General features: G+C 65.7%; 40 protein-coding genes (1 of these 40 running past the window's edge). 17 read left to right on the top strand and 23 right to left on the bottom strand.

Annotation, left to right across the window (positions count from 1 at the left end):
* The 13 genes from M2299_RS08945 to prmB all read right to left on the bottom strand — a co-directional run.
* On the bottom strand, positions 1–65 hold the beginning of the coding sequence (locus tag M2299_RS08945; RefSeq protein WP_032975007.1) for a toxic anion resistance protein. Its footprint begins 1,045 nt before the window's first position; the window shows 65 of its 1,110 coding nt (coding positions 1–65); its start codon is at positions 63–65; its stop codon lies off the left edge, out of view.
* 43 nt (positions 66–108) lie between these two features.
* Positions 109–807 (bottom strand): hypothetical protein, encoded by a 699-nt coding sequence (locus M2299_RS08940; RefSeq protein ID WP_280884226.1) that lies wholly within the window; start codon positions 805–807, stop codon positions 109–111.
* A gap of 5 nt (positions 808–812) precedes the next feature.
* Complete coding sequence (locus M2299_RS08935) at positions 813–6,191, bottom strand: DNA repair ATPase (RefSeq protein WP_280884225.1); 5,379 nt, start codon at positions 6,189–6,191, stop codon at positions 813–815.
* 82 nt (positions 6,192–6,273) lie between these two features.
* The gene (locus M2299_RS08930; protein ID WP_025876158.1) at positions 6,274–8,292 is read right to left on the bottom strand and encodes a hypothetical protein; all 2,019 of its coding nucleotides are present in this window, start codon (positions 8,290–8,292) and stop codon (positions 6,274–6,276) included.
* Complete coding sequence (locus M2299_RS08925) at positions 8,289–8,963, bottom strand: DUF1449 family protein (protein WP_032975011.1); 675 nt, start codon at positions 8,961–8,963, stop codon at positions 8,289–8,291. Before M2299_RS08925 ends, M2299_RS08930 begins: the two co-directional genes overlap by 4 nt.
* 168 nt (positions 8,964–9,131) lie before the next feature.
* Positions 9,132–9,788, bottom strand: coding sequence for a phosphoribosylanthranilate isomerase (locus tag M2299_RS08920; protein ID WP_025876155.1), 657 nt, complete (start codon positions 9,786–9,788; stop codon positions 9,132–9,134).
* Positions 9,785–10,555: a tRNA pseudouridine(38-40) synthase TruA gene (gene truA, locus M2299_RS08915; RefSeq protein WP_025876154.1), complete on the bottom strand. Its 771-nt coding sequence runs from the start codon at positions 10,553–10,555 to the stop codon at positions 9,785–9,787. The genes M2299_RS08920 and truA overlap by 4 nt, the downstream gene beginning before the upstream one ends.
* A gap of 32 nt (positions 10,556–10,587) precedes the next feature.
* The gene (locus M2299_RS08910) at positions 10,588–10,947 is read right to left on the bottom strand and encodes a VOC family protein (RefSeq protein WP_025876153.1); all 360 of its coding nucleotides are present in this window, start codon (positions 10,945–10,947) and stop codon (positions 10,588–10,590) included.
* A gap of 23 nt (positions 10,948–10,970) precedes the next feature.
* The gene (locus tag M2299_RS08905) at positions 10,971–12,968 is read right to left on the bottom strand and encodes a FimV/HubP family polar landmark protein (RefSeq protein ID WP_280884224.1); all 1,998 of its coding nucleotides are present in this window, start codon (positions 12,966–12,968) and stop codon (positions 10,971–10,973) included.
* A 150-nt stretch (positions 12,969–13,118) separates the two neighbouring features.
* Positions 13,119–14,147, bottom strand: a complete 1,029-nt coding sequence (locus M2299_RS08900; RefSeq protein WP_280884223.1) for an aspartate-semialdehyde dehydrogenase — start codon at positions 14,145–14,147, stop codon at positions 13,119–13,121.
* Between the two features lie 90 nt (positions 14,148–14,237).
* Positions 14,238–15,275, bottom strand: a complete 1,038-nt coding sequence (locus M2299_RS08895) for a D-glycerate dehydrogenase (RefSeq protein WP_280884222.1) — start codon at positions 15,273–15,275, stop codon at positions 14,238–14,240.
* Entirely contained in the window at positions 15,268–16,371 is a 1,104-nt protein-coding gene (aroC, locus tag M2299_RS08890; protein WP_059064719.1) for a chorismate synthase, read from the bottom strand. The genes M2299_RS08895 and aroC overlap by 8 nt, the downstream gene beginning before the upstream one ends.
* Positions 16,368–17,297 carry a 50S ribosomal protein L3 N(5)-glutamine methyltransferase gene (gene prmB / locus M2299_RS08885; protein WP_280884221.1) on the bottom strand — a complete coding sequence of 310 codons (930 nt, stop codon included), beginning with the start codon at positions 17,295–17,297 and terminating at the stop codon, positions 16,368–16,370. Before prmB ends, aroC begins: the two co-directional genes overlap by 4 nt.
* 123 nt (positions 17,298–17,420) lie before the next feature.
* Here prmB and M2299_RS08880 point away from each other — a divergent pair, with 123 nt between their 5' ends.
* A complete protein-coding gene (locus tag M2299_RS08880; RefSeq protein WP_025876141.1) occupies positions 17,421–18,071 on the top strand; it encodes an SCO family protein in 651 nt (216 codons plus the stop codon).
* On the top strand, positions 18,068–18,910 hold the full coding sequence (asd, locus tag M2299_RS08875; RefSeq protein WP_025876139.1) for an archaetidylserine decarboxylase: 843 nt from the start codon (positions 18,068–18,070) through the stop codon (positions 18,908–18,910). The genes M2299_RS08880 and asd overlap by 4 nt, the downstream gene beginning before the upstream one ends.
* A gap of 92 nt (positions 18,911–19,002) precedes the next feature.
* Here asd and M2299_RS08870 read toward each other — a convergent pair whose 3' ends face one another.
* Both M2299_RS08870 and M2299_RS08865 read right to left on the bottom strand, forming a co-directional pair.
* A complete protein-coding gene (locus tag M2299_RS08870; protein ID WP_025876137.1) occupies positions 19,003–19,350 on the bottom strand; it encodes a ribonuclease E inhibitor RraB in 348 nt (115 codons plus the stop codon).
* A gap of 23 nt (positions 19,351–19,373) precedes the next feature.
* Entirely contained in the window at positions 19,374–20,984 is a 1,611-nt protein-coding gene (locus tag M2299_RS08865) for a transglycosylase SLT domain-containing protein (RefSeq protein ID WP_280884220.1), read from the bottom strand.
* A 122-nt stretch (positions 20,985–21,106) separates the two neighbouring features.
* Here M2299_RS08865 and M2299_RS08860 point away from each other — a divergent pair, with 122 nt between their 5' ends.
* Together M2299_RS08860 and greB are read left to right on the top strand one after the other, a co-directional pair.
* Positions 21,107–22,612, top strand: a complete 1,506-nt coding sequence (locus M2299_RS08860; protein ID WP_025876133.1) for a helicase HerA-like domain-containing protein — start codon at positions 21,107–21,109, stop codon at positions 22,610–22,612.
* A 79-nt stretch (positions 22,613–22,691) separates the two neighbouring features.
* On the top strand, positions 22,692–23,207 hold the full coding sequence (gene greB / locus M2299_RS08855) for a transcription elongation factor GreB (RefSeq protein WP_032975018.1): 516 nt from the start codon (positions 22,692–22,694) through the stop codon (positions 23,205–23,207).
* Between the two features lie 43 nt (positions 23,208–23,250).
* Here greB and M2299_RS08850 read toward each other — a convergent pair whose 3' ends face one another.
* Entirely contained in the window at positions 23,251–24,069 is an 819-nt protein-coding gene (locus M2299_RS08850) for a DUF3025 domain-containing protein (RefSeq protein WP_099843201.1), read from the bottom strand.
* A complete protein-coding gene (gene rimO, locus M2299_RS08845; protein WP_049469291.1) occupies positions 24,066–25,427 on the bottom strand; it encodes a 30S ribosomal protein S12 methylthiotransferase RimO in 1,362 nt (453 codons plus the stop codon). Before rimO ends, M2299_RS08850 begins: the two co-directional genes overlap by 4 nt.
* A gap of 204 nt (positions 25,428–25,631) precedes the next feature.
* Between rimO and M2299_RS08840 the strand changes: the two genes are divergently transcribed.
* The 3 genes from M2299_RS08840 to M2299_RS08830 are packed head-to-tail and all read left to right on the top strand — an operon-like array spanning position 25,632 to position 26,905.
* On the top strand, positions 25,632–26,303 hold the full coding sequence (locus M2299_RS08840; RefSeq protein ID WP_280884219.1) for a dienelactone hydrolase family protein: 672 nt from the start codon (positions 25,632–25,634) through the stop codon (positions 26,301–26,303).
* Positions 26,300–26,722 (top strand): HIT family protein, encoded by a 423-nt coding sequence (locus M2299_RS08835; RefSeq protein ID WP_032975033.1) that lies wholly within the window; start codon positions 26,300–26,302, stop codon positions 26,720–26,722. Before M2299_RS08840 ends, M2299_RS08835 begins: the two co-directional genes overlap by 4 nt.
* 15 nt (positions 26,723–26,737) lie before the next feature.
* Positions 26,738–26,905, top strand: a complete 168-nt coding sequence (locus M2299_RS08830) for a DUF5668 domain-containing protein (RefSeq protein ID WP_025876120.1) — start codon at positions 26,738–26,740, stop codon at positions 26,903–26,905.
* Positions 26,906–27,004: 99 nt separating this feature from the next.
* Here the strand turns inward: M2299_RS08830 and dcd are convergent, their stop codons facing one another.
* On the bottom strand, positions 27,005–27,571 hold the full coding sequence (gene dcd, locus M2299_RS08825; protein ID WP_025876117.1) for a dCTP deaminase: 567 nt from the start codon (positions 27,569–27,571) through the stop codon (positions 27,005–27,007).
* A gap of 77 nt (positions 27,572–27,648) precedes the next feature.
* Positions 27,649–28,503, bottom strand: coding sequence for an iron-sulfur cluster carrier protein ApbC (apbC, locus tag M2299_RS08820; RefSeq protein ID WP_100436727.1), 855 nt, complete (start codon positions 28,501–28,503; stop codon positions 27,649–27,651).
* 215 nt (positions 28,504–28,718) lie between these two features.
* Here apbC and M2299_RS08815 point away from each other — a divergent pair, with 215 nt between their 5' ends.
* From M2299_RS08815 to M2299_RS08780, 8 genes are all read left to right on the top strand, one after another.
* Positions 28,719–31,514 (top strand): TonB-dependent receptor, encoded by a 2,796-nt coding sequence (locus M2299_RS08815; protein WP_099784946.1) that lies wholly within the window; start codon positions 28,719–28,721, stop codon positions 31,512–31,514.
* A gap of 360 nt (positions 31,515–31,874) precedes the next feature.
* Positions 31,875–34,682, top strand: coding sequence for a TonB-dependent receptor (locus M2299_RS08810; protein WP_059064743.1), 2,808 nt, complete (start codon positions 31,875–31,877; stop codon positions 34,680–34,682).
* Positions 34,683–35,071: 389 nt separating this feature from the next.
* A complete protein-coding gene (locus tag M2299_RS08805; protein ID WP_280884218.1) occupies positions 35,072–37,876 on the top strand; it encodes a TonB-dependent receptor in 2,805 nt (934 codons plus the stop codon).
* Between the two features lie 190 nt (positions 37,877–38,066).
* Complete coding sequence (locus M2299_RS08800; protein ID WP_100436729.1) at positions 38,067–40,088, top strand: prolyl oligopeptidase family serine peptidase; 2,022 nt, start codon at positions 38,067–38,069, stop codon at positions 40,086–40,088.
* 181 nt (positions 40,089–40,269) lie between these two features.
* Complete coding sequence (locus tag M2299_RS08795) at positions 40,270–43,155, top strand: TonB-dependent receptor (protein ID WP_025876105.1); 2,886 nt, start codon at positions 40,270–40,272, stop codon at positions 43,153–43,155.
* 463 nt (positions 43,156–43,618) lie between these two features.
* On the top strand, positions 43,619–46,609 hold the full coding sequence (locus tag M2299_RS08790) for a TonB-dependent receptor (protein ID WP_099784952.1): 2,991 nt from the start codon (positions 43,619–43,621) through the stop codon (positions 46,607–46,609).
* Between the two features lie 189 nt (positions 46,610–46,798).
* On the top strand, positions 46,799–48,904 hold the full coding sequence (locus tag M2299_RS08785) for a M13-type metalloendopeptidase (RefSeq protein WP_025876101.1): 2,106 nt from the start codon (positions 46,799–46,801) through the stop codon (positions 48,902–48,904).
* Between the two features lie 311 nt (positions 48,905–49,215).
* On the top strand, positions 49,216–51,222 hold the full coding sequence (locus M2299_RS08780) for a M13 family metallopeptidase (RefSeq protein ID WP_025876099.1): 2,007 nt from the start codon (positions 49,216–49,218) through the stop codon (positions 51,220–51,222).
* Positions 51,223–51,284: 62 nt separating this feature from the next.
* Here the strand turns inward: M2299_RS08780 and M2299_RS08775 are convergent, their stop codons facing one another.
* Complete coding sequence (locus M2299_RS08775) at positions 51,285–52,940, bottom strand: SDR family oxidoreductase (RefSeq protein WP_280884217.1); 1,656 nt, start codon at positions 52,938–52,940, stop codon at positions 51,285–51,287.
* A gap of 125 nt (positions 52,941–53,065) precedes the next feature.
* Here M2299_RS08775 and M2299_RS08770 point away from each other — a divergent pair, with 125 nt between their 5' ends.
* Positions 53,066–53,548, top strand: a complete 483-nt coding sequence (locus tag M2299_RS08770) for a VOC family protein (protein ID WP_025876095.1) — start codon at positions 53,066–53,068, stop codon at positions 53,546–53,548.
* A complete protein-coding gene (locus tag M2299_RS08765) occupies positions 53,545–55,131 on the top strand; it encodes an NAD(P)/FAD-dependent oxidoreductase (protein ID WP_280884216.1) in 1,587 nt (528 codons plus the stop codon). Before M2299_RS08770 ends, M2299_RS08765 begins: the two co-directional genes overlap by 4 nt.
* 72 nt (positions 55,132–55,203) lie before the next feature.
* Here M2299_RS08765 and M2299_RS08760 read toward each other — a convergent pair whose 3' ends face one another.
* From M2299_RS08760 to M2299_RS08750, 3 genes are all read right to left on the bottom strand, one after another.
* Complete coding sequence (locus M2299_RS08760) at positions 55,204–55,878, bottom strand: rhomboid family intramembrane serine protease (protein WP_025876091.1); 675 nt, start codon at positions 55,876–55,878, stop codon at positions 55,204–55,206.
* Positions 55,879–55,971: 93 nt separating this feature from the next.
* The gene (locus tag M2299_RS08755; RefSeq protein WP_223486363.1) at positions 55,972–56,310 is read right to left on the bottom strand and encodes an MGMT family protein; all 339 of its coding nucleotides are present in this window, start codon (positions 56,308–56,310) and stop codon (positions 55,972–55,974) included.
* A complete protein-coding gene (locus tag M2299_RS08750) occupies positions 56,307–57,227 on the bottom strand; it encodes a DMT family transporter (protein WP_280884215.1) in 921 nt (306 codons plus the stop codon). The genes M2299_RS08755 and M2299_RS08750 overlap by 4 nt, the downstream gene beginning before the upstream one ends.
* Positions 57,228–57,671: the final 444 nt, after the last annotated feature.

The following is a 57,671-nucleotide window of genomic DNA, read 5'->3' as shown; positions in this document are numbered from 1 at the left end:
TCAAGTTCAGGGGCGGGCGTGGTGGCGGGCACGAGCGTGCCGGAGTTCTGGCTGTCCTGGGTCATCGGGCAGTGTCCTTGCGGTGGATAAGCGGCAGCGGCGGCCGGCTCAGGGCAGTCTAGCCTGAGCAGCGGCTACTTCGTCGTCGATCTGGGCCTGCAGCGTGGCTGCCTGCTCGGCCTGTGCAGCCTGCGCCAGTGCCTGGCGCGCCAATGCGGCCTGGCGCCAGGCCGGCAGCAGGACATCGTGGATGCGGACGAAGCGCTGCAGCAGGGCTTCGTCCTGCTCCTGCAGCAGCCGCCACTGCCCGCTTTCGATGCGTCGCAGCGTGGCAAGCCGCTGCAGATGGTCCACGCGTGGGGCCAGCGCGACCTGCGCAGCTCCCTGTAGTGTCGCCAGCTGCGCGGCGCCGAACGTGGCCCAGGCCTCCAACGCGGCGGCAGCGGCATCGTTGTCGATGATGGCCCGGGCACGCTGCTGCACACGCTGCGCGAGACCCTGCGCCTGCTCGCGCGCCTGCAGCGCCAGCACGCCCAGCTGCGCCTGCAGCCCCTGCGCCTGTGCCTGGCGTTCAACGTCACGGCCGAGCAGGCGCCCCCACCAGCTCTCCTGCCGGCGCAGGCGCGCCGGATCGCTGGCCTGCAACGCCAATGCGATCCGCGCCAGCGCAGCCACCAGTCCCTCGCCTTCCGCGCCGGCCTGCAACGGTGCAGGCTCGGCCAATACCTGCAGCAAGTGGCTGCCATACGCTGCCAGCGTGGCCACATCGGCGCGCGCCGGAAGCGTGGGTTGGGGTAGGGAGCGCACGCAGGTCACGGCAGTGGCGGCGGCCGTGGGCCGTCATCAGCCACCGTTTCCGGCGGCAATGATTCACCGTAGAAGTGGCGCATCAGCGCTTCGTCCAGCGCACGTTCTTCCGGAGTCGCTGCACGACGCACCCGCGGGCGACGACGCGTGTCGGTCGTGGCCACATCGGCCGTTACCTGCTGCCGGGCCCACCCGGCAAACGCCGCCAACGTCTGCGACAACTGCACCTGCTGTTCCTGCGAGGCGACCAGCAGCTGCAGCAGCGGTGCCAGACCAGCCTGCAGGTCTTCGGCCAATGGCGTGGCTGCGGCCTGCGGTACGGCGGCAGCCGGCGCGCTGGCCGGACGTGCATCGGCCAGGCGCTGCAGCGCTGCCAGCAGGGCGGGCCATGGCGCAGGCTCCGGTACGACGGCCACCTCTGCCGGCGGCGGCGGCGGTGGCAGCTGCAACGCACTGGCGATGTCGGCCAACTGCGCGACCACGCGGCCACCGACATCACTGTCACCGGCACCCATTGCCTTGTTGCGCAGGAAATCACGCTTGATCTGCGCCCAGCGTTGCGCGCGTTCTTCATCGAGCACGCCACGCAGCTCGGCCAGCTTCAGCAGATTCTCTTCGGCACCGGTGGTCAGCAGCTGCGCTTCGCCCAGGTAGTGGTCGGAGATCAGCTGCTGCAGCTCGTCGTCATTCATCACCGGCGAAATCTTCTCCGCCAGCTTGTTCATGTTGCGGTAGCTGCCCTGCAGGCGGAAGGGCGGCTCGGTGCGATAGCGGTCATCCTGGGCAGCGCTGGCGATGTACTGCTGGTTGACCTTGTAGACCACATCGCGGACCTGCAGCATGCGCTGCAGGGTGGCGGTGATCTCGTTGATCTCGGCGCCGCTGTAGGCGTGGCTCAAGCCGTTGGTGGACACATCCTTGCCCATCGCGCGGTCGACCAGCAGGTACAGGTCGGCCATCTCGCGCGTGGCCAGCGGCGCCAATACCGGGTTGGAGGTCAGGCTGTTCTCGATGTAGCTGAGCGTGAAGGCTGCTTCCATGCCACCGAGCACATCGCCCAGGTTGTAGATGTCGGCACGGTTGGCCAGCATGTCCGGAATCTTGAACACTTCGCCGGATTCGGTGTACGGGTTGCCGGCCATGACCACGCAGAACTTCTTGCCACGCATGTCGTAGGTGCGCGTACGGCCGCGCCATACGCCTTCGATGCGGCGCGTGCCATCGCACAGCGAGATGAACTTCTGCAGGAACTCGGGGTGCGTGTGCTGGATGTCATCGACATACAGCATGGTGTTGTTGCCCATCTCCAGCGCCAGGTTGAGCTTTTCCAGCTCCTGCCGCGAGGTGGCGTCCGGTGCCTGCTGCGGATCCAGCGACCGCACTTCGTGGCCCAGCGCCGGGCCGTTGATCTTCATGAAGACCAGGCCGAGGCGATGTGCCACGTACTCCATCAACGTGGTTTTGCCGTAGCCGGGCGGCGAGATCATCATCAGCAGGCCCATCAGGTCGCTGCGCTTGTTCTCGCCAACGGTACCCATCTGCTTGGCCAGGTTGTCGCCGATCACGCCGAGATATACGTCGTTGATCAGCTTGTTGCGCACGAAGGACGACAACGGCCGGGCCTTGAACTCCGACAGCCGCAGGGTTTCGCGTTCGCGACCGATGATGCCCTGGCGCACCGCCTGATAGGCATGGAAGGCCGGTACGAACGCCTGCAGGTGATGCTGCAGGCGTGCCAGGAAATCGTCCAGCGACACGGTCAGGCTGCCGTTGTGGATGCGGGCGTGTTCACCCAGCAGGCCGCTGACCTCCGCCTGCAGCGGTGCATCGCTGGCACGGGTGCGCAGCTGTCGCTGCACCAGCAGCAATGCCGCTGCTTCTTCGACATAGCCGGCATGCGCCGACTGTGCCGGCAGCCCGGCGAGCGCCCGCAGCCATTGCCCGGCCAATGCCCAGCGCATGGCCAGCGGATCCTGCGAGCGCTGCAGCGCACGTTCAAGCGCATCACGCTGGCCCGCCTGCTCCAGTTGCTGCGACAGCGCGTCCAGCAATGCCTGCGCGTGCCGGCTGGTGCTGAACACCGGCTCGCCGGCCACCAGTTCTTCGCCCAGGTATGCCGCTGCTGCATCGGCGGCGGCGGCATCGAACGGCAGTGCATGCGCGAGTGCATGGTCATGCAGCGCCTTGGCCATTTCCGCACGCAGGGCCTGGCGCCCCTCATCGGAACCGAACAGGCGCGCGATGGCCTCCGCACCGGCCTGCCGGCCGGGCCACTGCGCCACGGCTTCATCGCGTTGCCGCGCGGCCCAGAACAGCAGTGCCAACGCACGCACATGGGGCGAATGCCGCAGCGGTCCGGCGGCCTGCTGCAGCGGCAACAGCGCGCGCAGGATCAGGGCGGCGTCATGGTCATGGATACCGCGCTCGTAGCCCTCGCGGTAACGGGGCGCGGCAAAGGCGCGGACCCGCTGGCCCAGCGCTTCCGGTTCGGCTGCATCGTGCTGCAGCTGGGCCAGGTCCAGGCCATCGCGGCCCTCCTCCGCAGCCAGCAACAGGCACCCGGCCAGGTATTCGCCACGGTAGATCGCTGCCGATTCCGAATCCAGGGTCACCAGCCAGAACGGCTTGAGCGCATCAAGCTCGGGATCGTGCAGGGTCTCCAGGAAATCGGTGCCTGTGAGGTGGATGGCGAGGGTTTCACCCCGTGGCAGCAGGGTCAGGTCCAGCGCCTGGGTGTTCACGCTGAATCGATGGCGCGGACCAAGGCGGACCACGTTGCCGCCGGCCTCGTACAGGTCGCTGCGGTCGCGCAGCTGGCGCACGGCCTGGTCGCGCACGCCCTTCAGGCGCGCCTCGACATCGTCTGCCTTGACGTTGTCGCGCAGCGCACGCAGGCGCTCGGCCAGTTCACGCAGCTTGAGGATCAGCGGATCGCCGGCGAAGAAAGCGTTGAGCTCGTCGGCCGTGCCGAACCGCTCGGTACGCTTTCCGAGGCCATCAAGGATGCGGTTGGCGGCATCGAGCACCGAGCGCGCCTTGCGCTGGCGATCGTCCAGCAGGGCCTGCTTGTGCGTATCGAAGGCTTCGACCAGCTCTTCGCGCTTGCTCAGGATGTCGCCGAGGAACTGCTCGTGCTCGCCGAACTGGCTTTCCAGTTCTTCCAGCTGCACCAGCAGGCGCGACAACTGTTCGTCGGCCCGCTCAGGGTCGCTGGCCATCGCCAGCGCGCTGGTGATCGACTGCGAGAACAGGGCGAACTGGGCGGCGAACTGGGCCACGGCTTCGGCCGAACCCAGCGACTTGCGGCGCTGTTCGGCGCGTGCGCGTGCCTGGTTCAGGCGCCCGTACAGCAGCGAGATGGATTCGACGACGCGGGTGCGCGCGGTCGCATCGTCGACCTTCAGCCCGGCCATCAGCTCGGACAGCATGTCCAGATCGCCGGCCATGCCGCGCAGGCCGTCCAGCTGCTCATCCAGCTGGCGTGCACTGGCGGCCTGCTGTGCGGCTTCGTCCAGCGCCTGCATGCGGGCGGTCAAGGGGGCCAGTGCTGCATCGCCGGCAAGGAAGGCACCGGTGGCGGCGCCGACACGGTCGTGCGCCTGCACCAGCTCGGCGGCCATCGCCTCGATGCGCGCGGTATCGATGTAGCGCAGTTCGCGGATGGTCAGCAGTCGACCGCGCAGTGCGGTGATCGCGTTGAGCGCTTCGACGAAGGCCTGCACCTCGTTCCAGTTTTCCGGCTGCAGCCGGCCCAGCAGCGCCTTGTGCGTGGCCTCGGCCTCGGCCATTGCCTGGGCCGACTGCTGGCGGATCGACTGCACCTTTTCGTATTCGTCCAGCACCGATTCGCCGGTGGCACTGATCTGCCGCAGCAGGGCCTCGGCGCCATCGCAGGCCTCGTCACCCAGCCAATGATGCGCATCGAAAAGCCGCCGGGTGTCGGCTACCAGGCGCTGGTAGCGCTGCACCGATACATCCTGGCCGTCGATCTCGCGCGCCAGGTTGAACAGGTTGGAGATGCCGCGAACCAGCTCGGCGTTGCCGATGCGCCCCATGAAGGTATTGCCGGGCGGACGGCTGGCGGCGAACTCATCGCTGCTGAAAGGCGTCTGCCAGACCTGCATCGGATGGATGCGGGTCGGCTCGGTGCCTTCGGCATGGAACAGCACCATGCGCCCGTCCTGCATGAAGGCATAGCCGTGGCCGAACACGGGGTTCTGCAGCACGCGCTGGATGGTGTTGTAGACGAACAGCGCCGAACGCCCGCCTTCGCGCTCGTAGAAGATGTACAGCACGTCCTCGCCGTTGGGCGAACGGATGCTGCGCTTGAACTGCATGCCATCCATCGAGGCGTCGAACGCCTTGTGCTCGCCACCCTGCAGGTAATAGCCGCCGGGGAAGATGATGCCGTGGTCTTCGGGCAGCTGCACGCAGGCCTGGACGATGGCATCGTTGCGCACGATGTCGCCGGTAAGCGTGTTGTAGATCAGTCCGCGCCATTCGGTTTCGCGGTAGGGCAGCACTTTCAGCAGCACCAGCGAGCCGACCCGGGCGAACTCGAACTGGGCGTCGTCCAGCGACTGCGTGCTGTCCTCCACCGGTTCGCTGTAGATGCCCTGCCCGGTTTCGGTGTTGTTCTCCACCTTGATGGTGAGATCGCCACCGGTGGTTTCCACGAACAGGGTATCGAGGATGTTCAGATGCGAATGGCGGCCGTTGACGGCAAGGTCGCGCGTGGCGCGGGTCCATTCGAAATCGAAGGGTGGCGGCAAGGCGATGTCACGCTCGCCGCGCGCATCGAGATAGGTCAGTTCACCTTCGCGTGACAACGCCCAGCGGAACACGCGCACGTCGCTGCTGCGCTCGCCGATCTGGAACGAGGCAAGCAGCTTGTCGCCCACCACGATCAGCTGCAGCAGGCGCGCATGCTTGTAGTACGCGTACAGCTCGTTGAAGTCATGCACGAAGCCGGGCTGGTCCAGGAAACTGCCCTTCAGTTCAAGGGCAGCGACGTCGTAGCCATCAGCGCCCTGTACCAGCCGGTACAGACCGAACACATCTTCGATGCGGGTCTGGGTCTTGAGCCCGATGAACACGTTGTAGCCGAACAGCAGGCGATCCGGGCCGACCTGGACGATGTCGCGGCCGACACAGTTGTTCTCGCTGCGGATACGGAAACGGCCGACCACCTCCAGGCGGCTGTCGCCGAACTCGGCCAGGCGCTGGCGGTTCAGCTGCTCGGCAACGGCCTGCAGGCGCTGGCCCTGTTCGCCGAGACGGCGCCGCAGGACTTCATAGGCGCCGCCCTGGGCTACGGCCTGGTCGACGGTATCGCCGGCAGCCTCTGGTGCGACGGACTCGGTGGACGGTTTGGTTTCGGACATCAGCAGGTTTCCGGCTCACGGACGGCCGGCCGTCGATGCGGCCGGCACGGGTGGGCGATGGCGATGGCCATCGCCGGGTGGATCAGCGCGCGCTGTCGACCACAACGGTCGCCGCGACGGGCACGGTCTCTGCGTCCTCGGCGATCTGCCGCGGTGCATTGTCGGCCACGTTGACGCCCAGGTAGCGCTGCATCAGGTCCTGCACGATCGGACTCTTGCCGGCGAAGCCTTCGATCGACTTGCCCAGCGAAACCGCCTTGATCAGGTTCTCGAACATGCCGCCGTCGCCGCCAACCAGGTCGATGTCGGCGTTGCGCAGCGCGCTGGCGATGACGCCGGCGTTCTCGCGCGAGACTTCCTTGCCGGCTTCGATCGAGGCCAGCGCCTGCTTCAGGCTGTTGTCCAGCATCATGCGGAATTCTTCATGGCCGCGCGCCTGGTCGCTCAGCGAGGCGATGGCCTCGAACTTGCGGACCAGGCCCTCGGCCTCGGCCAACAGCTTCTTCTGCACCACGCCGGCTTCGGCGTTGCCCAGCGATTCGGTGGCGGTGGCGCGGGCCAGGCCCATCTTCTCCTCGCCCTGCGCCTGTGCCTGCAGCGTCTCGGCCAGCACGCGCGCCTCGTTGCTGCCCTGCTTCAGGTTCGCTTCGGCCTTGGCTTCGATCACGCGCGCCTCGGCGATGCCGACCTTCTCGATGGCCAGCGCCGACGCTTCGCGTACCTGCGCTTCGGCCAGGCCGGGTGCGGCCTGCTCGGCGCGGAAGGCGTCGGCCAGCAGGCGCTTGGCCTCGGCCTGCTTGCCGGCGGCTTCGTGCTCGGCCTGCGCCAGCGTGGTCAGCTCCACCGCGCGATGCTTGGAGGCGGTCTCGCGGGCCTGGGCTTCCTTCACTTCGCGCACCAGCGATTCCTGCGCCTTCGCCTCGGCTTCCAGGATCAACACCTGCTTCTGGCGGTCGGCCTCGGAGACTTCGCGCACTTCCTTGATGCGCTCTTCTTCCTGCGCCACGGTCTTGTCGATGGAGATGCGTTCGCGGGTGATGTTGGCCACGTCCATCTTGCCCTGCTCGACCACCTTGTCGCGCTCCACGCCCTGCAGCTGCACTTCGCGGTCGGTGGTGACCTGCTCCAGCTGGCGTGCGCGCTCGACGCGCTCGGCTTCGATGGCCACGGCGCGCTGGCGGTTCTGCTCGGCCACTTCAACTTCGCGCATGCGGTTCTGCTCGCGGATGTCGATCACCTGCTGCGCTTCGATGCGGGCATTCTCGGACAGCTGGCGCTGCTCTTCCTGCACCTTGGCGGTCTCGGCTTCCTCGCGCGCACGGATGGTCTCGATCTCGCGCTTCTGCCGTGCCTCGGCTTCGGCCTGCTGCCGTTCAAGGGCCAGCAGTGCTTCGCGGGCTTCGACGTTCTTCTTGGTGATGGCCAGCTTCTCGTTCTGCTCCAGCTCGTTGGTCACCACGTTCTGCGCAGCGGTCAGCTCGGTGATCTTGCGGATGCCCTGCGCATCGAGGATGTTGAACTGGTCCAGCAGCGACTTCGGGGTCTGCTCCAGGTAGTCGATGGCCACGTCTTCCAGCACATACCCATTGAGGTCGTTGCCGATCACCGCGATGATCTCGTCGCGGAATTCCTGGCGCTTCTCGAACAGCTCGGTGAAATCGAACTTCTTGCCGACCGTCTTCAGTGCTTCGGAGAACTTGGCGTTGAACAGCTCATCGACGGCATGCTTGTCCGACGCGCGGTCGGCGCCGATCGCCTTGGCCACGCGCAGTACGTCGGCCTGGGTCTCGTTGACGCGCAGGTAGAACGCCACGGCGATGTCGGCGCGCATGTTGTCGCGGCAGATCAGGCCTTCCTTGCCGCGACGGTCGATCTGCAGGGTGATCAGGCTGATCCGCATCAGCTCGGCGCGGTACAGCACGGGAATGATCAGCGCACCGGTGAAATGCACTTTCGGGGTGGAACTCATGTCGTTGACGATCAGGGCCACGCCCTGGTCGACCTTGCGGTAGAACGCCTTGAACAGACCCGCCACGCCGAGCAGGAGGGCGAGGACGCCGCCCACGATGATCAGGAAGGGGAGCACGGATGCCAACGTCATTGATGTTTCTCCTTGTTGCCCGGAAGCAGGTTGTCCTGGAAGTCGAGGGCGACCGCGTCGGCGCGGACCACCCGGTAATGGTGTTGTGCAGCCACGTGCTCGACCAGCACGATGCGCTCGCCGCGCTGCAGTTCGATGTCGCTGCGGATCTGCAGGACCAGGCCGGCACCGCCGTCATCGACGGTGGCATGGCCACTGCGTGCGTCGACCTTCGGCGAAGCGACCACGCCGACCCGGCCCAGCAGCGAGGCCTGCGGCACAGGGCGCAGGCGCAGCAGGAAGCGGCGGATGGGACGCAGCAGCAGCGCGGTGACCGGCACGGCCGGCAGGGGTGCAAGCACCGCCACGACGGTGCCCAATGACCAGCGCAGCAGGTCGGGCAACGGCAGCAGCAGGTACAGATGGATGAAGTAGGTGAGGGTCCAGGCGAACAGGCTCAGCAGCGTCACCACCACCATGAGCGGCACGCCGCCCAGGCCCCAGCGCGCCAGCAGCGCTGACAGGCCACTGAGATGGGCATCGCCTTCAAGGGCGCCATCGGCACCGGCCTCGCCGAAACCGTCATCGACCAGGCCAAAGGCGGCAATCCCCCAATACAGAACAGCCACCGCCAGCGCGACGCTGTACGGGAGGGTCGGATAACCGAGTACGACGGTTAGGAATTCCTGCATCGCTTGCCTTCCTGGGCGGGGGCGCCAGGCGCCCGTTCGGAGCACGCCACCAGCGGCTCCGTCGATCCTCGTGCCGGCCCTCATGGCCAGCACGCTTGGGATCATCCTATGTGAAGAGGGTGTGCAGGCTCAAATGTGAAGACCGGACACCTCGGAAGTGACCATGTCTCAATCCAGCACGGCGCAATCGGAGCGCCGGACTTCTTCGACGAACGTGCGCATCTTGTAGCCGTCCTTGATGCCCGGCTCCAGTTCGATGCCACTGGAGACATCCACGCCCCACGGCAGGGTCGCCAGCACGGCGTCATGCACGTTCTCCGGCGTCAGGCCTCCGGCCAGCAGGAACGGCCGGTGCAGGCCGGTGGGGATACGCGACCAGTCGAAGGCCACGCCGGTACCGCCGCCGCCGCCCGGCGCATGGCTGTCGAACAGGAAGCCGGCGGCGCTGGGGTAGCGCAGCTGCAGGGTGCGCGCATTGATCTCCTCGCGCCCGCCCATGGCGATCGCCTTCAGGTAAGGCATGTTGAAGCTGCGGCAGAAGCTCTCGTCTTCCTCGCCATGGAACTGCAGCAGGGTCGGCCGCACGGTACGCAGCACCTCGCGCACTTCTTCCCTGCTGTTGTTGCGGAACAGCGCCACCACGTCGACCATCGGTGCGATCGCCTGGCGCATCGCGCGCGCTTCGGCAGGCGCGACCCGGCGGCTGCTCTCGCGGGCGAAGATGAAGCCCACCGCATCCACGCCCAGCTCGCCGGCCAGGCGCACGTCGCCGGCACGGGTCATGCCACAGAACTTGATGCGGGTACGGTAGTAGGAGCGGCTCATAGCGTTACCTCGGCGGGCAGATGCCAGTTGTCGGGGTACAGCGGCCCCAGGAACACCAGTCCCTGCGGAGGAGCGGTGGGACCGGCCACGGTGCGGTCGCGCCCGGCCAGCAGTTCGGCGATCCACTCCACCGGCTGCTCGCCACTGCCGACCAGTATCAACGAACCGACGATATTGCGGACCATGTGATGAAGGAATGCATTGCCGCGCACCGCCACCTCGATGACGTCGTCGTGGCGGCTGACCTGCAGCGACTGCAGCTCTCGCCGGGCATGCAGGGCCTGGCACTGGACCGAGCGGAAGGCGCTGAAATCGTTCTCGCCCAGCAGGGCCTGCCCGGCCAGGTGCATGCGCTCGGCATCGAGCGGGCGCCGCTCCCAGCTCAGGGTCTGCCGGCCCAGCGCCGGGCGCACTTCGCGATTGAGCAGGCGGTAGCGATAACGTCGTGCGCGGGCGGAGAAACGGGCATGAAAATCGTCGGCCACCGGCACGCACCAGCGCACGGCGATCGAACGCGGCAGGCGGGTGGTGGTGCCGAGCATCCACGCGCGCGGATCACGCACCACGTCGGTGTCAAAGTGCACGACCTGGCACTGGCCGTGCACGCCGGCATCGGTGCGGCCGGCGCAGACCACCTGCAGCGGGGTATCGGCCACCGATGACAGGGCCTGTTCCAGGCTGGCCTGGACGCTGGGTCCGCCCTCGCCCAGGTTCTGCCATCCCCTGAAATCGCTGCCGTCGTACTCGACGCCGAGCGCGTAACGCATGTGCTACCTCGATATTGCGGGTGGGGCGGCGCTCAGGCCGGGTCGCGCTCGGACCAGACCGCCAGTTCGTTGCCACCGGGCTCGACGAACTGGAAACGGCTGCCGCCAGGGAAAGAGAACACGGTCCGCACGATCTGACCACCGGCCGCGCGCACCGCCGCTTCCATCGGCGCCAGCTGGTCGGCATACAGCACCAGCAGTGGCGCGCCTTCGCTGGCACGTTGCGGTTGGCCACGGAAGAAGCCTCCCTGCAGGCGGCCATCATCGAAAGCGGTGTAGTCGCTGCCGTAATCGACAAACGACCAGCCGAACACGACCTCGAAGAACGCGCGGCTCGCAGCCGGGTCGCTCGAGGCGAATTCAACGTAGTCGAGACGGCGTTCGCGGGTCATCGCAGGTCCTTGTCGAAGGGATGTCAGGGCAGGCGGGCCAGCAGTTCGCGGGCCTGCGCCTGGCAATGCAGGTCACCCCCTTCGGCAACCTCCTGCAGCAGGGTGCGCGCGGTCTGCGCGTCGCCCAGGTCCAGATAGGCGATGGCCAGTTCCAGCCGCTCCTGGCCGATACGCGGTTCCCAGTCATGGCTATTGTCTGCAGCAGACCCGACGGCGTCCTCGGCGGCAGCACGGTCGTCGTGCAGGTCGACCGGTGCAGCCGTCTCATGCTCATGCGGTTCGGCCGGCAGATCGAACACACCGCGGAACTGCGGCTCCTGTTCGGCCTGCAGCGCGTATTCGGGCACGGCCACCTCGGCTGGCTCGATGGGCGCCACCGCGGCAGCGCCGGCAGGATCGTCCCAGTGCGGCAGATCGTTCACCGCAGCAGGCAGTTCAACCCGTTCGTCTTCATCAAGCTCACCCGCCCGCCACTCGGCCGGCGAGGCATCCTCATGGATGTCCGCAGCTGGCACGTCATGGTCGGCAGTGGCAGCCCAGGCCGGCATCGCCGGTTCCTGGCGTCCGCCATCGGCGGCGAAGTTCACCCCGGCGTCCTGTTCGGTCAGGGTATCCAGCGCGGCACCTGCCGGCAGCGCTGCTGCCAGGCCGGCGGCATCGTGTTCCTCGCGCAGCGGCGGCAGCGGCGAGGGCTTGCGACGACGCAGCAGCCAGGCGCCCAGGGCAACCAGCACGAGCAGCGGCAGGCCCAGCCAGTACCACGGCGTGCCAGCGCCGGGCGCACCGGGCGCCTGGGCCAAACGCTGCTGCGCGGCGGCCAGGTCGTTGTCCTTCATCGCGATCAGTGACTGCTGCTGCTCCTTGAGCTTCTCCAGCTCCGCCACGCGCTGCTTCAGATCGCCGATTTCGGCATCGCGGGTGGCGATGTCCTCCTTGGCCTGGCGCAGTTGTTCGTTGCCCAGCATGTCACCCTCGCTGCCGGCACTGGTGCCGGTGGTTGTGCCCGCGTGCGCGGCGTCGGATGCCAGCGCCGGAGCGATTTCAAGTCGTGCCCCGGTGGCCGCAGCCGGGGAAGAAGCGGCGCCATCGGCCTTGGCCACCGGCATCGCGGCGCCAGCCGGCTGTGGCACGGTGCGTGCCTGCCGCCACTGTGCGGCATGCTCGCGGACCAGCGCGGCCGCCTCGGCCGCATCCACCGCGGCCAGTGCGGTATCACCCGGCATGCGCAGCACCGCGCCCTGCTTGAGCAGGTTGACGTTGCCACGGATGAAGGCTTCGGGGTTGGCACGCAACAGCGCGATCATCGCCCGGTCGCGACTGATCTGATTGCCACGGGCCAGCGAGCCGGCGATCTGCGAAAGCGTCTGTCCGCGCTGCACGGTCACACTGCCGTCTGCAGCGAGTGCAGGTGCAGGTGCAGGTGCAGGTGCAGGTGCTGGCGCAGGTGACGCAGCCCGTGGACGCGGTGCAGCAGGTGCGGCGGCCGCCGTGACCGGTGCCGGCTCGGGTGCGGTTGCAGCGGCGGCAGGCGCATCACGGACGATGGTGTCCGACAGCACGCCGGCCGGCGCGACGATCTCCGGTTCGGCCACGGCCAGTGCACTGGCCGGTGCATCGACCAGCGCCGAGTACTCACGCACCAGCCGGCCCTGGCCCCAGTCGGCCTCGACCAGGAAGCTCAACGAGGGTGTTTCCACTGGCGTCTGCGAGGTCACCCGCACCACCGCCCTGCCCTGCGCATTGCGGGTCAGCTCGAACTGCAGTTCGCTGACCAGACCCGCCGGGCGCTGCAGGCCAACGCGCTCGAAGGTGACCGGCGAAGCGAGCGCGACGCGCAGGTTCTCAAGTTCGGACGGATCGGCCGAGATCACCGGGATCTCGGCCAGCAACGGCTGTCCCGGCTTGGACAGGACCCGGATGTCGCCCAGGCCCAGGGCCATGGCCGAACTGCTGACCAGGGCCAGCAGCGCGGCGGAAAGACAGGTGAGCGGACGCCGTGCGCCCTTGGCTCGTTTATTCATGGGCGACACTATAAAGCGTGCGGACCACGGTCCGCACCCATCGGGGAGGCGGACTGCGCTAGTGCCGGCCATTGGCCGGCAGGCACGGGCATGCACCGATAAGGCACTGCCGGCCAGCGGCCGGCACTACCGGTCAGGCAACGGCAGGGATCAGCGCTTCTCGGCGGCGACCAGCTCGGCCAGCTGCACCGCGTTGAGGGCTGCGCCCTTGCGCACGTTGTCCGACACGATCCACAGGTTCAGGCCGCGCGGATGCGACAGGTCCTCGCGGATGCGGCCGACGTACACCGCGTCGGTGCCCGAGGCATGGGTGACCGGCGTCGGGTAGCCACCGGCCTCGTGACGATCCACCACCTCGATGCCCGGCGACTGTTCCAGCAACGCGCGCGCTTCGGCGACGGTCACCTTGTCACGGGTTTCGATCGCCACCGATTCGGAGTGGCCGTAGAACACCGGCACGCGCACCGCGGTCGGGTTCACGAGGATGCTGTCGTCGCCCAGGATCTTGCGCGTCTCCCAGACCAGCTTCATCTCTTCCTTGGTGAAGCCGTTGTCCAGGAAGTCGTCGATGTGCGGGATCAGGTTGAAGGCGATCTGCACCGGGAAACGCTGCGGATCGATTTCCTGGAAGCTCAGCAGCTGGCCGGTCTGCTTGCCCAGTTCTTCCAGTGCCGAACGGCCACCACCGGATACCGACTGGTAGGTGGACACGTTGATGCGCTCGATGCCGTACTTGCGGTGCAGCGGTGCCAGCGCGACCAGCATCTGCATGGTCGAGCAGTTCGGGTTGGCGATGATGCCGCGCGGACGGTTGGCGACCTGGTCCGGATTGACCTCCGACACCACCAGCGGCACGTCATCGTCGTAACGGAAGGCCGAGGAGTTGTCGATCACCACCGCGCCAGCGGCAGCGAACTTCGGGGCGTATTCCTTGGACACGCTGCCACCGGCCGAGAACAGGGCGATGTCCACGCCACTCGGGTCGAAAGTGGCCAGGTCCTGGATCCTGACCTTGTTGCCGTTGTATTCGACTTCGCCGCCGGCCGAGCGCTCGGAAGCGAGCAGGCTCAGGGTGCCGATCGGGAAATCGCGCTCGGCCAGGATGGCCAGCATGGTCTCGCCGACCGCGCCGGTGGCGCCGACGATGGCGACGTGGAAGCTGCGTTGTGCATTGCTCATGGGGGAACTCTCACGAAAACGGGAAGGGGGAAAACTCACGCACGACAGCTGGGTTCGGGGAGCCTCCTCGGATGGATGCGCGGAGGTTCCCTATCGTTTCCCGCTTTTTTTGTCCGAGGTCGCGCGCGCGGCAAGGGCCGCGTCGGCGTTGATCGCGCTCGGCATGCGCGACGGGCTGCCATCCAGGCCCAGCCCGGCCAGCAGATTGTCCACGGCCATCTGCACCATGGCCGTACGCGTGGCCAGCGATGCGCTGCCGATATGCGGGGTCAGCACGATGTTGCGCAGGGCCAGCAGTTCCGGCCGCACGTTCGGTTCGCCTTCGTAGACATCCAGGCCGGCCGCCGCCAGGCGACCGTTGGCCAGTGCATCGGCCAGCGCCAGTTCGTCGACGATGCCGCCGCGGGCGATGTTCACCAGGGTGGCAGACGGCTTCATCTTGGCCAGCGCGGCGGCGTCGATGATGTGGTGCGAGGCGGGGGTGTATGGCAACACGGTCAACAGATGGTCGGACTGCGCCAGCAGCGTGTCCAGATCCACATGGGTCGCGCCGAGCGCGGCTTCGGTATCGGCCGGCAGCCGCGAACGGTTGTGGTAGAGCACCTTCATGCCGAAGCCGTGCGCGCCGCGACGGGCGATGCCCTGGCCGATGCGGCCCATGCCGAGGACGCCCAGCGTGCTGCCATGGATGTCGGCACCCAGCATGGTCTGGAACGACCACTGCCCCCACTGGCCATCGCGCAGCCAGCGCTCGGATTCGGTGATCCGGCGCGCGGTGGCCATCAACAGCGCAAAGCCGAGATCGGCGGTGGTCTCGGTGAGAACGTCCGGGGTGTTGCTGGCGAGAATGCCGGCGGCGCTGAGCGCGTCGACATCCAGATTGTTGTAGCCGACGCCGACATTGGCGATCACCTTCAACTGCGCGGCATCGGCGACCTGGGTCGCACCGATGCGCTCGTTGAGGGTGATGATCGCCCCGTCAACGTCCGCCAGCTGCGCGGCGATCTGCTGTGGCGACCAGGCGGTGACGGTATCGGTGGTGCGCAGCTGCACGCGATCGCGCAGCAGCGCGATGGCCGCGTCGATCAGCGGCTGGCTCACCCATACCGTCGGCCGTGTATCAGCCATCAAGCTGGCCGGGAATGCGCGGGGTGATGGTGCCGACATCGCCGCACTGCGCGCGGTGGCGCAGCGCCTGGTCCATCAGCACCAAGGCCATCATCGCCTCGGCGATGGGCGTGGCGCGGATGCCGACGCAGGGATCATGGCGGCCGGTGGTGACCACCTCCACCACATTGCCAGCCGTATCCAGCGATTCACCCGGCAGGCGCAGGCTGGAAGTCGGCTTGAGCACCATCGAGGCGACCACCGGCTGGCCGGTGGAAATGCCACCGAGAATGCCGCCGGCATGGTTGCTGGCAAAACCCTGCGGGGTCAGCAGGTCACGGTGTTCGGTGCCCTTCTGCATGGCGCTGGCGAAACCGTCGCCGATCTCCACGCCCTTCACCGCGTTGATGCTCATCAGTGCGGCCGCGAGCTCGCCATCAAGCTTGCCGTAGATCGGCTCGCCCCAGCCCGGCGGTACGTTGTCGGCGACCACGTCCACGCAGGCACCGACCGAATCGCCGGACTTGCGCAGCGCATCCATGTACGCCTCCAGCTCGGGCACCTGTGCGGCGTGCGGCCAGAAGAACGGGTTGTCCTCGACTACCGACCAGTCGAAACCGGCCGGAGTGATCCCGCCCAGCTGCGACAGGTAGCCGCGCACGGTGATGCCGAAACGCTCGGCCAGCCATTTCTTGGCGACCACACCAGCAGCCACGCGCATGGTGGTCTCGCGCGCCGAGGAGCGGCCACCGCCGCGCGGGTCGCGGATGCCGTACTTGTGCCAGTAGCTGTAGTCGGCATGCCCCGGACGGAACTGCTGGCCGATGTTGCTGTAGTCCTTGCTGCGCTGGTCGGTGTTGCGGATCAGCAGCGCGATCGGGGTGCCGGTGGTCAGGCCCTCGTACACCCCGGACAGGATCTCGACCTCGTCGGCCTCGCGCCGCGCCGACGTATGCCGGCTCTTGCCGGTGGCGCGACGCTGCAGGTCATGGTTGAATTCGGCCGCGTCCAGCGCCAGCCCCGGCGGGCAGCCATCGATCACGCAGCCGATGGCCGGCCCGTGTGATTCGCCGAACGTGGTGACGGTGAACAGCTTGCCGAACGAATTGGAGCTCACGGGCGCTGCGCCGCCAGTTCGGTGATGCGCGCGCTGTGGGCGATCAGCTCGCGGCACTCGACCGCGAAGATGCCCATCTGGCCGACCTTGAATTCGACCCAGGCGAAATCCACTTCCGGCAGCAGCTTGATCAGGTGCTGTTCGGATTCGCCCACTTCACAGATCAGCAGGCCGTCCTCGCTCAGGTGCAGCGGCGCGTCGCGCAGGATCTTCAGCACCAGGTCCAGGCCGTCGTCGCCGGCACGCAGGCCCATCTCCGGCTCGTAGGAGTATTCCTGCGGCAGGGCGTCGGTCTCGTCGTTGGTGACGTACGGCGGGTTGGTGACGATCAGGTCGTAGTGGCGACCGGTCAGGCCGTTGAACAGGTCCGACTTCAGCAGGGTCACGTTGTGCGCCTGCAGGCGTTGCTTGTTCTCTTCGGCCAGTGACAGCGCCTCATCGCTGAGGTCCACGCCGTCCACTTCCCAGTTCGGGTAGTAGTGGCCCATGGCGATGGCGATGCAGCCCGAACCGGTGCACAGGTCCAGCGCGCGGTTGACATCGCGGCCGGCCAGCCACGGCTCGAAGCCGCACTCGATCAGTTCGGCGATCGGCGAACGCGGCACCAGCGCGCGCGTGTCGCTCTTGAAGCTGAGGCCGGCGAACCAGGCCTCACCGGTCAGGTAGGCAGCCGGGATGCGCTCGTCGATGCGGCGCTGGAACAGCTCCAGCACCGCCAGCTTCTCTTCGCGCAGCAGGCGCGCCTGGCCATAGGCCGGGCCGAGGTCGTGCGGCAGGTGCAGGCCGTGCAGCACCAGCTGGGTGGCCTCGTCCAGGGCATTGTCGTAGCTGTGCCCGAAGGTCAGGCCCGCAGCATTGAAACGGCTGGTGCCGTAGCGGATCAGATCGATGATCGTGTGGAGTTCGGCGGCCGTTTCAGCGGTCATGGCGGTACTGCGGGCAAAGTGGCCCCCGATTATAGGGGTTGCCGCCTGCGCCGGCATCCGTTGCGGCAGAAACGATCCAGCCGCAGCCGGTATGATGGTGGCCACTTCCTGCGGCGGAATCCCATGTTCAATCGCAACGTCGGCATCATCCTGCTGATCGCCCTGGCGGCGGGCCTTGGCCTGCTCGCCGCCCAGCAGGTGTTCGCGCCGAAGCCGCCGGCCGGGCAGCCGGCCACCGAAGCGATCACCCTGTACCCGCAGCCGCGCGCCCTGCCCGACTACAACCTGGCCCAGTCCGACGGCACGCGCCTGATTCCCGGCGAACTGAAGGGCCACTGGACCCTGGTGTTCCTCGGCTTCACGTTCTGTCCCGACGTCTGCCCGACCACCCTGGCCGAGCTGGCCGGCGCGCAGAACCAGTGGGAAGCCCTGCCCGACGGCCTGCGCCCGCGCGTGCTGTTCGTCTCGGTCGACCCGGAGCGCGACACCGCCACGCGCCTGGGCGAGTACGCCCATGGCTTCCACAAGGACACCCTGGCGGCGACTGCCGACATCCCCTCGCTGGAGCGCTTTGCCACCTCGCTGGGCTTCGTGTTCCAGAAGGTGCCGGGCAAGCACTTCGACGAGAATCCCGAGGATTACACCCTCGAGCACTCCGCCAGCCTGGCCGTGCTCGATCCGCAGGGCCGGCTCGCCGGCCTGGTGCGGCCCCCGTTCAATGCGCCGGCGATCGCCCGCGACCTGCAGAAGCTGACCGAGAAATCCGCCCCATGAGTCTGACCACCGCCCTGACGTACGTCCTGCCCCACCGCCTGCTGTCCTCGATGGCGCGTTCGCTGGCGTACTCGGACAACCCGCGCGTATCGCGCTGGCTGATCGACACGGTCACCCGCAAGTTCAACGTCAACCTGGATGAAGCGGCCAATCCGGACCCGCGCAGCTACCCGACCTTCAACCAGTTCTTCACCCGCGCGCTGAAACCCGGCGCGCGCGTGGCCGATGCCGATCCGCGCAGCCTGGTGATGCCGGCGGACGGCCGCATCAGCCAGCTCGGAAAGATCGACGCCGGGCGCATCTTCCAGGCCAAGGGGCAGTCGTTCACCGCCGCCGAGCTGTTGGGCAGCGCCGAGGACGCCAAGCCGTTCAACGAGGGCCTGTATGCCACGGTGTACCTGTCGCCGCGCGACTACCACCGCGTGCACATGCCGTGGACCGGCACCCTGCGCGAAACCGTGCACGTGCCCGGTCGCCTGTTCAGCGTCGGCCCGGCCGCAGTGAACAACGTGCCCGGCCTGTTCGCACGCAACGAACGCCTGGTCTGCCATTTCGATACCAGCTTCGGCCCGATGGTCAGCGTGATGGTCGGTGCGCTGCTGGTGTCGGGCGTGGAAACGGTGTGGAGCGGCGAAGAGATTCCGCACTACGGCGACCGCATTACCCGCAAGGATTACCGGGGCCGCGGCATCACGCTGCAGCGCTTCGAAGAGATGGCGCGCTTCAATTACGGCTCGACCGTGATCGTGCTGCTGCCGCCGGGCGTGGCCGAATTCGCCCCGCATCTGGATGCCGAGCATCCGGTACAGCTGGGCCAGGCACTGGCCAAGCTGCGCTGATCCTGCGGTAGTGCCGGCCGCTGGCCGGCATCTCCGTTGATCCAACGCATCGAGCGTTGCCGGCCAGCGGCCGGCACTACCGGACAGGTGCGTTACTGCAGGGTCGGCGCCGGGCCGACGTCCATGCCGTCGTAGTCTTCCACGCCCATCTGCGTGGCCAGCGCGCTCAGTTCCTGGTTGCGCTTGTCCAGCGAGGTTTCGTCGTGCACTTCCACGCGCTCCACATGCAGCACGTGGAATGCAGCCTCACCGTCTTCCGGCTCCTGCTCGAACACTTCCACCAGCACATAACCCTGTGCCTGCAGGTGGGTGGCAAGTGCGTGCAGCGGCTCGGCGGTGGAGTGCACGAAGAAGTACCCCCACAGCAGCGGGGCGTCGAGGTCCCAGTCGGTGTTCTCGCGAAGGTTGGTGAACAGGTTGCGGGTGTCTTCGAGGTCCATGCGATATCCAGAGTGCGGAGAGATTATTTGTCGCAGCCCTGCAGCTTCAGCACCTGGCCGTGGCGCAGGCTGTAGCCGGGGGCCTTGAGGCCATTGGCGCGGGCCAGCACCGGCACATCGCACTGGAACTTCGCGGCGATCCGGCCCAGGGTCTCACCCTTGCCGACCTTGTAGCTGCGGGCCGGCTTGGCGCGCGGGGCCGGCGCCGGGCGCGGCGCAGCCACCGGCGCGGCGGGCGTGGTCGGCACGCTGCTGGCGGCATTGGGATCGACCACCGGCACCACCCCGCCCACGGCCACGCTGCCGGTGTAGCTGGCAGCACTCGGGCGCACGATCGCGGCATTGAGGTCGGCGGTGATCAGGGTGCGGGCCAGATCGGCACGCGGGCCGCTGACGCAGTTGCGCGCGTACAGGCCAGCAATGCGGTTGGTGGCGTTGATGAGGGTTCCTGCCGGAATCCAGCCATCGGCCTCATAGCGCGGGTTGAGGTTGCGCAATGCGCGCATGTAGCCATCGCGGGTGCCATGGCTGCCCAGGCAGATGGTCAGTTCGTAGATCGTGCTCGAGCGGGCCAGGCGGATGGTGGCCGGCTGCGCGTTGATCTTCGGGAACTCCACGCCGTACTGCTGGGGGTGCAGGAAGATCCAGGACGCGGCGATCACCATCGGCACGTAGTCCTTGGTTTCGCCCGGGAACTGGTTGTAGACGCTGTCCACCCAGAAGCTCTGGCCCGGGTACTGCTTGTACACGCGCGCTGCGCGGCCCTCACCGCCGTTGTAGCCGGCCAGCGACAGTTCGACGTTGTTGTTGAGCTCACGCATCCGCTCGTTGAGGTACGTCGCGCTGGCTTCGGCGGCGCTGCGCGCATCGAAGCGGGTATCGAAACCGGTACCGTCCGGGCCGAGGCCGAAGCGGCGGCCGGTGGCCGGCATGAACTGCATCAGGCCCGCGGCGCCCGCACGCGAGGACGCATGTACACGGCCGTTGGATTCCTTGGCCATGATGCCGAACAGCAACGCCTCGGGCAGGCCGCGCTTCTCCCATTCCGGCCACATCACCGCACGCAGGTTCTGGTAATTCTCGTAAGTGGTCATCAGCGCCGGGCGCATGTCGGTCAGCCAGCGGCGGATGCCGGCCTGCACGGCGGGGTTGTACTCGACCATGTTGTCGAAGGCATGGCGCTTGTCATTCAGCAGCGCGGCTGCGCGGGCCGCCTCGGGCACGTCGGCAGCCAGCGGGCCGACATGGTCCGGGTCGGCTTCCAGGCGGTCGCCGGCTTCATCGGCCACGTCATCATCGGCGGCGGCATCGGCATCGTGCTTGAGCAGGCGCTTGTAGGTCGCCAGCATGTTGCTCATCTGGCAACCCTTCTGCTTCACGCATTCGCTGATGACATCTTCCATGTCCTCCAGCGCGGCATCGGCCTCGTTGCGCCCCTTCGGATCGGCGTTGGCCACCAGCAGAACGGCATCGCTGTAGCGCTTCTCGGCTGCAGTCATGCGCTGCTGCAGGGCATCCACTTTCACCTTGTCCCGGGCCGAAACCCGCTGTGCGTGGGCCTCCGGTGCCAGGGAAACCAGGCCAGCCAGGGCCAGCAGCGGCCAGGTGCGGGAAATCAGGACAGGAACGGGCATTGGTGGCACTGTGTATGAAACAGGCAGGCAGAGTAGCGGCGCTGCCAAGGTCGGGGCAAGCCGACCTTCGGCCCGTCACCGTCGGCGGTTAACATTGGCACATTCATCACAAGGGCTGGACCATGGATCCGATTCTGCTCGGCAAAGGCATCACCGACGATGTGGCTGTCACCCTGCTGCCGAAACTCGGCAACCGCCATGGGCTGGTCGCCGGCGCCACCGGCACCGGCAAGACCGTGACCCTGATGACCCTGGCCGAGGGCTTCTCGCGGATCGGGGTACCGGTGTTCCTGGCCGATGTGAAGGGCGATGTCTCCGGCCTGGCCGTGCCGGGTACCGGCGCCGAGAACCTGCTCAAGCGCGCGGCCGAGATCGGCGTGAGCGACTATGCTCCGGCCGCCAGCCCCACCGTGTTCTGGGACCTGTACGGCAAGCTGGGCCACCCGGTGCGCACCACCGTGAGCGAGATGGGCCCGACCCTGCTGGCCCGCATCCTGGAGTTGAACGACACCCAGGCCGGCGTGCTCGACATCGTGTTCAAGCTGGCCGACGACCGCGGCCTGCTGTTGCTGGACATGGACGACCTGCGCGCCCTGCTCGGCCTGGTGGCCGAGGAGCGCAAGGACATCTCCACCGAGTACGGCCTGGTCAGCGCGCAGTCGGTAGCCGCCATCCAGCGCGCCCTGCTGCGGCTGGCCCAGGACGGCGGCGAGCACTTCTTCGGCGAACCGGCGCTGGAACTGGCCGACATCATGCGGGTCAACCATGACGGCCGCGGTGTCATCGGCATCCTTGCCGCCGACCAGCTGGTGCTCAAGCCCAAGCTGTACTCCACGTTCCTGCTGTGGCTGTTGTCGGAGCTGTTCGAGCAGCTGCCCGAAGTGGGCGACCTCGACAAGCCGAAGCTGGTCTTCATTTTCGACGAAGCGCACCTGCTGTTCGACGATGCACCGCCCGCTCTGGTACAGCGCATCGAACAGGTGGTGCGGCTGATCCGTTCCAAGGGCGTGGGCGTGTACTTCTGCTCGCAGTTCCCGGACGACGTGCCGGCCAACATCCTTGGCCAGCTCGGCAACCGTGTACAGCACGCGCTGCGCGCATTCACCCCGCGCGACCAGAAGGCGGTGAAGACCGCCGCCGAGACCTTCGTACCGAACCCGAAGCTGGATGTGGTGAAGGTGCTCAGCCAGCTCGGTACCGGCGAGGCGCTGGTCTCCACGCTGCAGGACAAGGGCGTGCCGATGCCGGTGCAGCAGACGATGATCGCGCCTCCCCGCTGCCGCATGGGACCGGTCACCGACACCGAACGTACGCAGGTGCGTGCCGGCAGCCCGGTCGGCACGCGCTACGACACTGCCGTCAACCGCGAATCGGCAGCCGAACTGCTGGCGCAGCGCGCGCAGAAGGCCGTCGAGAAAACCGATGCGCCGGCCGCGCGCAGCCGTGAGCAGGACGAGGCGCAGGAAGGCGGTTTCGGGCAGTCGATCAAGGACGCTATTTTCGGCACCAAGCGCCGCCAGGGCATGATCGAGACGATGGCCAAGCAGACCACGCGTACGGTCGGCACCAAGCTGGGCAACCAGATCGTGCGCGGCATCCTCGGTGGCATCTTCGGCGGCAAGCGCTGAGAGCCCCGGCAGTTCCCTTTGCGGCGCGCCGGCGACGGCGCGCCGTAGTTGTTTCATTCCGCACGAGAATCCGCATTACATGTCGCGTTGGCGTCCCCCCGCAGAAAAGAGCACCGCACTGATCACCGCCGCCGGCCATGCACGCCTGAAAACCGAGCTGGATGAGTTGTGGCGGGTGCGTCGACCCGAGGTGGTCAAGGCGCTGGCAGCAGCCGCGGCCGAAGGCGATCGCTCGGAGAATGCCGAATACACCTACCGCAAGAAGCAGCTGGGCGAGATCGATCGTCGCGTGCGCTACCTGACCAAGCGCCTGGAATCGCTGCGCGTGGTCGACACCACGCCGACTGATCCGCAAGCGGTGTTCTTCGGTGCGTGGGTTGAGCTGGAGAACGTGGACAGCGGGCAGACCAGCCGCTACCGCATCGTCGGGCCGGATGAGACCGATGCGGGGCTGGGCTGGATCAGCATCGATTCACCCTTGGCGCGGGCCTTGTTGAAGAAGCGCCTGGATGATGAGTTTTCAGTGGAACTGCCCAGTGGCAACCACACCTTTGCGGTGATCGGTGTGGAGTACGAGACCGCGGCCAACGGCTGAGCCTGTGGCGGGCAGCGGCGCTCAGCCGGGCATGGGCCCGGTTCTAGAGAAGCGGCGGCGGATAGCGGCGCCCTTCGCGCAGCGGACGGAAATAATCGTCGTTCGCGTAAAAGGCTGGCGCCTGGTCGGTGTGCCAGCCGGGAATACCCGCCAATGGCAGCGGACGCAGTTCCAAGGGATCGAGCAGCACCCTGCCCTCCTCGATGGCGCGCGCGACCGTGTCGATGCAGCCCGCATCGTCATCGCCCTGCAGCACCACGCATTTGCCGACCAGCAGCCGGCCCGGCAGCAGCGCCTGTTCCATCAAGGCATGACCGAATACCGCGGCGATGGCGATCCGTCCTGACTGCCAATGGATCGGCTCGAACAGCACGCGCCACTGGTGAGCATCCCAGGCTGCAAGCAATGCCGGGTCGCGCACGCGTACCACCACGCCGGTTTCATCGAACTGGGTCAGCGCGGCCTGCGCGCGGTTGCGCTGTCCTGCGGCCATGCCCTCGATGTGCCGGCATTGCTGCGCGTTGAGTGCGCACTTGATCGGCAGGTAGCGTGCCCAGACCAGGGCGTTGAACAGGTCGTGCCAGTTGCCCGCGCGGGTTGCGATGCGCCCTTCGGCAATGCGCGTTTCGTAGTGCAGGCCGTCGGCCAGCAACGCCGCATCCTGTTCAACAACGCGCTTGCCCGGCAGCGCCAGGCGCGCGTCCAGATCGACCACGCGTGGCCAGTCCGCTGCCGTCAGCAGATCGCCGAACCCGGCGATACCGGCAAACAGCGGATGATCGAAGGCAGCCCTGTCCACCGCCGCACGCAGCGGCGGCACGAAGCGGCGGGGGCCGCCATCAGCAGCCTCCGCCCCGGTCACAGCACCTTGAGGTCGAATGCCGGGCGCGTGGTCGGCGGCAGTGCGTCGCCGTAGAGATCGTGCTCGTCGCTCTCGGTGATTTCCACGTCGACGAACTCACCCACGCGCAACGCCACCTGGTCTGCGTTCTGGATATGCACCAGGCCGTCGATCTCCGGCGCATCGGCCCTGGAACGGGCCACCGCGATATCGCCTTCGATGGCATCGACCAGGCATTGCTGCACCGTGCCGATCTTGGCTTCCAGACGCGAAGCCGAAATCTGCGCCTGCTTCTCCATGAAGCGCGCCAGTCGTTCCTGCTTCACTTCTTCCGGCACCGGGTCCGGCAGGTTGTTGGCCGTAGCGCCCTCCACCGGTGAGTAGGCGAACGCACCGACGCGGTCCAGCTGCGCTTCGTCCAGGAAGGACAGCAGCTCTTCGAACTCGGCCTCGGTCTCGCCCGGGAAACCGACGATGAAGGTCGAACGCACGGTGATATCCGGCGCGATGCGGCGCCAGTTCTGCACCCGCTCCAGGGTCTTCTCGACCGCGCCGGGGCGCTTCATCAGGCGCAGGATGCGCGGGCTGGCGTGCTGGAACGGGATGTCCAGGTACGGCAGGATCCGGTTCTCGGCCATCAGCGGCACCACGTCATCGACGTGCGGATACGGATAGACGTAGTGCATGCGCACCCACGCATCCAGTTCGGACAGGCCTTCGCACAGTGCCTTCAGGCGGGTCTGGTAGGCCTTGTCGCGCCACATCTTCTCGGCGTACTTCACATCCACGCCATAGGCAGAGGTGTCCTGCGAAACCACCAGCAGTTCGCGCACACCGCCGCGCACCAGGCGCTCGGCTTCGCGCAGCACCTCGTCCACGGGACGCGAGACCAGCTTGCCGCGCATCGACGGAATGATGCAGAAGCTGCAGTGGTGGTTGCAGCCTTCGGAAATCTTCAGGTATGCGTAGTGGCGCGGGGTCAGCTTGATGCCGTAGTCCGGCACCAGATCCACGAACGGGTCGTGCTTGGGCGGCAGCGCCGCATGCACTGCTTCCATCACGCTCTGGTAATCCTGCGGCCCGGACACCGCCAGCACGTTCGGGTACGCCTCGCGGATCTGCTCCGGGCGCTTGCCCAGGCAGCCGGTGACGATGACCTTGCCGTTCTGGTTCATCGCCTCGCCGATGGCATCCAGCGATTCGGTCACCGCCGAATCGATGAAGCCACAGGTGTTGACCACCACCACGTCGGCCGAATCGTAGGACGGGACGATGTCGTAGCCTTCCGACCGCAGCTGGGTGAGGATGCGCTCGGAATCGACGAGGGCCTTCGGGCAGCCAAGGCTGACGAAGCCGACTTTGGGGTTCAGCTGGGACATGGAATCGCGGGACTCTGGGGGCCTGGGCCCCTGCCGGCATGGCAGGGGGACCTGGGGGCCGGGGCCTGAAAGGGCGCCAGTATACCGGGGTTGGGCAGCGGCCTCTGAATCGCGAGCCGCCCGATCCCGCACAGCCGCTGACATCGCGCTAACCCGCCCAGCACCGACAATGCAGGCCTGGCCCCTGCAACGAGGTACACCCCTATGTCCGAATGGATCATCCTGGATACGCATTACGGCCCGGTCCGCGCCTGGCAGGCACTGCCCGAGGGCAAACCCCGTGGCGCGCTGGTGGTGGTGCAGGAGATCTTCGGCGCCAACCCGCATATCCGCGGCGTCGCCGGACGCTTCGCCGCCCAGGGCTACGCCGTGTTGGCCCCCTCGTTCTTCGACCTGGTCGACGGCCCCGAGGCCGACCCGGATGCCCTGCCCTACAGCCCCGAGGGCGTGAAGGATGGGCTGGAACGGGTTACCGCGCTGGGCATGGAAAAGGCACTGGAAGTGGTCCGTGCCGCAGCAACCCGGCTGGCACCGCACGGCAAGGTCGGCACGGTCGGCTACTGCTGGGGTGGCAGCGTCGCCCTGCTGTCCGCGCTGCGCCTGGGCCTGCCCTCGGTGAGCTACTACGGCGCGCGCAACGTGCAGTTCCTGGACGAGACGCCGAAGGCCCCGGTGATGTTCCACTTCGGCGCGCAGGACAAGAGCATCCCGCCCGAGGCGATCCAAGCGCACCGTGAGAAGCTGCCGCAGATGGCGACCTACGTCTATCCGGCCGACCATGCCTTCAACCGCGAGGTCGGACATGCGTATGATCCAGACAGCGCCGCCCTGGCGCTGCAACGCACCCTGGACTTCTTCTCGGAGCATCTTGGATGAGCGATTTCGAACTCGATTCACGCCTGGCCACCGATAGCGTACTGGTGGCCGAAGGCCCGTTGTCGCAAGTGCGACTGATGAACGACGAACGATTCCCCTGGCTGGTCCTGGTGCCGCGTCTGGCCGGGGTGACCGAGTGGATCGAGCTGGACGGCGAGCAGCAGGACAAGCTGCGCACCGAGCTCAACCGCGCCTGCAAGGCCCTGCACGGTTCGGACGGGGTGGAGAAGATCAACATCGGCGCGCTGGGCAACATCGTGCGCCAGCTGCATTTCCACGTGATCGGCCGCCACGACGGCGATCCGGCGTGGCCGGGACCGGTCTGGGGCAGTGGCCCGGCGCACCGCTATGAGCCGGCCGCGCTGGACCAGCATGTCGCCTACTGGAAGGAACGGCTAGGATATCCAGCCCATTCCTGAGCCAGTGCCGACCCGATGCGATTCAATATCGTCGCCGCCATCCTGCTGATCCTGATCGGCCTGTTCATGCTGGCCAGCAACCTGGGCTGGACCAACCTGAACCTGTCGCGCCTGCTGCTGACCTGGTGGCCGCTCGGCCTGGTGGCCGTAGGCATCGCGATCCTGTTCGGTCGCGGCAAATAAGGTAGCGCCGGGCCATGCCCGGCGAACGCAGCGCGCGGACCCACAAAACGGAAACGCCGGGCATGGCCCGGCGCTACCGATACGCGCTGACGCAAGCTGTCAGGTGCGCGGCAGGGTCACGCCGGTCTGGCCCTGGTACTTGCCGCCGCGATCCTTGTACGAGGTCTCGCACACTTCATCGGACTGGAAGAACAGCATCTGCGCCACGCCTTCGTTGGCGTAGATGCGCGCCGGCAGCGGCGTGGTGTTGCTGAATTCCAGGGTCACGTGGCCTTCCCACTCCGGCTCCAGCGGGGTCACGTTGACGATGATGCCGCAGCGCGCATAGGTGCTCTTGCCCAGGCACACCACCAGGGTGTCGCGCGGAATGCGGAAATACTCGACCGTGCGCGCCAGCGCGAAGCTGTTCGGCGGAATGATGCACTCGTCACCGACGATATCGACGAAGCTGCCCGGATCGAAATGCTTGGGGTCCACGATCGTCGAGTTGATGTTGGTGAACACCTTGAACTCGCGCGAGCAGCGCACGTCGTAGCCGTAGCTGGATGTGCCGTAGCTGACGATGCGCTCGCCGTTGGCCTGCTTGACCTGCCCGGCCTCATACGGCTCGATCATGCCGTGCTGTTCGGACATCCGGCGGATCCAACGGTCACTCTTGATGCTCATGCTCTGTCCTGGGTGCGAGGGGGCGCGAGGATTCTAGCAGGGGGCCGGGCGTCGCCGCCGCAGCCCCCAGCGGGCCCTTACAACAGCGAGGACAGGATCGGGATCGAAGCGCGCGGGCGCTTGCCCACTTCCTCGACCAGACGCTGGGCGGCACGGTGGTAGGCCTGGGCCGCCGCCGATTCCGGCTGCGCGGCGGTGATCGGGGTACCGGCATCGCCCTGCTCGCGGATGCCGATCTGCAGCGGCAGCGACCCCAGCAGCGGCACGCCGTACTGCGCCGCCATGCGCTCGCCACCACCCTCGCCGAACAGGTGCTCCACATGCCCGCAGTTGCTGCAGATATGCACGGCCATGTTTTCGACCACGCCCAGCACCGGCACCTCGACCTTCTCGAACATCTTCAGCGCCTTCTTCGCATCCAGCGTAGCGATGTCCTGCGGCGTGGTGACGATCACCGCGCCGGCCAGCGGGATCTTCTGCACCAGGGTCAGCTGGATGTCGCCGGTGCCCGGCGGCAGATCGATCAGCAGATAGTCCAGGTCGTCCCACAGCGTGTCTTCGAACAGCTGGGTCAACGCCGCCGTCGCGCGCGGTGCGCGCATGATCAGCGGCGTTTCATCCTCGACCAGATAACCGATCGACATGGTGTCCACGCCGAAGGCCCGCATCGGCTCGATGCTCTTGTTGTCCGGGCTTTCCGGGCGACCGGACAGGCCGAGCATCGCCGGCACGCTGGGGCCGTAGATATCGGCATCAAGCACGCCTACGCGCGCCCCCAGCTGCTGCAGTGCGACGGCCAGGTTGACCGCCGTGGTCGACTTGCCCACGCCACCCTTTCCCGAGCCCACCGCGATCACGTTGCGGATGCGCGCATGCGGCGCCAGTCCCTTCTGCACCTGGCTGGCATGCGGACGACGGGAAGAACTGTTCACTGCGGGCTCCGGGTGAATCGACAAGAAGAACCCAACATCATACTAGCTGGACGTACGCTGACTGAAATTCAGGATTGCTACAGATTCGTGCACAGATTGTTAAGTTCATGTTACGTTCGCTAAGCACTGGTTTTGGGCTGCGTTGCTGGATCTACGGCACGCACGATGGCGCATGCGCAGTGCCGTACTCGTATTTGCTCTCTGAACGGAACTACATGAAAGACCTTCGCAATTCCGCACGTCGCAACACCCTCGCTGTCGCCTTGATCTCCGCCCTGGTTGCCGCCTCGCCGGCAATGGCCCAGGACAAGGCCACCAATCTGGACAAGATCACCGTCACCGGCTCGCTGATCCCGCAGACCCAGGTCGAGACCCAGACCCCGGTCATGACCATCAGCGCTGAAGCCATCCAGTCGCGCGGCTTCAACAGCGTCGCCGAGGTGCTGCAGCAGTCCTCGCTGACCACCGGCGGCATCCAGGGTGGCCAGACCTCCGCTTCGTTCACCCAGGGCGCTGAAGCCGCTGGCATGTTCGGCCTGAATCCGGGTTACACCAAGTACCTGATCAACGGCCGTCCGATGATGTCCTACCCGGCGCTGTACAACGGCGGCGACGCGTTCAACAACATCAGCGGCATTCCGATCGACATCGTCGAGCGCATCGAAGTCCTGCCGGGTGGCCAGTCCTCCCTGTACGGTTCGGATGCGATCGCCGGCGTGGTCAACATCATCCTGAAGGACCACATGGAAGGCGGCAGCCTCTCCGTGCGTGGCGGCACCTCCACCGAAGGCGGTGGCAACAGCTTCCGCGTCAGCGGTGCACACGGCTTCTCGGCGCTGGACGACCGCTTCAATGCACTGGTCAACGTACAGATCGAAAGCAGCAACCCGATCTGGGGCTACCAGCGTGACCTGACCAAGCAGAACAACGCGAACGGCTACACCGCGCAGCTGCCGTCGAACGACTTCGCCGTCATCGACGCCAAGACCAATGCGCTGTACATGATGGACCCGAGCAACTGCGCCAACGTTGCCGGCCAGTTCGACGGCACCACCGTGCTGGCGAACCGCCCGACGGGCCAGTCCTGCGGCTCGGTCTTCGGCGCCGGCTACAAGACCCTGAAGAACGGCAAGGACAGCGGCCAGTTCTACTCGTCGATGACCTTCGACGTGAACGACAACTTCCAGCTGTTCGCCGACGTGCTGTACAGCAAGGAAAAGACCGAATACACCTCGGGCTCGAACTACCTCTGGTGGGGCACCAAGAGCACCATGGGTGGCTTCTATGACCAGGCCTCCGGCAAGCTGGTCAACCTGCAGCGCGCGTTCGCTCCGGAAGACATCGGCGGCGAAGGCTACAAGGGCATCCTGAACAACGACAAGAGCCGTGCCTACCAGGTCACCCTGGGCGGCAAGGGTGCGGTCGGCAACTGGGACTACAGCCTGAGCTTCACCCGTGGCGAATACCGCCTGGATGAGAGCAAGTTCCAGCGCTTCGGCAATGCCATCAACAGCTACTTCGCCGACAAGGTGCTGGGCCCGCAGCTGGGCACCCAGGATGGCTTCGGCATCTACAACACCAACTGGGGCGCGTTCTACTCGCCGATCTCGCCGGAAGATTTCGCTGGCTTCACCGGTTACACCACCAACCACAGCCGCACCTGGCAGAACCTGGCACGCGCGCAGGTCACCAACGGCTCGCTGTTCTCGCTGCCGGGCGGTGATGCCGGCCTGGCCGTGGTCGTCGAAGGCGGCAGCGAAGGTTGGGACTACAGCCCCGACCAGCGCCTGCTGGACGGCGACGTGTGGGGCTCGTCGGCTGTTGCCGGCAACGGCCATCGCAGCAACTACGCGGTGACCAGCGAGCTGCGCATGCCGCTGCTGGAGTCGCTGACGGTGACCGCTTCCGGTCGCTATGACGCCTTCAAGATCGCCGACAACACCGTCGACAAGGCCACCTACAGCGTGGGTGTCGAGTTCCGTCCGATCGAAAGCCTGCTGTTCCGCGGCAAGTACGGCACCGCCTTCCGCGCGCCGACCCTGCCCGACGCGTTCCAGGGCCGCAGCGGCTATTACGCTGCCAACTCCACCGATTACTACCGTTGCGGTGAGCTGGGCTACGTGCCGGGCAACACCGACGCCTGCCGCTACGCGGACAGCGTCTCGGTCTACTCCGAGCGTGCCGGCAACCCGGACCTGGAGCCGATCACCGCCGACGTCTGGAACGCGGGCATCGTCTGGGCGCCGATGGCGAACCTGTCGATCTCGGCCGACTACTACAACTGGAAGATCGAGAACGAAGTCGATACGGCCAGCACCGACCAGCTGCTGCTGGCCGAGTACTACTGCCGCAACGGCCTGCCGAACGGCTCCTCGGCCACCTGCCAGAACGTGGCTGACTGGGTCGTGCGCGATTCGGCCGGCAACCTGAGCTCGCTGTACACCCCGAAGATGAACGTGGCCCGCCAGAACCTGCAGGCCGTGACCGTCGGCTTCAAGTACCTGCAGGACATCGGCCGCTTCGGTTCGCTGCAGTTCTCGGGCAACTACACCAACATGCTGAAGCGTGAAGTGCAGGCGCAGCCGGGCGAGGACTTCCAGGACCTGCTGGGCAACCCGAAGTCGATGTGGAACTACGACAGCTACGCCAAGGTCCGTTCCGACGCGTCGGTGGCCTGGTCGCTGGACAAGTGGACCACCACGCTGTACGCGAACTACATCGGCCACACCCCGAACTACCTGGCGGGCCTGAACGGCTACGAGTACACCCATGGTGCGTCGGGTTACAAGGCAGGCAAGTGGGCTTCGTACACCACTTACAACCTGAGCGTGAACTACCGCGTGCAGGATGACCTGACCCTGTCGCTGATGGTCAACAACGTGTTCAACAAGATGCCCGAGCAGCAGGCTCACAGCTACCAGGGTACCTCCGGCACGCCGTTCAACAACTACCTGTACAACGTCTACGGCCGCACCGTGTACGTGCAGGCCAAGTACGACTTCGGCAAGTAATCCCGTCGATTTCCGGGTTTGATTCCGGACCAGGCCCCGCTTCGGCGGGGCCTTTTTTTTGGCGCGGCATGTGCGGCGATCGCCGCGGGAACATCTCGATTGTTAAATGCCCGCACATTTACTGGATATTCATTAAGCCAAACTCGGCAAATTCGTACCAATATTACAATCAATTGTTTTTAAAGAATTTTTTATTAACTCCCGACAAGCCATTGCGAGAGCGCGACAAGCCCGCGAAAAACAAGTTAAGCGTGTGTTACGTTCGAAAAACGCCGCCTTTCTGCGTCCACCGGCTGCTGAACCATCCATGAGTTCCCAGGAAAGGGAAAACGCGTTTCTCACGACCACACGGAGTACCGCATGTCTCGCAATGGCTTCCCGCGTCACCCGCTCACCCGCGCCGTCCTCAGCGGCCTGATCCTGGCCAGCAGCAGCGCGATCGCGCTCGCCCAGGACAACACTCCCACCGATCTCGGACGCGTGACCGTCACCGGCTCACTGATCCCGCAGACGCAGATCGAGAACCACACGCCGGTCCTGACCGTCACCGCCGAGGACATCCAGACCCGTGGCTTCACCAGCGTTGCCGAGGTGCTGCAGCAGAACTCGCTGACCACCGGCGGCCTGCAGGGCGGCCAGACCTCCGCGTCGTTCACCCAGGGCGCCGAAGCCTCGGGCATGTTCGGCCTCAGCCCGAGCTACACCAAGTACCTGATCAACGGACGGCCGATGCTGTCCTACCCTGCCCTCTACAACGGCAGCGATACCTTCAACAACCTCAGCGGCATCCCGATCGACATCGTCGAGCGCATCGAGATCCTGCCCGGCGGCCAGTCATCGCTGTACGGCTCGGACGCGATCGCCGGCGTGGTCAACATCATCCTCAAGGACCGCATGGACGGCGGCGTGCTGAACGTGCGCGGCGGCGCCTACACCGAGGGTGGCGGCAACGATTTCCGCGTCAGCGGCGCGCATGGCTTCAACGCCTTTGATGACCGCTTCCACGCACTGGTCAACGTGCAGTACGAGAAGAGCAGCCCGATCTGGGGTTACCAGCGCGACCTGACCAAGCAGAACAACACCAAAGGCTACACGCCGCAGGTTCCGACCAACGATTTCCTGGTGTACCTGCCGGACCAGCAGAACGCCTACGTGATGATGGACCCGAGCCGCTGCGCCAACGTGGCCGGCCAGTTCGGCGGCACCACCGTACTGGGCACGCGTGCCACCGGCGAATCCTGTGGCTCGCCCTTCAGTGCCGGCTACAAGACGCTGAAGAACGGCAAGGAAAGCAGCCAGATCTATTCGTCGATGTCCTTTGACGTCAACGACAACTTCCAGCTGTTCGCAGACGCGCTCTACAGCCTGGAAGAAGTGCAGTACAACTCGGGTTCGGGCTACGCCTTCTGGGGCAGCGATGTCGGCTTCGGTGCGTTCGTCGACCAGGCCAGTGGCGAATACATGAACCTGCAGCGCGCGTTCGCGCCGGAGGACATCAGCCCGGCCGGCTACCGCGACACCATGAGCACTGATCGCAACAAGGCCTACCAGATCACGCTGGGCGGGCGCGGCAACGTCGGCAACTGGGATTACAGCGCCAGCTTCAGCCGTGGCGAGTACAAGCTGACCGAGCGCAGCTTCGCGCGCTGGGCCAACGAGATCGACAGCTACTTCGAAGACCGCGTGCTGGGTCCGGTGCTGGGCGTCACCGACGACGGCTACAACATCTACAACCCGAACTGGGGCGCGTTCTATTCGCCGCTGCCGGCCGGCGATTTCCAGACCTTCACCGGCTTCACCTACAACAAGAGCCGCACCTGGCAGAACCTGGGACGCGCGCAGATCACCAATGGTTCGCTGTTCAAGCTGCCCGGTGGCGATGCGGGCCTGGCAGTGGTGGCCGAAGCGGGCAGCGAAGGCTGGTCCTATACCCCCGACCAGCGCCTGCTTGATGGCAGCGTCTGGGGCACCACCTCGGTGGCCGGCGCCGGCCATCGCAGCAACTATGCGCTGACCAGCGAACTGCGCATGCCGCTGCTGGAGTCGTTGACCGTGACCGCCTCGGGTCGCTACGACGCATTCAAGATCGCCGACAAGACCGTCGACAAGTCGACCTACAGCATCGGCGTGGAATTCCGTCCCATTGAAAGCCTGCTGTTCCGCGGCAAGTACGGCACCGCCTTCCGCGCGCCCAGCCTGTCCGATGCCTTCCAGGGCCGCAGCGGGTACTACGCCAACGGCTCGGTCGACTACTACCGCTGTGGCCAGCTCGGCTTCAACCCGAGCGACACGGTTGGCTGCCCGTATGCCAACGAATCAGTGTTCGGTGAGCAGTCCGGCAACCCCGAGCTGGAAGCGATCACCGCCGACGTCTGGAACGCCGGCATCGTGTGGGCGCCCATCAACAACCTCTCGCTGTCGGTGGACTACTACAACTGGAAGATCAAGAACGAGGTCAACACCCTCAGTTCCGACCAGTTGCTGCTGGCCGAGTACTACTGCCGCAACGGCCAGACCAACAACACCTCGGCCAGCTGCCAGAACGTCAGCGACTGGATCACCCGCGATGGCACCGGCAAGCTGGAGCAGATCTATACGCCGAAGATGAACATCGCCAGCCAGAACCTGCAGGCGGTCACGGCCAGCTTCAAGTACGTGCAGGACATCGGCCGCTTCGGTGCGCTGCAGTTCTCCAGCAACTACACCAACATGATCAAGCGCGAACTGCAGCCGCAGCCGGGCGACGAGTACCTGGACCTGCTGCGCGACCCGTACGCGATGTGGAACTACGACCAGTACGCCAAGGTGCGTGCCGACGGTGCGGTGGGCTGGGCGAAGGACAAGTGGACCACCACCGTGTACTTCAACTACATCGGCAAGACGCCCAACCGCATGGCATACCTGGGCAAGGGCTACGACTACGTGCATCCGTCCGGCTACGAGGCAGGCAAGTGGGGCTCGTACACCACCTACAACCTGAGCGTGAATTACCAGGCGATGGACAACCTGACGCTGTCGATGATGGTCAACAACGTGTTCAACAAGATGCCCGACGGCCAGGCCCACAGCTACGCCGGCAACATCGGCGCACCGTACAACAGCAGCATCTACAACCCCTACGGCCGTGCGGTCTACGTGCAGGCCAAGTACGAGTTCGGGGGGAAGTAAGCGCCGCGCCCGCACTGCCCGGGAGGCCCCGCTTAGGCGGGGCCTTTTTCATGCCCGTCAATTGAGACGGAAGATCAAAATCAGTCTCATAAATTAAATAATGAGAAAAGCATCCGCGAAGGCAGCAAGCCCTTGATCTACATACGAAACATCGGCTTCGATCAATTTTGTTCCGCAACGCAACATTTTGAAACATTCCCAGACAATCGCGTTTACGCACTGATTTCAAAGGACTTTTCTTCCGATGAGCAGCACATCCGTGTGACGGGACCGTTTTGACAACGTGAACGTCGTGTTACGGTCCGGCTGAATGGATTGCAACTGAACACATCATGAAGATGTCAGGGAGGACATCAGCCAGACGACATCGCTCATTACGGGGATCCATCATGTCTCGCCATCGCTCCACGCCTTCGCGTCACCCCCTGACCCTTGCCCTGATCTGCACCCTGCTCGCCTCCGGCGCAGCCCACGCGCAGGACACCGGCCCGACCCAGCTTGACCGCGTCACCGTCACCGGTTCACTGATCCCGCAGACGCAGATCGAGAACCACACGCCGGTCCTGACCGTCACCGCCGAGGACATCCAGACCCGAGGTTTCACCAGCGTCGCCGACGTCCTGCAGCAGTCCTCGCTGTCGACCGGCGGCCTGCAGGGCGGGCAGACCTCCGCTTCGTTCACCCAGGGTGCCGAGGCCGCCGGCATGTTCGGGCTCAGCCCCGGCTACACCAAGTACCTGATCAACGGCCGCCCGATGCTCTCGTATCCGGCGCTGTACAACGGCAGCGACAGTTTCAACAACATCAGCGGCATTCCGATCGACATCGTCGAGCGCATCGAGATCCTGCCCGGCGGCCAGTCTTCGCTGTACGGTTCGGATGCGATCGCCGGCGTGGTCAACATCATCCTCAAGGAGCGCATGGATGGCGGTGTGCTCAACGTCCGTGGCGGTGCCTATTCCGAAGGCGGCGGCAACAGCGTACGCGTCAGTGCGGCGCGCGGCTTCAACGGTGTCGACGATCGATTCCATGCGCTGGTCAACGTGCAGTACGAAAAGACCAGCCCGATCTGGGGCTATCAGCGTGACCTGACCAAGGTCAACAATCCCGACGGCTACAGCCCCCAGTACGTCTCCAACGACTTCCTGGTGCTGCTGCCGGCCAACAGCAACCGCTACGCCATGATGGACCCGAACCTGTGCGCCAACGTGGCGGGCCAGTTCGACGGCACCACCGTGCTCGGCACCCGGCCGACCGGCCAGGCCTGCGGTTCGGTCTATGGCACCGGCTACAAGACCATCAAGAACGGCAAGGAAAGCGGGCAGATCTACAGCTCGATGACCTTCGATGTGAACGACAACTTCCAGTTGTTCGGCGACGCGCTCTACAGCCTGGAAGAAGTGAAGTACGCCACAGGCTCGAACTACACCTGGTGGGGCACCTCCTCCGGCTGGGGCCGCTTCTACGATCAGGACAGCGGCCAGTACATGAACCTGCAGCGCGTGTTCGCGCCGGAGGACATCGGCGCCGGCGGCTATCGCGACATCATGAACACCGATCGCAACAAGGCTTACCAGGTCACGCTCGGCGGCCGCGGCACGGCCGGCAGCTGGGATTACAGTGCCAGCTTCACCCGCGGCGAATACAAGTTGACCGAGCGCAACTTCGTGCGCTGGAACGATCCGATCAACGACTACTTCGAGCAGCGCGTGCTGGGGCCGGTGCTGGGCACCACCAGCACCGGGTACAACATCTACAGCCCGGACTGGGAAGCGTTCTACTCGCCACTGCCGAGCGGTGATTTCCAGAGCTTCACCGGCTACACCTACAGCCAGAGCCGCACCTGGCAGAACCTGCTGCGTGCGCAGGTCACCAATGGCTCGCTGTTCAAGCTGCCCGGCGGCGACGCCGGCTTCGCAGTCGTGGTTGAAGGCGGCAGCGAAGGCTGGGATTACACGCCCGATACCCGCCTGGTGGATGGCAGCGTGTGGGGCACCACCGCGGTTTCCGGCGCCGGCCATCGCAGCAGCTACGCGGTGACCAGCGAACTGCGCATGCCGTTGCTGGAATCACTGACGGTGACCGGCTCCGGCCGCTACGACGCCTTCAAGATCGGTGGCAACACCATCGACAAGGCGACCTACAGCGTCGGCCTGGAATTCCGTCCGATCGACAGCCTGCTGTTCCGTGGCAAGTACGGCACCGCGTTCCGCGCGCCCACCCTGTCTGATGCCTTCCAGGGTGTCAGCGGCTACTACGCCAACGGCTCCACCGACTACTACCGTTGCGGCCAGCTGGGCTACGACCCGGCCAACACCACCGGCTGCCCGTATGACAGCGTGTCGGTGTTCGGCACCCAATCCGGCAACCCGGACCTGGAGCCGATCACCGCCGATGTCTGGAACGCCGGCATCGTGTGGGCGCCCATCAACAACCTGTCGGTGTCGGTGGACTACTACAACTGGAAGATCAAGAACGAGGTCAACACCCTCAGTTCCGACCAGTTGCTGCTGGCCGAGTATTACTGCCGCAACGGCCAGACCAACAACACCTCGGCCAGCTGCCAGAACGTCAGCGACTGGATCACCCGCGACGCCTCCGGCGTACTCGATGAGATCTATACGCCCAAGATGAACGTGGCCAGCCAGAACCTGCAGGCGCTGACGGCCAGCTTCAAGTACGTACAGGACATCGGCCGCTTCGGTTCGCTGCAGTTCTCCGGCAACTACACCGACATGCTCAAGCGCGAACTGCAACCGCAGCCGGGCGATGAGTATCTGGACCTGCTGCGCGACCCGTATGCGATGTGGGTGTACGACTCGTACGCCAAGGTGCGCGCCGACGGTTCGATCGGCTGGGCCAAGGACAAGTGGACCACCACCCTGTATGCCAACTACATCGGCAAGACGCCGAACTACATGGCCTACCTGGGCAATGGCTACGACTACGTCCACAGCTCCGGCTACAAGGCCGGCAAGTGGGGTTCGTACACCACCTACAACCTGAGCGTGAACTATCGGGCGATGAACAACCTGACCCTGTCGCTGATGGTCAACAACGTGTTCAACAAGATGCCTGACAACCAGCGGTACAGCTTCGCCGGCACCAGCGGCCAGCCGTACAACAACTATCTGTACAACGCTTATGGCCGTGCCATCTACGTGCAGGCCAAGTACGAGTTCGGCAACAACTGATCCGTCAGCGCGTTCCCGTACAGCAGAAGACCCCGCTCCGGCGGGGTCTTCTGCTTTGGGTGGCACCGGTGCGGCAAGGGAGGGGGAGCGGCGCTGGCACTGCCAAGGAAGGTCATCGATCTGCTACCTTTCGACCTTGTTCACAATCCAGTCAGCTTCAGCCGATCAACGCGCAGCAAAAGGACAAGACATGCACGTGATTTCCGCTCGCACCCTGTGCGGTGCCCTCTCCATGGCCCTGGCCGGCGCCACGGCACACGCCGCTCCCATCCCGATCGAAGACCTGGCACGCATGCCAGCGTTGCAGTCGGTCTCGATGAGTCCGGACGGCAAGCATCTGGTCGCGTTGATCCCCTCTCCGGGCAACCCGGAAGAAACTGCGCTGGCCAGCTGGGATACCGACGCAATGGGAGGCGCCCCGAAGGTGGTTACGCCCTCGGGCGACCGGATGAAGTTCATTGCCGTGGGCGCTCTCAAGTCCGACCAGATCCTGGCGGTCGGCCGCCAGGAGTGGACCGGGCAGCTTGGGGGGTGCGGCGAGGGCAGCGTATCGGGTGCGACCAAGACATTCGTGGTCAAGACCTACCTGACCGACCAGAGCCAGAAGACCTTCAACGAAGCATTCGCCGACAACACGCGCAAGCTGGGCGTGAGCGAACAGACCCAGCGCTGCCTGGAACTGGGTGGCAGCGCATCGCTGGTCAACATGCTGCCGCTGGATCCGGACCGGGTCATCATCCGCCAGCTCAGCGAGATAACGCTGACCGCCAATTACTACCTGTACAACCTCAAGACCAAGGAAACCGAACTGCTGTTCCGCGGCGGCACCCGCGCCCAGCCTGCGTTGTTCGACCCGCGCAGCGGCAAGGTGCTCGCCAAGAGCCAGATCGAACCGGTCAGCGGCGATTACGACCAGCAGATTCAGATCCTTGATCCGAGCTCCGGGCAGTTCGTACTGCAGAAGCCGCTGCTGACACGCCTGTCCAACCGGCATACGGTCGAGTTGGCTGGTGTGGACGATGCCACCGGCAAGTACTACGTCCTGACCGACCTCTTCTCGGACAAGGTGCAGGCACATCTGTACGACGCCAAGGCGCAGAAGTTCGATCCCGAACCGGTGCTGGCCAATCCGAACTTCTCCATCGCAAGCCTTGTCTTCAGCACCCAGCCGAGCACCTTCAATCAAGTGGTCGGATTCACCATCGATGGCCCTTCGCAACAGACGGTCTACGTCGACCCGACGCTGAAATCGATCCAGGACACGCTGAAGCAAGCTGCACCGGGAAGGCAGATCGAGATCAGCCGCTACAACGATGATTTCTCGAGGATCCTGTTCCGCGCTACCGGTCCGGATGCACCGCCCTCCCATTTCCTGCTGCTGGATCGGAAAAAGGTGGTGAGCCTCGGCAGCGAGCGTCCGTGGATCAGCAAGGGCACGGTGGGCGAACAACGCTGGGTGAACTACAAGGCACGCGACGGACGGGTCATTCCTGCCATCCTGGATCTCCCTGCGGGCTGGAAGGAAGGCGATGCCGCGGCGCCGGCCATTGTCCATCCACACGGCGGCCCCTGGGCGCGTGACTACGTGCAATGGGATCCATCCGGCTGGGTCGCGCTGCTGACGTCTCGCGGATATGCCGTGCTTCGCCCGCAGTACCGTGGCTCCTCTGGCCTGGGCCGGGACCTGTGGATTGCCGGCGACCGCGAATGGGGCCAGAAGATGTCCGACGACAATGATGACGGTGCGGCGTGGCTGGTGTCGCAGGGTTTCGCTGCGAAGGACCGCATCGCGATCTTCGGCTACTCCTACGGCGGCTTCGCTGCTGCCGCAGCCACCGTTCGCCCAGGCAGCCCGTATCAGTGCGCGATTGCCGGCGCTCCGGTCACCGATCTCGCACGCTTGGGCACCAGCTGGAGCGACAACCGCCTGCAGCGCATCCTGCAAGGGCAGACGGTCAAGGGCATGGATCCGATGCGCAACACCGCCAGCGCCAACATTCCGGTGATGCTGTTCGTGGGTGACCGCGATGTGCGTACACCCTCCTTCCACGCCCAGGGCTTCTACGAAGCGGTGAAGGACAAGGTGCCTGCGCAGTACCACCTGATTGCCGACCAGCAGCACAGCATGCCGTGGTACCCACGCCAGCAACGGGAAACGCTGGGCCTCATCGAAGGCTTCCTGAAGAAGGATTGCGGCCCGGGCGGCCTCTGACCCTAGATCGTGTCGCTGAGCGCCCCCGCCTGGCATACGCCAGCGGGGGCGTTTCGCATCCACAAGGTGAATTTCCCTTAAACATCAAAGCATTACAGGCACGCTTCGTTCATCTTGCATTTACTTTACGGCAAACATACACTCCGTTAACCGAAGCGTAACAAATAGGGAAATTACCGAAATGCGCAACGTCATTCGCCTCTCCAAGCCGAGCCGCGTCCCGCTGACCTTGGCGGTTCTGGCCTGTCTACATGTCGCCCCTGCTTTCGCCCAGGAAACACCACAGCAGGAAGCTGCTTCGTCAAGTACCACCCCCGCATCCAAGCGCGCCACCGAACTTGACACCGTCGTCGTCACCGGCTCGCTGATCAAGCGTCCGGAGTACGAGACCACGTCGCCGGTGCAGGTCATCTCGATCGACAAGGCGATCTCTGCCGGTCAGTTCGATACCGCCGACTTCCTGCAGACGTCTTCGATCGCTGCAGGCTCCACGCAGATGAACAACCAGTTCGGCGGCTTCGTCGTCGAAGGCGGCACCGGTGTGCAGACGGTCTCGCTGCGTGGTCTGGGCGCGAACCGCACGCTGATCCTGCTCGACGGCCAGCGTCCCGGCCCGGCCGGTACCCGTGGCCAGGTCGCCGCGTTCGATCTGAACGTCATTCCGCAGGCCATCCTGCAGCGGCTGGAAATCGTCAAGGACGGCTCCTCCTCCATCTACGGCTCCGATGCGCTTGCCGGCGTGGTCAACCTGATCACCAAGAAGAGCATCGACCGTCCGGAGATGACCTACTCCATGAGCGTGCCGCAGCATGGTGGCGGCGAGCAGTTCTCTGCCTCGATCGCCAACGGCTGGAACTTCGACAAGGGCAGTGTCGTGGCGGCTGCGCAGTGGGACCGTCTGAACGCACTGACCGTGGGTGATCGCGATTACTTCCGCTGCGCCGAAGACATGGTCTGGGGCACTGACGGCAAGCGGATCGACCGTGAGGATCGCTCGATCCTGGCCGGCAGCAACCTGGCAGGCTGCAGCACCGGCAACCTGTACGCCAATACCATCATCAACTACAACAACCCGGCAATCCGCTACGTGCCCTCGCCCGATGGCAGCACGGTGGGCCCGTTCCCGGGCTATCGTCCGCGCCCGCGCCCGACTCCGACCTACGCCAACGGCGGCACCGCGTACTACCAGGATGTCCTGAACTTCCCGTTCTACCACGACCAGGAAGTGATCAATCAGCGTGAGCGTGCCTCGCTGTACGCCGCCACTGACTTCAGCTTCGACAGTTTCAACTGGAAGACGCAGTTCCTGTACAACCGCCGTGAGACCAAGGCGCACAGTTGGCGCCAGTTCTACCCAACGGTCTACAGCGAGGCGGCCGATGACTACTTCCAGGTCATCATGCCGTTCCCGAGTGACCAGAAGATCACGGTCGACTACTTCTACGGCACCACCAAGTTCGATGGCCAGTTCAAGTCGACCGACAGCTGGACCTGGGAAGTCAACGCTGGCTTCAGCCGCTCCACCGGCAAGTACGGCGCGCTGTCGATCGATGTCGACCGCGCCGGCGACCTCGTCTATACCGACGACGACATGCCGGTGAACTACTTCGATCCGGGCTTCCTCAACGGCACCCGCATGAATGAGCTGATTGCCGCCGTGGGCCAGTACCACACCGGCAAGACCACTTACGATCAGACCAGTGCCAACGCGATCTTCAGCGGCAACCTGTTCACCCTGCCCGCCGGCGATGTCGCCTCGGCATTCGGTGTCGAGTTCCGCAGGTACAAGATCGATGACACGCCGTCGGATTTCGCACTCGCGGACCGCTCCTGGAATTCCACCTCTGCCGGCCCGACCCGTGGCACCGACAAGGTCAAGGAAGCGTTCGCCGAAGTCGACGTACCGCTGCTGAAGGGCATCCCGGGCATTGAATCGTTGTCGGTCAACCTGTCCGGCCGCGTGTTCGAGTACGACTCGGTGCCGGGCTCGGATCACGTCTGGAAGACCGGCGTGAACTGGCAGATCATCCCGTCACTGCGCGTGCGCGGCACCATGGGCACCTCGTTCCGTGCGCCGGGCCTGTACGAGCTGTACCTGGGCGATCAGACCGGCTTCCTGCCGCAGACCCAGATCGACCCCTGCATCCAGTGGGGCGACAGCAACAACACCTTCATCCGTGCCAACTGCGGAGCGGCCGGCATTCCGGACACCTATACCGGCGGCGGCGGCAGTAGCGCCACCATCTATTCCGGTGGCGGCGGCAAGAACAACCTGCAGCCGGAAACGTCCAAGGCCAAGACCCTTGGCCTGGTCTGGAGCCCGACCTTCGCCAACCTCAACGTGGCGCTGGATTACTTCGACTATGACGTGCGCGGTGAAATCACTCAGCTCGACGAGTACGACATCGTGTTCGGCTGCTACGGCTCGGCGGTGTTCCCCAACGCATTCTGTGACCAGATTGTGCGCAACAGCCCGACCAACGCGTCGGCGCCGAACAACATCACCACGATCTACAACAAATACGTGAACATCAACCGCGAGCGCACCCGCGGCTACGACCTCCAGGTCAACTACGACAACGACTTCTCCTTCGGCAAGATTTCCGCCGAAGCGCAGGTCACCTACACCATCGAAGATACGTACCAGCTGTTCGACTCGGCTTCTGACAGTGGTATCACCACCTCCGACCAGGTCGGCTACATCGGCCGGCCGAAGACCGTCGGCCTGGCCAGCGTCAGCCTGGAACGGGGTGACTGGACGTTCAACTGGCAGGGCACGTACGTCAGCAGCACCCAGAACAAGGACCTGGACCGGAACTTTACCTATTCCGGCTACCAGAACGCGACCCGCGACATCAAGGCCGGCTGGCAGTTCCGCCACAGTGTCTCTGTCGGCTACGACATGGATGACTGGAACATCATGGTCGGCGTGCGCAACCTGTTCGACAAGGAGCCGGACCTGATCTCCAACACCGCCGGCACCCGTTATGGCAACACGCCGTTGTACGCATCCCAGTACGACTGGTACGGCCGCACGTTCTTCGCGCGCGTGTCCTACAAGTTCTGATCGCAGCATTGCAGCACATGAAAAGGGCGGCTCCGGCCGCCCTTTTCTTTTGCCCGCGGCAAGCGGGCGGCGCACCGTGACCGCCGATCACCGCCAGCGCTGACACCACGCCCCGCGGCACACAAATGGCTCCTGAATGCGCTCACCGCCCACCACTCCCCCGTCGCCACGCAGGAGGCAAGCGGTGTCCTGGCGAGACACCTTTTTGCGCAAAGTGCGACTTAACAGGCCATTCATATAGAGCCCGTACCGCCAGATTCGGCACATCACAAATGAGACTAAGCATCTGTATTTGTTGCAATTTCATGTACGCCGTTGACATTCCGAGTGACAAAGTGTGACGAAACCATGCATTTCCCGTTAAGCGCGTGTTAGGTTCGATCAAGGTCAGGACAAACCATGAACATGACCGTAACAACCGCAGGGATGCGGACGATCTTCATCCACTAGGGGGATTCACCACATGACGCACCACCGCACGCCTGGTCGCCACCCGCTGACCAACGCCCTGCTCGCCGGCCTGATGATGGCTGCCGCAGCCCCGGCCCTGGCCCAGGAAGCCAGCTCCGGCAACAACCCGATCGACCTGGACCGCGTCAGCGTGACCGGCTCGCGCATCGCGCGTACCGGCTTCGTGACCCCCTCGCCGGTCACCGCCATCACGGCCGAAGAAATCCGTGCCACCGGCGCCAACAACATCGGCGACCTGATGGCGCGCATGCCGGCGCTGAGCCCGACCTATACGCTGGGCAATTCCACCCGCTTCATCGGTACCGCCGGCGTGGGCCTGATGGATCTGCGCGGCATGGGCACCTCGCGTACGCTGGTGCTGGTCAATGGTCGCCGCCATGTCGGCGCGACCTCCGGCTCCTCGGCAGTCGACGTCAACACGATTCCGGTCGAGTGGATCGAGCGCGTTGAAGTCATCACTGGTGGCGCCTCGGCTGTGTACGGTGCCGATGCCGTGGCCGGTGTCGTCAACTTCATCATGAAGAAGTCGTTCGATGGCGCCGAAGTGCGTGGCCAGACCGGCATGGCCAGTGAAGGCGGCTTCAACCGCTCCTTCATCAGTGCCTCGGCCGGCACCGATTTCGCCAACGGCCGCGGCAACGCCGCGATCGCACTGGAATACAGCAAGCAGGACCGCTTCGTCCGCAGCGACCGCGCGATCGGCAATGAATTCCTGGTGTCGGTGCCGAACCCCAACTACGACCCGACCAAGCCCTCCAGCGAAAGCAATCCGCAGACCGTGCTCAGCGGCCCGGGTGGCAACCACTCGATCTCCTTCGGCGGCACCTTCACGCTGGGGGCGTTCTCGCCCACCAACAAGGCGACCTGGGGCAACCGCTACCAGTTCAATCCGGATGGCACCTACCGCCCGCAGCGCTATGACGGGGTGATGCCGAGCACCACCAGCTGCGTCAACTGCGACTTCGCCGACCTCAATTCGGTCGCCGATCTGCAGCCCGGCTTCGACCGCAAGAGCGTCAATGCGGTCGTCAACTTCGACCTGACCGACAACCACCGCCTGTACTTCGAAGGCAAGTACACCGAGACCGTCTCGGACTTCCTGGCCCAGCCGTCGTTCGACCAGACCCTGCGCATCCAGCGTGACAATGCCTACGTTTCGCCGCAGCTGCGCGCGCTGATGGCCGCCAACGGCGCCAGCCAGTTGACCCTGAGCCGCTTCAACGTCGATGCCGGCCAGCGCGGCGAGCACGTGGAGCGCAACACCCAGCGCTTCGTGCTCGGCGTGGAAGGCAACCTGACCGAGAACTGGACCTACGACGTGTACGGCAACTGGGGCCAGAGCGAAGTCAAGCGCTGGAACCTCAACAACCGCATCAACGAGCGTTGGCAGGCAGGCCTGGACACCGTGGTCGATCCGTCCACCGGCCAGATCGTCTGCCGCACCACGCTGAACCCGAACGCCACCAACCCCAACAACGGCAACCGCGTGTACTCGCAGTTCGCCCGCGAAGGCTGCGTGCCGTTCTCGGTGTTCGGCAATGGCGCGGTGACCCAGGCGGCACGCGACTGGATGAACGTCGATTCGTTCAACTATTCGCGCCTGCAGCAGTCGGTGTTCAGCGCCTCGCTGGCCAACGCCTCGCTGTTCAGCCTGCCGGCAGGTGACGTCGGCGTGGCCGGTGGCGTGGAATACCGCCGCGAGAAGAGCCGCGAAATCACTGATCCGCTGGCAGCGCAGGGCCTGACCTTCCTCAACGCGATCCCCAACCGGATGGGCAAGTACGACGTGCGCGAAGCGTTCGTCGAAGCCACCGTGCCGTTGCTGGCCGACATCCCGGGCATCTACAACCTGACCATGGACGCTGCCGGTCGCTGGTCCGACTACAGCAGCATCGGCAAGACCACCACCTGGAAGGTCGGCCTGGACTGGACCATCATTCCGTCCCTGCGTGCCCGCGGCACCCTGTCGCAGGCGGTGCGTGCGCCGAGCATCGGCGAACTGTACAACCCGCAGAGCGAGAACTTCGCCACCGTCAACGATCCCTGCAACTACCTGGCCACCAATTCCAATCGCCCCAATACGGCAGCGGATCCGGCCCTGCGCCAGGCCAACTGCTCGGCGCTGGGCGTGCCGGTGGGCTGGGTCGATACCTACACCGCAACCCGCCCGGGTGTCAGCGGCGGCAACCCGAACCTGAAGCCGGAGCGCGCGCGCAGCTTCACCTATGGCCTGGTCTGGCAGCCTGATTTCCTGCAGGGCTTCGGCATGTCGGTGGACTACTGGTGGATCAGCCTGAAGGATGCAATCGGCGCAGTGACCGCGCAGACCAATGCCACCCGCTGCGTGGATTCTCCGGGAGGCATCAACAACAGCTTCTGCGGCTTCATCGAGCGCGCACCGGTCGGTGGCAAGACCGATGCGGGCGGCCGCACCTTCCCGGAACATTCGATCAGCCGTTGGGTTGCACTGAACGAAAACCTGGCGCGCTCGCGTCGCGTCGGCGTCGATCTGGAAATGGACTACCGCTTCAAGCTCGCCGAGGGCGACACGGTGATCCGCCTGGTCGGTACCCGCCTGCTGCAGTCGCGTGAGTGGGCCTTCCAGGACTTCCCGAACGAGTACGACGAGAACGTCACCTGGGTGACCGACCCGCGCTGGCGCGGTTCGCTGCAGACCAAGTACTCGCTGGGTCAGTGGCGCGCGTCGTGGGACCTGAACTACGTGAGCAGCAACCTGCGCGTGCAGCCCAAGAGCTACCAGGCCAACCCGGGCCAGAGCAGCCCGATCCGCAACGGTTCGTACGTCTACCACAACTTCCAGTTCGGCTACCGCTTCCCGGGCGACAAGATCGACGTCTACCTGGGCGTGGACAACGCCTTCGACAAGGATCCGCCGGTGAACTACTTCGGCTCCGACGTCGGTTCGGCGATGTACGACAACATCGGCCGTTACATGTACATGGGCGCCACCTACAAGTTCTGATCCAGCAACACATGCAGTACCCCGACAGACCCGGCTTTTGCCGGGTCTGTCTTTTCCGGTGCCGGCAAGGCCCCCTTGCGCCTGGCCATGACCTTCGACACCCTTGCAGTGTGGGCCGGCGGCGTATCGTTCGGCCCACGGCCGTTCCCCCGGCCCTTCCCTGACTCACTCGGCCTGGAGGCCATTCAAGTGACCCGTACTCCCAAGATCGTGCTGCTGACCCTGGCCGTTTCGGCCGCGCTGGTCGGCTGCGGCAAGAACGAAACCCCGGCAAAGGATGCCACCGCCTCCACGCCGGCCGCGGCCGACGCCGCCACCACCTACAAGCTCGACGAGAGCAAGCTGCCGGCCTACAACGCCTTCCAGGCCAGCGATCTGGACAGCAACCTTGACGCCTGCACCGCCTTCGGCGACTACGTCAACGGCAAGTGGCTGGCCGCCAACGAGATTCCGGGCGACCGCACCAGCTGGGGCGCCTTCACCATCCTCGACGAGCGTTCGGTGGCCGTGCAGCACCAGCTGGCCGAGCAGGTCGCGCAGGTCAAGAACCCGGCCGGCATCGAGAAGATCGTCGGCGACCTGTGGGCCACCGGCATGGACGAAGCCAAGGTCAACGCCCAGGGCATCGAGCCGCTGAAGGCCGACCTGGCCGCGATCGACGGCCTGCAGGACAAGGCCGCCATCGCCAACTACCTGCGCACCAGCGCCGCCAAGGGCGAGAACGTGCTGTTCGGCTTCGGCGCCGAAGCCGACTTCAAGAACTCGGCCGTGAACATGGCCTACGCCAGCCAGGGCGGCCTGGGCCTGCCGGACAAGACCTTCTATACCGATGCGTCCAAGGCCGACAAGCTGAAGGCTTACCAGGCCCACGTGGCCAAGGTGCTGGAGCTGTCCGGCGTGGCCGCTGCCGATGCCGCAAAGCAGGCTGAAGAAGTCGTCAAGTTCGAGACCCGCCTGGCCAAGGCATCCAAGTCCAGCGTCGAGCTGTCGCGCGATGTCTCGCTGTACTACCACCCGGTCAGCCTGGCCGAAGCCGATGCGCTGACCCCGAACTTCAGCTGGACCGAGTTCTTCAAGTCGCAGAACGTGGCCGCGCCGGAGAAGTTCTCGCTGGCCATCCCGGCCTTCCACCAGGAAGTGAGCAAGGCGCTGGGCGATACCGATCCGTCGGTGTGGCGTGCCTACCTGCGCTTCCACACCGTGGACGGCGCCTCGCCGTACCTGGCCGATGCGTTCGTGCAGGAAAACTACGAGTTCTACGGCAAGACCCTCAATGGCCAGAAGGAACAGAAGCCGCGCTGGAAGCGTGTGCTGGGCACCATCGAGAGCGATGCCGGCGAAGCCTTCGGCCAGCTGTACGTGAAGGTCGCCTTCTCGCCGGAAGCCAAGGCGAAGATGGAAGAGCTGGTGAAGAACCTGGCCGCTTCGCTGAAGGAACGCATCCAGGGCCTGTCCTGGATGAGCGAAGAGACCAAGGCCAAGGCCATCGCCAAGTGGGAAACCTTCACTCCGAAGATCGGTTACCCGGACAAGTGGCGTGACTGGTCGGGCCTGCAGACCAACCGTGACAGCTACCTGGGCAACGTGCGCGCGGCCACCGCGTTCAACTACCAGTACAACCTGGCCAAGATCGGCAAGCCGGTGGACAAGACCGAGTGGGGCATGACCCCGCAGACGGTCAACGCCTACTACAACCCGCTGCAGAACGAGATCGTGTTCCCGGCCGCCATCCTGCAGCCGCCGTTCTTCGATGCCAAGGCGGACGACGCGCTGAACTACGGCGGTATCGGTGCGGTCATCGGCCACGAAATGACCCACGGTTACGACGACCAGGGCAGCCGCTTCGGGCCGACCGGCAACTTCGAGAACTGGTGGACTGAAGCCGATTCGAAGAATTTCGCTGGCCTGACCGGCAAGCTGGTCAAGCAGTTCGACCAGTACAAGGTCGACGGCCAGGCCGTGAACGGCCATCTGACCCTGGGCGAGAACATCGCCGACCTGGGTGGCCTGGCCACCGCCTACGACGCATTGCAGAAGGCGTCGGCCGGCAAGGAAGACGCGAAGATCGATGGCTTCACCCGCGATCAGCGCTTCTTCTTCAACTGGGCCACCGTGTGGCGCACCAAGTACACCCCGGAGAACGCCAAGGTCCGCCTGGCAACCGACCCGCACGCGCCGGCGCAGTTCCGCGCCGTCGGTGCGCCGTCGAACCTGCCGACCTTCACCGCGGCCTTCCAGTGCAAGCCGGGTACGCCGATGTCGCGCACCGGCGACTCGCAGGTGGTGATCTGGTAAGCCACGGCTGAGGCCACGGCTTGCCTGCAGAGGCCCGGGATTTCCCGGGCCTTTGTTTTTCCGCGCGGTGGCCGCAGCCACGCATGGCGTGGCTCTACTGGCGCCGGCGCTCGCCCAAGCCGCTGGTAGAGGCCGACCTTGGTCGGCGCATGGCACAGAGGAGCCGCCAGCAGGCGTGCATCCCGTGCCCATGCCACCCACCCCGTAGCGCCGGGCCATGCCCGGCGGAACCACCGTGATGCGTGCATCCCGTGCCCATGCGCGGCTTGCTATAGTTCGCCCGCCCTCAATCCATCACGGATTCGTTCTACATGCCCAACTTCCGTCCGCTTGCCATCGCCCTGGGCATCAGCCTGGCGACCCTGGTTCCGACCCACGATGCGTTCGCCGCCAAGAAGAAGGCCGCACGCGCCCCGGCCGTCAGTGCGCAGTGCAGCGATTTCTACGACGCCACCAACGCAGGCTGGCTGAAGGCCAACCCGGTGCCGCAGACCGGCGCCGCCACCGCACTGGGCCAGCTGGTCGACCGCAGCCGGCAGCAACAGCGTGAACTGCTGGACGCCTCGATGAAGGCGCCGCAGGGCAACGTGCAGAAGCTGCTGGGCGACTTCTGGGCCAGCGGCCTGGACGAAGCGGCCGTGGAAGCCGACGGCTCCAACCCGATCGCACCGCTGCTGACCCGCATCAACGCGATCAAGAAGGCCAAGGATGTCCCGGCCTCGATCGCCGCGCTGCACCAGGTCGGCATCCCGGTGGCCTTCAACTTCGGTCCGGACGTGGACCTGAAGGCGCTGGACCGCCACATCGGTTACTTCATGCAGGGCGGCATGGGCCTGCCTGATCCGGCCTTCTATACCCGCACCGACGCCGACACCGTCGCGTTGATGGGCCGCTATCGCAACTACGTCAAGCAGATCCTCGCACTGACCGGCACCCCGGCGGCCAAGCTGGACGCCGAGTCGCAGGCGGTGATCGCGCTGGAAACCGAACTGGCCCGCAATGCGCAGTCGCTGGCGGGCATCAACAACCCGTTCAACAACTACGCGCCGATCTCCACCAAGGACCTCAACAGCCGCTACCGCAACCTGCAGCTGGACGCGTTCCTGAAGGCGCAGGGCGTCAACGATGACCTGGTATCGCTGGCCGACCCGGCGCTGTTCAAGCAGCTCGACGGCATGGTCACCAAGCTCAAGCCGGACCAGTGGAAGGCCTACCTGCGCTGGCGCGTGGGCGACTCGATGGCGCCGTACCTGTCCAAGGCGTACCGCGATGCGGAGTTCGAGTTCCGTGGCCGCGTGCTGCGTGGTGAAACCCTGCCACCGCAGCGCTGGGAAAGCGTGCTGGACGCGATCAACGTGGCCGCTGGCCCGATGGTCGGCCGCGAATACGCAGCCCGTTACCTGTCCGCCGAAGACCGCCGCCAGGCGGCCTGGATCGTCGACAAGGTGCGTGAAGTGCAGATCGAAGCGGTCAAGAACAACAGCTGGATGAGCGCCGAGGCCAAGACCGAAGCGCAGGCCAAGCTGGCCGCGCTGAAGATCGAGATCGGCACCCCGCTGCGTGACCTGGACTACAGCGTGCAGCCGATGGGCCGTGGTTCGTTCGGCGGCAACATGTTGATCGCGTCCACCTGGCGCCACCGCGAGGAAATGAAGCGCATCGGCAAGGGCAACGCCGACCGCCGCTGGGACGTGCTGCCGCAGCAGCCGTCGCTGGCCTATGACCTGGCGCAGAACCGGCTGATCGTCACTGCGGCGATCCTGCAGGGCCCGGTGTTCAACGCCAAGGCCGATGCTGCCGACAAGTTCGGCAGCTTCGGCGGCCTGGTCGGCCACGAGCTGACCCGTGCGATCGATGCCAAGGGTGCGCTGGTCGATGCCAAGGGCGAACTGCGCAGCTGGTGGACCCCGGCCGACAAGACCGCCTGGACCCTGCTTGGCACCCGTGTCGCCAGCCAGTACGGCGCCTACGAGTTCCCCGGCGTGAAGGGGGCCAAGGTCAACGGCACGCTGACCCAGGAAGAGAACCTGGCCGACATCGCCGGTCTGGAGCTGGCCTGGGCCGCGTACACCGCGCAGGAGCCGAAGGCCAAGCCGGCACAGCAGCAGGGCTTCTTCCGCGCCTGGGCCGCACTGTGGCCGCAGCAGCTGTCGCCGAACGAGGCCGCACGCCGCCTGACCGCCGACATCCGTGCACCGGGCCGCTGGCGCACCAACGGCCCGCTGTCGAACCTGCCGGCCTTCGGCGCCAGCTTCAGCTGCAAGCCGGGCCAGCCGATGCAGCGCACCGACGGCGAGCAGATCAAGGTCTGGCGCTGAGGTTGATGCAACAGCGGTAACGGAAAGGGCGCCTTCGTGGCGCCCTTTTTCGTCGGTGGACATCACGCGGGCTTCAACGTTCCCCGGTAATGCACGATCCGCCCCACCACCGGCGCGCCGATCTCCACGTCGAAGACGAAGCGCCCATCCTCATCACCCTCGAAACTGTTCTCCCCGGGCAACAGCCACTGCGGCAACGGCAGGCCCAGGATCGACCAGCGTCGCGGCACCAGTTGCAGCCGCCCGTTGTCGACCAGAAGTGCCAACGCTACCGATACCGCACCGAACCGTTCGACCAGCAGCGCTTCGTTGCGCCCCTGCCCCTGCGTCTGCAACGAAGAGAAACGACGGCCGGCAAAGGTCCGTGTCCAGCGCTCACCACCCGCCTCTGCGGTGAACTCCACGCTGACCGGCACTGCCTCGCCCGCTGCCGGAAAACCGAACACGTTCCCCAGCAACCGCGACAACAACCCACCACCGCGTTCGACCGATGCCGTGCCGCTCCAGCGCTTGGCGGCAGACGGTGCGTGCAACGCCTGCACGCTGGCCGGCAGCTGCGCGTACGCGCTGCCCAGCAGGCGCTGGTACAGGCTGGCACCGGGCATGTCGCGGCGGAAACCGGTATGGATCGTGCGTCCGTCGAACAGCCGGTCGTAGTCGGACAGTTCCAGCGCATGCGTGGCCGGGCGTGCACCCGGTGACGGCCGATCACCGGCCAGCTGCTTGCGGATCACCGCTTCGATAGCCATCGACGGGATGTACGGGCCGTCATCGGCCTCGGCCAGCAGGTGCCAGCTCTGTTCCACACGCGCACCATCGCGGGTGCCCACGGCGCGCACGATCATGCCGCCGCGATGCTCGCCGAACTTCATCAGGTTCAACACGGTATAGAACAACCGCGAGCATGGCTCCAGCGATGGCAGTTTCAGGTGCAGGCGCGCCTTGGCCAGCAGATTGAGCACGCGATGCAGGATCTCCGGCACCGGGCCAGCCCCCATCCAGATGTCGGTCATCGTCGGATGTTCGGGTGGCAGCACCTGCAGATCCGGCACATCCACCAGCGAGAAATGCAGGTTGCGCAGCGGCAGCCGCCCCGGCACCGCGACGGTGAAGCGGCGACTCTCGGCCAGGCCGATGCCGTGCCCATCGCGACCGTTGCGGCGCAGCTTCACCGGCGAACCGGCATAGCCGACCACCGCACGCATCACGTTCAGGCCGATGCCGGCATAGGGCGATGGCGCGATGCCGCCTTCCACGCTGACGATGTCCATGTGCGTGGCCATCTCGCGCAGCACTGCCGCGGTCAATACCGGGAAACTGCTGACGCCTGACAGTGCGTAGATGCCAGCCGCCCTGGCCTGCGCGTCGTACTGCGAAACGCCGAATACGAAGTCTGCCGCGTCGGCGAAGTCCAGATAATCAATGCCGGCGGCGATGCAGGCTTCGATCGCGCCATAGCGGTGTTCGCCATAGTCCTGGAAAGGACCGGAGGCATCCACCACCAGCTCCGGTCGCTCGGCCTGCAGGGCCGTGGCCAGGCGTTGCCGGTCGATCTGCAGTGGACGCAGCGTCGATTGCCCCACATAGCTTGCGCAGAAGGCCTGTGCCGCCGCCAGGTTGCGGCCACCGATCAGCAGTTCCAGCATCGGCAGGTCGGCCAGCAAGCGGACCAGACGCCCCCCGAACACCCCATATCCACCCAGAATCAGGATCTTCACGCATCATCCCTGTCGTGTCGTCCGGCCATGGTAGCGCGGGGCCGACAGCTCCCGCAGTGCAGCACGATCCGGCATTAACACCGCCCATGCTATCGCTGCGCCTTCGTCCACTGCGGAGCCCCGCCATGGCTCACAAGAACACGATCTGCGTCTGGTATGACAACGGCGCGCTCGAGGCCGCCACGTTCTATGCGAAGACCTTTCCCGACAGCGAAGTAACCGCTGTGCATCACGCGCCCGGCGACTTCCCCGACGGCAAGCAGGGGGACGTGCTCACCGTCGAATTCACGGTCTGCGGCATTCCCTGCGTCGGTCTCAATGGTGGCCCGACCTTCAAGCACAGCGAAGCGTTCTCGTTCCAGATTTCCACCGAGGACCAGGCCGAGACCGATCGCCTGTGGAATGCCATCGTCGGCAACGGTGGCCAGGAAAGCCAATGCGGCTGGTGCAAGGACCGATGGGGCGTGTCCTGGCAGATCAGCCCGCGCATGCTGATCGAAGCGGTGACCAGCAAGGACAAGGCCCTGGCCAAGCGGGCCTTCAACGCGATGATGCCGATGAAGAAGATCGACATCGCCACCATCGAAGCGGCGATCCGCAACGCATGACGACGTTGGACACGATCATCGTTGGTGGCGGCCACAACGGGCTGGTGTGCGCGGCGTATCTGGCGCGCGCGGGGCAACGGGTGCTGGTGCTGGAGCGTCGCGGCATCCTTGGCGGTGCGGCTGTCACCGAGGAGTTCCACCCGGGCTTCCGCAACTCGGTGGCCTCGTACACGGTGTCGCTGCTGCAGCCGAAGGTGATCGAGGAGCTGCAGTTGCATGCGCACGGGCTGCGCATCGTCGCGCGGCCGGCCAACAACTTCCTGCCATTGCCTGATGGCCGCTACCTGCTGTCCGCACCTGGCCGCACCCAGGCCGAGGTGGCGAAGTTCTCCGAACGCGATGCGCAGGCGCTGCCCGCCTATGAAGCGCGCCTGGAGGTATTTGCCGATGTGCTGCGCGACTGGGCGCTGCGTCCGCCGCCCGACCTCGGGGTGATGGCCGGCTGGCGTGCGTTGCCGGCGTTGTGGCAGATGGGCCGGTTGGGACGGGAGCTGGCCGCACTCGACCCTGCACTGCGCCAGGAACTGCTGGACCTGTTCACGCTGTCGGCCGCCGAGTACCTGGATCGCTGGTTCGAAAGCGAGCCGATCAAGGCCCTGTTTGGTTTCGATGGCATTGTTGGCAACTACGCCAGCCCGTACACGCCAGGCAGCGCCTACGTACTGCTGCATCACGTGTTCGGCCAGTGCAACGGGGTCAAGGGCGCGTGGGGCCACGCCATCGGTGGCATGGGCGCGATCAGCCAGGCCATCGCCGCGTCCGCGCGTGCGGCCGGCGCCGAGCTGCGCGTCGATGCCGGCGTGCAGCGCCTGCTGGTTGAGGACGGGCGCGTGGTCGGCGTCGCGCTGTCCGGCGGCGAGAGCCTGCGCGCACGTGCCGTGGTGGCCAACGTCAACCCGAAGCTGCTGTACGAACAACTGCTGCAGCCCGCCCAGGTTCCTGTCACCACCCGTCAACGCATGGCGAACTGGCGCTGCGGCTCGGGCACGTTCCGGATGAACGTCGCGCTGTCGCGGCTGCCGGATTTCCGCGCCCTGCCCGGCCCCGGCGATCACCTCAGTGCCGGCATCATCATGGCGCCCAGCCTGGATTACATGGACCGCGCCTGGCTGGACGCACGTCGCGAGGGCTGGTCGCGCGAGCCGATCGTGGAGATGCTGATTCCGAGCACGCTGGATGATTCGCTGGCGCCACCCGGGCAGCATGTGGCCAGCCTGTTCTGCCAGCACGTGGCGCCGGAGCTGCCCGATGGCCGACACTGGGATGATCACCGCGACACCGTCGCCGACCTGATGATCGCCACCGTCGATCACTTCGCCCCCGGCTTCGCCGACAGCGTGCTTGGTCGACAGGCACTGTCACCCTTGGATCTGGAGCGGACGTTCGGGCTGATCGGTGGCGACATCTTCCACGGTGCGCTCAGCGCCAACCAGCTGTTCTCGGCGCGGCCGATGGTCGGCCAGGCCGGCTATCGCGGCGCCCTGCCCGGCCTGTACCTGTGCGGTGCGGGTACGCATCCGGGCGGCGGGGTCACCGGCGCGCCCGGGCACAACGCGGCGCAGGTGGTGCTGGCCGATGCATGAAATGCGTGCCAACCAAGGTTGGCACCTACCGGCGTCAAGGCGTGTCAACCAAGGTTGGCACCCACCTGCGCCTCACTTCACGCTGCGCAGGTGGTTCGGGCGCTTCGGCGGGCCCGGGGGACGACGCTTGTTGAACGGCGGTTGGCCACGCCAGTAGCGGATCAGGAGCCAGCCGAACAGCATGCCGCCCAGGTGCGCGAAATGGGCCACGCCCGGCTGCCAGCCGGTCATGCCCAGCACCAGCTCGCCCACGCCGAACAGGATCACGAACGTACGCGCCTTCATCGGAATCGGCGGGAACAGCAGCATTACCCGCTGGTTGGGGAACAGCATGCCGTAAGCCAGCAGCAGGCCGAACACACCACCGGACGCACCCAGCACCGTGGCCGGATTGTCGAGCATCGTGCCGACCAGCAACTGGCACAGGCCGGCGCCGACCACGCACACCAGGTAGTAGGTCAGGAAGCGCTTCTCACCCCAGGTCTGTTCCAGCGGCGCGCCGAACATGAAGACGGCCAGCATGTTGAAGAACAGATGGAAGAAACTGCCATGCAGGAAGCCGTAGGTCAGCAGCTGCCAGGGCTGGAAATTGCCGCCCGGCGAGAACGCATCGAAGCCCTGCTGCAGCGGCTGCAGCATGAACGGCTCGAAGGTCTGCATGCCGAGCAGGAACGGCTGCTGCAGCAGGAACAGGATCGCGTTGGCGATCAACAGGGCCTTGGTGACGGTTGGCAGTCGCGGGAACATGGGGACACCGGCATGGAACGGCCTCCATCATAGCCGCAGCACCGGCCCTTTTTGACCACAGCGGACGGTCGCCCGTTCAGTCGCAGGCAGCGATCAGCCCGGCCCCCATACGGCCGCATCCAGCGCCGCCGCCGGGTCGGTCGCGGGCATCCGCACCCGGCCGTTTTCGACGATGACACCCTCGGCGCGCAGCCGCTGCGATTGTTCGCGCCAGCCAGCCGAACCTTCAGCCATGGCGATGCGCCCATCCGAGCGCAGCACCCGGTGCCAGGGCAGCGAGGGATCGTCATTCTGGCCGAGGATGCGTGCGGTCAGCCGGGCGCGTCCGGGCAGGCCGGCGCGCATCGCGACCTGCCCGTAGCCCATCACCTGCCCTGGCGGGATCGCATGGATCACCGCCAGGATGCGGGCACGCGCCTGCTCCGGCGTCAGCGGCGCAGCCGCGTCACCAGCAGCACGCCGATCAGGACCAGCACGGTGCCGGCGATCTGCGCCGGCCCCATCGGTTCGTCGAGCAGCCATAGGCTCATCACGATGGTGGAAACCGGGCCCAGCATACCCACCTGCGCAGCCAGCGACGAGCCGACGCGCTGCACCGCCAGCATGATCGCCAGTACCGGCAGCACGGTGCAGACCGTCGCGTTGATCAGCGACAGCCACTGCACGGCAGCGGGGGCCTGCCACAGCAACGGCAGCGGATGGGTAATGGTGAAATGCAGCAGCACCAGTACGCTGGCCACGCAGCTGGCGTAGGCGGTCAGACGCACCGCACCGATACGGGCGACCACCTGGCCGCTGCCGAACAGATAGAGCGCGTAGCTGAGCGCACTGCCCAGCACAAGCAGGCTGCCGAGGATGATCTGCCCCCCCTCGCGCTGCAGGTCATGGCCGAACGCGATCAGCACGCCGAGATAGCTGAGCACCAGCGCGCCGACCTGCCACCGACCCGGCCGCTGCCGCGCCAGCAGCACGTTGATCAGCAGCACCAGGGTCGGGTTCAAGTACAGGATCAACCGTTCCAGTGTCACGCTGATGTACTGCAGGCCCTGGAAATCCAGCAGGCTGGACAGGTAGTAACCGGTGAAGCCAAGCCACAGCACGCGTACGCGGTCGGCCCACGACAACGGCGCCGCGCGGCGCGAGGCCCACACCGCCATCAGCGCGAACAGCGGCAGCGCCATCAGCATGCGCAGCGCCAGCAGCGTGGTCGCGTCCACGCCATGGCGCAGCCCCAGCTTGACGATGATCGCCTTGCCCGAGGCGGCAATGGCGCCGATCGCAGCCAGGCCGATGCCGCCCAGAGCGATGCGCGGGGACGTGGTGGCGATACGGGGGGAAGAAGTGGACATCAGGAAAAAAACGGGGCGTATGGGCGGCTGGAAGCAGCCGGATTGCTTTCAATTGTCTCATGGCACTTCCGGGCGAACGATCCGATGTCCGTTCATGCTCACTGCAACTCCTGATCCACGCATGGCGTGGATCTACGTGTCGACCAAGGTCGACACCCACCAACAGCAACACAGAACGCAGTTCGGACAGATCGCAGGAGTCTGTCGAAGGCGGGGTGGGTCCGGTTGCGGGGGTGTCCGCGGCATGGGCCCGAGGCACGCCTCGGGCGGGTTGGGCAGGACGCCCAACCCCGGTCTTTCCGTGTGCGCAGGACAGCGCACACGAGCAAGCGGCGACCGAGCTTGCGGGGGTGAGGGCGCTTTGCTTGCGAAGCACTGCTTCGCAAGCGCCCGAACGCACAGCCGCCAGCGGCTGGGCCGGGCCCCGGAGGGGGACTTGCAGCG

This window comes from Stenotrophomonas sp. 1278 (assembly GCF_029892765.1).
Taxonomy (GTDB): Bacteria; Pseudomonadota; Gammaproteobacteria; order Xanthomonadales; family Xanthomonadaceae; genus Stenotrophomonas; species Stenotrophomonas indicatrix.
This window is presented reverse-complemented; position numbering and strand designations above follow the sequence as displayed.

Excerpts from the sequence above, each read along its gene's own strand:
- M2299_RS08935 (WP_280884225.1), bottom strand. The coding sequence starts at position 6,191 with ATGTCCGAAACCAAACCGTCCACCGAGTCCGTCGCACCAGAGGCTGCC.
- M2299_RS08930 (WP_025876158.1), bottom strand. The coding sequence starts at position 8,292 with ATGACGTTGGCATCCGTGCTCCCCTTCCTGATCATCGTGGGCGGCGTC.
- M2299_RS08925 (WP_032975011.1), bottom strand. The coding sequence starts at position 8,963 with ATGCAGGAATTCCTAACCGTCGTACTCGGTTATCCGACCCTCCCGTAC.
- M2299_RS08920 (WP_025876155.1), bottom strand. The coding sequence starts at position 9,788 with ATGAGCCGCTCCTACTACCGTACCCGCATCAAGTTCTGTGGCATGACC.
- truA (WP_025876154.1), bottom strand. The coding sequence starts at position 10,555 with ATGCGTTACGCGCTCGGCGTCGAGTACGACGGCAGCGATTTCAGGGGA.
- M2299_RS08910 (WP_025876153.1), bottom strand. The coding sequence starts at position 10,947 with ATGACCCGCGAACGCCGTCTCGACTACGTTGAATTCGCCTCGAGCGAC.
- M2299_RS08905 (WP_280884224.1), bottom strand. The coding sequence starts at position 12,968 with ATGAATAAACGAGCCAAGGGCGCACGGCGTCCGCTCACCTGTCTTTCC.
- M2299_RS08900 (WP_280884223.1), bottom strand. The coding sequence starts at position 14,147 with ATGAGCAATGCACAACGCAGCTTCCACGTCGCCATCGTCGGCGCCACC.
- M2299_RS08895 (WP_280884222.1), bottom strand. The coding sequence starts at position 15,275 with ATGGCTGATACACGGCCGACGGTATGGGTGAGCCAGCCGCTGATCGAC.
- prmB (WP_280884221.1), bottom strand. The coding sequence starts at position 17,297 with ATGACCGCTGAAACGGCCGCCGAACTCCACACGATCATCGATCTGATC.
- M2299_RS08880 (WP_025876141.1), top strand. The coding sequence starts at position 17,421 with ATGTTCAATCGCAACGTCGGCATCATCCTGCTGATCGCCCTGGCGGCG.
- asd (WP_025876139.1), top strand. The coding sequence starts at position 18,068 with ATGAGTCTGACCACCGCCCTGACGTACGTCCTGCCCCACCGCCTGCTG.
- M2299_RS08870 (WP_025876137.1), bottom strand. The coding sequence starts at position 19,350 with ATGGACCTCGAAGACACCCGCAACCTGTTCACCAACCTTCGCGAGAAC.
- M2299_RS08865 (WP_280884220.1), bottom strand. The coding sequence starts at position 20,984 with ATGCCCGTTCCTGTCCTGATTTCCCGCACCTGGCCGCTGCTGGCCCTG.
- M2299_RS08860 (WP_025876133.1), top strand. The coding sequence starts at position 21,107 with ATGGATCCGATTCTGCTCGGCAAAGGCATCACCGACGATGTGGCTGTC.
- greB (WP_032975018.1), top strand. The coding sequence starts at position 22,692 with ATGTCGCGTTGGCGTCCCCCCGCAGAAAAGAGCACCGCACTGATCACC.
- rimO (WP_049469291.1), bottom strand. The coding sequence starts at position 25,427 with ATGTCCCAGCTGAACCCCAAAGTCGGCTTCGTCAGCCTTGGCTGCCCG.
- M2299_RS08840 (WP_280884219.1), top strand. The coding sequence starts at position 25,632 with ATGTCCGAATGGATCATCCTGGATACGCATTACGGCCCGGTCCGCGCC.
- M2299_RS08835 (WP_032975033.1), top strand. The coding sequence starts at position 26,300 with ATGAGCGATTTCGAACTCGATTCACGCCTGGCCACCGATAGCGTACTG.
- M2299_RS08830 (WP_025876120.1), top strand. The coding sequence starts at position 26,738 with ATGCGATTCAATATCGTCGCCGCCATCCTGCTGATCCTGATCGGCCTG.
- dcd (WP_025876117.1), bottom strand. The coding sequence starts at position 27,571 with ATGAGCATCAAGAGTGACCGTTGGATCCGCCGGATGTCCGAACAGCAC.
- M2299_RS08815 (WP_099784946.1), top strand. The coding sequence starts at position 28,719 with ATGAAAGACCTTCGCAATTCCGCACGTCGCAACACCCTCGCTGTCGCC.
- M2299_RS08810 (WP_059064743.1), top strand. The coding sequence starts at position 31,875 with ATGTCTCGCAATGGCTTCCCGCGTCACCCGCTCACCCGCGCCGTCCTC.
- M2299_RS08805 (WP_280884218.1), top strand. The coding sequence starts at position 35,072 with ATGTCTCGCCATCGCTCCACGCCTTCGCGTCACCCCCTGACCCTTGCC.
- M2299_RS08800 (WP_100436729.1), top strand. The coding sequence starts at position 38,067 with ATGCACGTGATTTCCGCTCGCACCCTGTGCGGTGCCCTCTCCATGGCC.
- M2299_RS08795 (WP_025876105.1), top strand. The coding sequence starts at position 40,270 with ATGCGCAACGTCATTCGCCTCTCCAAGCCGAGCCGCGTCCCGCTGACC.
- M2299_RS08790 (WP_099784952.1), top strand. The coding sequence starts at position 43,619 with ATGACGCACCACCGCACGCCTGGTCGCCACCCGCTGACCAACGCCCTG.
- M2299_RS08780 (WP_025876099.1), top strand. The coding sequence starts at position 49,216 with ATGCCCAACTTCCGTCCGCTTGCCATCGCCCTGGGCATCAGCCTGGCG.
- M2299_RS08770 (WP_025876095.1), top strand. The coding sequence starts at position 53,066 with ATGGCTCACAAGAACACGATCTGCGTCTGGTATGACAACGGCGCGCTC.
- M2299_RS08765 (WP_280884216.1), top strand. The coding sequence starts at position 53,545 with ATGACGACGTTGGACACGATCATCGTTGGTGGCGGCCACAACGGGCTG.
- M2299_RS08760 (WP_025876091.1), bottom strand. The coding sequence starts at position 55,878 with ATGTTCCCGCGACTGCCAACCGTCACCAAGGCCCTGTTGATCGCCAAC.
- M2299_RS08750 (WP_280884215.1), bottom strand. The coding sequence starts at position 57,227 with ATGTCCACTTCTTCCCCCCGTATCGCCACCACGTCCCCGCGCATCGCT.